Below are 55,844 nucleotides of genomic sequence, written 5' to 3' on the forward strand. Positions count from 1 at the left end.
GCGCACCTTGTCGCGAATAAAGTCAAAAGAGATGAACTTGTCGATTTTGCGCAGGAGGTGGTCTTGGGGGACAAGTTCTTCGAGAGTGACCATCTCGATCTCAAGTTGCTGGGGTGTGGGTTCTCTGAGCATGGTGCAGTCCATTTATTGACCATGCAGCAATTAGATCAAACCCCGAGATCGGCGTCCAGGGGTTTGTCATCAGTCTGAAGGCTCCCGCGGGAGCCTTCTTCATTCCGGTTGCAGCGGTTCTTCCTCCTTGCTCTCCAGCCGCCTGACCGGCTTTTGCAGGATCAGGTTGGCCGGGTAGGTCACCAGGTCGCCGTTGTCATCCCGCACCCTCAGGTAGAACAGGCCTATTTCGGTGATGACGCCAGTCACTGAGTCATCCTTGTCGAGGATGCGGATCCGGTCGCCGATCTTGTAGGGGAAGGCGAAGAAGATGGTGATGCTGGCGGTGATGTTGGAGAGGATCGACCACTGGGCCACCATGGCGACCCCGAGCACGGCGAAGAAGGAGGAGGCGAGCACCACCAGCCGGGAGAAGTCGAGTCCCCAGACCCCCGCCAGGATCAGCAGGGTGGCGCAGCCGAGCAGGAAGTGGAACACATGCTCCACGTAGAGCACCCGGTTTTCGCTCACCTGCCGGCTCTGACCTAACGCCATCAGGCTCTTGTGAATGAGGCCGCGGATCAGGGTGTGTCCCAGCAACAGCAGCAGGGTCACACCAAAGGATTCCCATGTCGTCATGCGCGCTCCTTACCACCAGCGTCGATATTTGAGCCAGACCGCCAGCCCGCTCGCCAGCCCCACCAGAGAGCCGCAGAAGATCCAGAAGGCGGTCGGGCTCTCGGCCCCGGGGATGCCGCCCAGGTTGATGCCAAACAGGCCGGTCAGGAAGCTGGCGGGCAGGAACATCAGCGCCATCACCGACATCTGGTAGGCACGGCGGTTGGTAGCCTCCGCCGTCAGGTTGTTGATCTCGTCCGCCAGCACGGCGGAGCGAGCCACCCCGGCATCCAGATCGTCCAGCCAGCGGCGCAGCCGATCGGCGATGTCGAGCAGGCGGCGGCGGTCATCCTCATCCAGCCAGCTGAGCTTCTCGTTGGCGAGGCGCGCCACCAGATCCCGCTGGGGAGAGAGGTAACGACGGATCATGATGAGCTGCTTGCGGATCCGTGCCAGTCGGCCGTTGGCGGGCAGTTCGCGCATCAGCACTATCTCTTCCAGCTCAAGGATCTGATCGTGCAGCTCCTCGACAAACTCCCCCGCCCTGTCGGTCAGGGCATCGCAGATCTCCACCAGCCAGTCGGCGGTCGAGATGGCGCCGCCCCCCAGCGCCAACTGCTGGAAGACATCTTTTTCCGACAGCAGGGAGCGACGGCGACTGCTGAGGATGAAATCCGGGGTGATGTAGATGCGCAGCGCCACCATCTCTTCCGGCCTGTGATCCTTGTTGTGATTGATGCCACGCAGGATCAGCAGCACGGTTTCTCCCATCCGCACCAGCTTGGGCCTGTTGCTCTGACCGAGCAGGGATTCGCGCGCGGCGTCATTGAGCAAGGGGGTCTGCAACAGCCAGCGGGCCGCCTCCGGATTGCCGTAATCCAGATGCACCCAGCTGGGCTGGGCTGCCGGGATCTCGCTACCTGTGGCCAGCGGGGTCATCCCCCCCTTGCCATCCAGGGTCAGGCCATAAATTACGTCACTGGGCACCCGATCCATCTCGTCTCCTTCTCGTTCATGCTCAGGCCCCAGCTTACACGAAAGCGGGGGCCGACTCAGCCCCGCACCGGGAAGGGTGCGCCTGTGCTACCATGCCCGCTCTCGTTTCATGCCCGTTTCAACTACAGGAAACCATGCCATGCCCATCTGGGTCGATGCCGATGCCTGCCCCATTCCGGTCAAGGAGATCCTCTACCGCGCCGCCCACCGCGCCCAGGTCGTCACCACGCTAGTGGCCAATCAGGGACTGCGGGTTCCCCCCTCTCCCTTCATCAAGACCCAGCAGGTGGAGAAGGGGTTCGATGTGGCGGATCATGTCATTGCCCAACAGGTGCAGCCCGGCGATCTGGTGATCACCGGCGACATCCCCCTCGCTTCCTGGGTCATAGATGCCGGTGGCGAGGCGCTCAACCCCCGTGGCGAGATCTACACCCGCGAGACCATCCAGGCCCGCCTCGGCATGCGCAACTTCATGGAGGAGCTGCGCTCGGCCGGTGTCCAGACCGGCGGCCCGGCCCCCTTCAACGCCGCCGACAAGCAGCGCTTCGCCAATGCCCTCGACAAATGGCTGCTCAAGGGCAAGCTGACCTGAACCCTCGCCACAGTGGCAAGGCTCATGGCCTGGCTGATGATGAGCCCTCTGCCACAGATGGCAGGGGGCTCATCGCTTGCCGGCCCATCTTCCCCTATCACCTGACGCCATGTTTGACCCGCAAACAGCGCCTCCCACTCCCCGTGCCAGCCTCACCCATAAGACCCATTCCAGATATAACTTTTGGTATCAATTTCGTCAAAAACTCATACTTTTAATTCTATCGCTACCGATTGAATTATCACTACCGCTATCCTAGACATATTAAAACGCCTTAAATAATAATTTAATCATTATTGGTTTCGCCAATTGGCCCACATCTAAAAGGATGTTTAAACACCTACTGAACATTGAGTGTTCATGATCAATAAAAATCCATTAAAACAACATGTTTGATGGTTTCATTATCCATTCGGCATTGAGGTGGCCATAGCTGCAGGATTCGCTGTTCCCATAAAGTAGTACCGGGATGATCTTCACTTCATATTAAGCACAGGGATTGAAGGGGAATATCAATGATCAAGCCAATGAATGTATTTCTTTCACTGTTCTTCACTTTTTTCTTATTCAGTTGCGGCGGGGGTGGTGGCGGAGGAGAGGATAATCCGACCAATCCGGCGCCCGGCACCAAAACACTGACCAGGATCGACATATCAGCCGACACCGCGGGCAACAAGGCGCGGGCCGAAGCCAACCCCAGCACCCCGCTCGGGATCAGTACCCAATATCTGGCCATCGCGACCTACAGCGACAACAGCACCGCCAATATCACGGATGTCGCCAGCTGGGTCAGCGCGGATAGCAGCATAGCCACCATAGATGAGAAGGGCCTGGTCAAAACACTCAAGATCAGCAGCACCGGAATAAGTGCAAGCTATCAGGGAGTTACCAGCAATATCTCCACCCTCACCATCACGGATGCCATTGCCACCAAGGTCTCTGTCATTCCCCCCACAACCAAGCTGGCCAAGGGGCTGACGCTGCAACTGCAGGCCATTGCCACCCTCTCCGATGACACAACCAGGGATGTGTCGACCCAGGCCAGCTGGCAGAGCAACAACCCGACCGTGTTGAATGTCGATGGCCAGGGAAAAGCCACCGCCATCGAAGCCGGTGACGCCACTGTCACGGCCACGGTACAGGGGGTCACAGGCCAGACTACTGTCTCGGCAGTCGATCTGACCGTCAGCCAGATCCAGATCATCCCGGCCACAGTGCAACTGGCCGTAGGCACCACGACCAGGCTGACGGCTATCGCCACCCTCGCCGATCAGAGCACTCAGGATGTCTCCTCTCAGGTGGGTTGGTTGAGCAGCAACACCGCCGTCGCCACCGTGGATAGCACGGGTCTGGTGACCGGCGTTGCGGCGGGCTCCACTACCCTGTCCGCCAGCCTGCTGGGGGTCACTGCCAGCACCAGCATCCAGGTCAACAACACCAGTGTCAGTGCCCTGCAGGTCATTCCTGCCGTCACGGCCATAGCCCTTGGCACCAAGAGCCAGCTGCAGGCCATCGCCACCTTTGCCGACGGTTCGACTCAGGATGTGTCATCACAGGTCCAGTGGAGCAGCAACGACCCCTTCATCGCCAATGTCGACAGCCTGGGGCTGGTCACGGGGAGCGGCATCGGTCAGGCGACCGTCACCGCCACCCTTGGCGCCATCAGCCGCAGTGCGACCCTGACTGTCACCAATGCCATCGCCACTGCGCTGCAAGTCATACCGCCGACGGCCTCCCTGCCCAAGGGGGCCAAGCTGCAATTCCAGGCCATCGCCACCTTCAGCGACAACTCATCGCAGGACGTAACCAGCCAGGTCAATTGGGACAGCTCGGATATCAGCGTCGCGACCATAGATCTGAACGGTGAAGCCACCGCGTTCAGTGAAGGGGCGTCGAACATCTCGGCCAACTTCTTGGGCGTCACCAGCAATACGGTACTGCTGGTGGTAACCAATGCCACCGTCAACAGCATCCAGGTCGTCCTGAATGGCGGCAGTGGCAACCTGGCCAAGGGCAGCTCGGTGCAGTTCAAGGCCCAGGCCGTGCTGAGCGATGGCAGCACCCTGGATGTCTCTAGCCAGGCCGCCTGGTTCAGCAGCGATCAAACCAAGGTCACCATCAATGCCCAGGGCCTGGCAACCGGGGTTGCCGTGGGCACCAGCACCATCAGTGCCAGCCTGAACGGTGTCACCAGTGCCGGAACTGTGCTCACCGTCACCAATGCCACTGTCAGTCAGATCCAGATCACCCCGCCCAGTCTCACCCTGGCCAAGGGGACCAAGGGCAAGTTAACGGCGATCGCCACCTATAGCGATAACAGCACCCAGGATATTTCGAACCAGGTGGTCTGGAACAGTTCGAACATAGGGGTGGCCACCATCAACCTGTCCGGCGAAGTCAGCGCTGTCAGCAACGGCAGTGCAACCTTGACCGGTAGTGTGGGCGCGGTCACCAGTAACAGCGTCAGTTTGAACGTGACCAATGCCAGCGTGAATCAGATCGATTTGTCGGCGACGGCATCGACCCTGGCAGCCGGCACCAAGGCTCAATTGACCGCCGTTGCCAGCTACTCCGATGGCAGCAGCCAGAACATTACCCCCCTGGTCTCCTGGAGCAGCAGTGACAGCGACGTCGCAACCGTCAGCACCAGTGGTGAAGTCACCGCAGTGTTCCCGGGGACGGCCGTCATCACCGGCAGCTTCGGTGGGCAAATCAGCACCTTGACCGTCACAGTCACGGCAGCGACGGTGAGCGCCATCCAAATCAGCACTCCCCTGACCTCACTGGCATTGGGGACCAATGGCCAGCTGAAGGCACTCGCAACCTACTCTGACGATACCCTGGTTGATGTGACCAGCCAGATCAGCTGGAGCAGCAGCGCCCCGACTCTGGTCAGCGTGGATGCCAATGGCCAGATCAAGGCGCTGGCGGTGGGCTCTGCCGTCATCAGTGGCAGTCTGGGGGGAACTAGCGCCACCATCAATATCGCAGCGACGGCGGCGACGCTGACCGGGCTCACAATAGACCCCATTCCCAATCTGGCGAGCGGGAATCAGGCGCAACTCAAGGCGACGGCCAATTTCAGCAACCTGACCAGCCAGGATGTGAGTGCCCTGGTCAACTGGCAGAGTGACAACACAGGCGTCGTGACCGTCTCCGGCACCGGACTGGCCCAAGGGGTGACCGCAGGAACAGCCAATATCACCGCCAGCTTCCTGACCGGAACAGACAGCAAGCCAATCACCATCACGGCGGCGACCCTCGGCAGCCTGGCTGCCAGCTGCACCACGCAGGTCCAGCTGGGAGTGCTCGGCCTGCCGATCGCCAACATAGTGACCCGCAAGGCCGTCGCCACCTTCTCTGACGCCAGCACGCTGGATGTCAGCAGCAGCGTCACCTGGAGCAAAAATGGCGTTGTCATCGGGGTAACCCTGAACAACACCGACATATTGCTGTTGACCCAGTCGGTGACTTACCAGGCCACTCTCAATGGCGTGACCAGCAACACCATCACCTGCCCTTGATAGGAGGCATTGAGCCCCCAGACAGAGAGGCCGCCAGCATTGGCGGCCTCTTCTTATCTTCTCAACATGCGGCAAGTCATGATGAGCAGAACCACCTTTCGACTGATGCATCGAGAAACGACAACCCCCTGCCGAGGCAGGGGGTTGTCATGGTGATGGCGAGGTGCGATCAGATCATCACACCGGCGATCACGGCGGAGAGCAGACTCACCAGGGTGGAGCCGTACACCAGCTTCAGGCCGAAGCGGGAGACCATGTTGCCCTTCTCTTCGTTCAGCGCCTTCACCGCACCGGCGATGATGCCGATGGAGCTGAAGTTGGCGAACGACACCATGAAGATGGAGAGGATGCCGACGGTACGCGGGGAGAGATCGGCGGCAATCTTGCCCAGATCCATCATGGCCACGAACTCGTTGGTCACCAGCTTGGTCGCCATGATGGAGCCGGCTTGCAGCGCCTCACCACCCGGGATGCCGAGGATCCAGGCGATGGGGTAGAAGAGGTAGCCCATGACGTACTGGAAGTTGACACCAAACGCCATCTCGAACAGGTAGTTGACCAGGGCGATCAGGGCGATGAAGCCCACCAGCATGGCGGCCACTATCACGGCAACGGAGAAACCGGCCATGATGTACTCCCCCAGCATCTCGAAGAAGTTTTCCTTCTTCGGGGTATGGTGCTCGTCACCCTCGGCCAGCGCCTTGGCGTCGGTCACCGTATTGTCAGGCTCGTACGGGTTGATAAGCGACAGCACGATGAAGGTGCTGAACATGTTGAGCACCAGGGCGGCCACCACGTAACGCGGCTCGATCAGCTGCATGTAGGCACCGACGATGGACATGGAGACGGTGGACATGGCCGTTGCCGCCAGGGTGTACATCTGCTTCTCGTTCAGGTGCGGCAGTATGTTCTTGAGCGCGATGAAGTTTTCTGACTGGCCGACGATCATCGAGCTGATGGCGTTGAAAGATTCCAGCTTGCCCATGCCGTTGATCTTGGCCAGCACGGTGCCTATGCCACGAATGACAATGGGCAGCAGGCGGATGTACTGCAGTATGCCGATCAGCACAGAGATGAAGACGATGGGCATCAGCACCATCAGGAAGAAGGAGAAGGCCCCTTCGTTGACCAGACCACCGAACACGAAGTCGGTACCCTGTTTGGCAAACTCCATCAGCTTGGTGAAGCCGGCGGCGAAGCCACCCACGACCGCCAGGCCCACTTCGGAGTTCAGCATGAACCAGGCTAGCGCCAGTTCCACCACCAACAGCTGCCCGATATAGCGCAGCTTGATCTGTTTCCAGTTGCGGCGGTTAGCCAGCAACGCCAGCGCGAGGACCATCACGAGTCCAAGCACGAAGTGAACGTATTCCATACCAGTAGCACCTGAGTGAATTGTTATTTTTGACCGGCGCCATCATAAAGAATCGCATATTTAAAAATCAGATAGCCATCACAATCCGGCTCAATAATATGTATGCGAGATAATACAAACGTTTTTAAATTAATTAACCATTAACGGGATATTAATCGTGCAACACCAAGTTTAAATCCCTTTTAAAAACATAATGATGGGTATTTGTTGATTGCAGTAACAACGCCAACGGATATTTCATTATCATTCTCGCAACATTCATTTCCACTAATGACTCATATTTCAGCCATGATATTTAATCACCCAGGATAAAACACGATTACCCTTGATGAATAATTACCTGACGACCGCAAACATTCACCCCATGCCATCCCAGTTGCCCTCTCTGTCGCCATGGGGACGGATGAGCCCGCCTTGAGATTGCACTGGGTCAACCGTTCAAAAATCCGCCACACCCGGCAGCGCTTTCTGATACAATGCGCGCCCTTGCGCACGACGCATCCCCGTTTTCTCCGAAATAGAGTCCTTTTGTGAACAACAGCGAATTTAGCAGCCTCAATCTCTCCCCCGCCCTGCAAGAGAACCTCACCAGCCTGGGTTACCTGCAGATGACTCCGATCCAGGCCCAGAGCCTGCCCCTGGTGCTCGAGGGCAAAGACCTGATCGCCAAGGCAAAAACCGGTAGCGGCAAGACAGCCGCCTTCGCCCTCGGCCTGCTCTCCCGCCTCAACGTCAACCGTGTCGACGTACAGGCGCTGGTACTCTGTCCGACCCGCGAGCTGGCGGATCAGGTGGCTCAGGAGATCCGTCGTCTGGCGCGCGCCCTGCCGAACGTCAAGCTGGTGACCCTGTGTGGCGGCACCCCGACCGCACCGCAATCCGCCACCCTGGGCTTCGGTGCCCACATCGCCGTCGGCACCCCGGGGCGTATTCTCAAGCACCTGGAGCAGGGTACCCTGGAGCTCTCCAGCCTGGAGACCCTGGTGCTGGATGAAGCGGATCGCATGCTGGACATGGGCTTTGGCGAAGAGATCAACAAGGTCATCAGCCATGCCCCCGAGCGCCGTCAGACCCTGCTGTTCTCCGCCACCTATCCGGAGGGGATCGCCCAGATGAGCCGCGGCGTGCAGCGCAACCCGGTCGAGGTGAGCGTGGAGTCCCTGCACGAGGGCAGCGCCATCGAACAGAAGCTGTATGAAGTGCCTGCCGGTCAGCGTCTCGACGCCCTCACCTGGCTGCTCAGCCACTACCAGCCGAGCTCCTGCGTGGTGTTCTGCAACACCAAGCGCGCCTGCAACGACGTGGCCGACCATCTGGCCGCCAAGGGCTTCTCGGCCCTGGCGCTGAACGGCGATCTGGAACAGCGCGAGCGGGATCAGGTGCTGGTGCGCTTTGCCAATGGCAGCGCCACCATACTGGTTGCGACCGACGTGGCCGCCCGGGGTCTCGACATCAAGGAGCTGGGCGCCGTCATCAACTATGAGCTGACCTACGACCCCGAGGTACATGTGCACCGCATCGGCCGTACCGGTCGTGCCGGCCAGCAGGGCCTGGCCCTGAGCCTGTATCAGCCCAACGAAGCCCAGCGCGTCAACCTGATAGAGGAGTACCAGCAGGCACCCATGCCGCTGGGGGATCTCGACACCATAGGCCGCGACATCAAGCCGATCGCACCGCAGATGGCGACCCTCTCCATCGATGCGGGCCGCAAGACCAAGGTGCGGGCCGGCGACATCCTGGGGGCCCTCACCGGCGAAGGTGGCATTGCCGGTAGCGACGTCGGCAAGATCCAGATCTCCGAGCAGTACTCCTACGTGGCGGTCAAGCGTCAGGTGGCGAGCGCCGCCCTCAAGCGGCTGCAGGAAGGCAAGATCAAGGGGCGCACCTACCGTGCCCGCAAACTGGGTTAACGAGGCAGCCGGGCAGATCATCTGCCGTGCTCACGTTTGACCACGACTCGGGCGCCTTTGCAGGCGCCTGTTTTTTATCGAAAATGTGCCATTCCCATGGCATGGACAACACAGATGAACAGAGAACCCCAAGCAGAAGTCAGCTGCCAGAACTGCGAAGCCTGCTGCTGCCGCCTCGAAGTCATGCTGTTTACCGACACAGGCGTACCGGATCGCTACGTGGACGAGATAGAGGGACAGGTGCCAGTGATGCACCGGCTGGAAGATGGCTGGTGTGCGGCGCTCGACCGCAACACCATGATGTGCCGTATCTATGAAGTGCGACCGCTGATCTGCCGCGAATTCGAGATGGGCGAGCCCGACTGTGTCGACGAGCGGGACAAGTGGTTTATCAAGCTGGAATGAGGCTGGCAGACAAGACGGCCCCGGACTGCCGGGTCAGCTCACCGTTCTGACGTCGCCGGGAGTGGTGGTGAGCCGCTCCCCCAACCAGTGGATAGCTGCCGCTTCCTGCTCGAAGTAACACACCGCCCTGAACGGCAGATCGCTGAAGACCTGATCCGCCAGATAGCGCTTGAACCCGCCCACTACCACGACCGCAAGAAAATCGCAGCCATTGGCGGCGCACCAGCCAAACTGACGACGAAAGCGCGCCAGCACCTCGGGACCGGCGGCCTCGAACTCGGTCGCCACCTCGACAATCCCCCAGGGAGCATCGCGCAATCTTGCGATCTGCTGGCTGAACGCAGCCTCATAGGCCATGGCGCCCGCCAGGTTGAAGGGGCCGCTCGGGCGGCAAATCAGCACCTGCCCCTGTCGCTGCATCTCGAAATGGCCGTGTGGTTGCAAGTGCACGTCCCCCCCTCCTCCTGAGTTTTTCGCCGCGCCGACGTCGCCTGATGTTGCAACAAGGTAAGGATTTATATGCAAAAAGTCCATGGTGCCCCGGCCATCACCGACAGACATCGACGCCAAATAGCACAGTTTTGGCCGGCAACGGAGTGAAGGCGGAGCCAGCATGTTCTGTTGCAGTTAATAAAACGTTGCTGCTATCATCCGCGCCACTCAAACATTCCACCAGCTGAAACCTTTAGCCTTGGCGCAAGGATCAAAGATGAAGAATCAAGACGCGAGTTATTACCAAAGGATCTGGCGCTGGCATTTCTATGCCGGTCTCTTCGTCGCCCCCTTTCTGATCCTGCTCTCCCTCACGGGTATCCTGTACCTGTACAAGCCCCAGCTCGACAACCTGCTCTACCCCGAGCTGATGAAGGTGGCCCCCGCCACCCAGACCCTGAGCGCCGATCAACTGCTGGCCAAGGCGAAGATCGCCATGCCAGATGCCAGCCTGCGCAAATACCTGCCCCCCGTGGCTACTGACGCGAGCGCCCAGATCATCGTCAACCAGGGCGAGCGCGAGCTGACCCTCTTCATGGATCCCGCCAGCGGCGCCCTGCTCGGCACCATGGACAACAAGTGGAACCTGCAGGCAGTGGCCCGCGCCCTGCATGCGGAGCTGCTGCTTGGCACCACTGGGGATCGGCTGATCGAACTGGCCGCCGGCTGGGGCATAGTGCTGCTCGTCAGCGGGCTTTACCTGTGGTGGCCGCGCAAGGGGCCCGGCGTAGGGGGCATCCTCTGGCCCAGAATGAACCAGCGTGGACGCCTCTGGTGGCGGGATCTGCACGCCGTGGTCGGCTTCTGGGGGGCGGGCTTCCTGCTGCTGCTGCTGCTCAGCGGCATGACCTGGACCGGCTTCTGGGGCGATCAGTTCGCCAACGTCTGGAACCGTTTCCCCGCCGCCATGTGGAATGAGGTGCCCAAATCCGCTCCTCTCGCCCGCACCCTCAACCATGCCCATGAACAGACAGTGCCCTGGGCGGTCGAGAACACCCCCATGCCGAGCTCGCAGCCGGCGCCGGAAAGCCATGATCACAGCGCCATGAACCATGGCGGGGAACACGACGGCATGGTCATGGCCAGCCACCGCATCCCACTGCAACGGATAGTGGAGATCGCCAATGAGCGTAAGGTTCACCCGGGTTACAGCATCACGCCGCCGGTCGGTGACACAGGCGTCTACACCATAGCCCTGTTCGCCGATGATCCGCGCAACGACGCCACCCTGCACATCGATCAATACAGCGGCAAGGTGCTGGCCGACGTGCGCTGGCAGGATTACGGCCCGGTCGCCAAGACAGTGGAAACCGGCGTCATGCTGCACATGGGCAAGATCTACGGCTGGCCCCACCAGTTGGTCATGCTGATCATCTGCCTGATGGTGCTGGCAAGCTCGGTGAGCGGGCTCTGGATCTGGTGGAGCCGTCGTCCCCAGGGCCGGCTCGCCGCCCCGCCCCTGCCCGCCAAGTTGCCCCCCATGGGCGGCGCCATCGCGGTGCTGGTGCTGCTCGGGATCTGCTTCCCCCTGGTGGGCGCCTCCATGCTGATCATCTGGCTGCTGGACTGCCTCTTCTTCTCCCGCCGCACGGCCGTGGCGCCCGCCAGCTGAGGCACACGGCGACGATGGCTGCAAACCATCAACAAGAAGGGCTCCTCGTCAGGAGCCCTTCTTGTTGCATCCCCACCCTATTTCATGGCCTCGACCAGCGCGATGATCTTGCGCGCCTTCTCGAAGTGATCGAGCCTCTGGGTCTGGATCCACCAGGTCGCCGCCTCCATCAGCAGCTCGGGGTCGTCGTTCCTGTTGGCGAAAAAGGCATAGAAGGAGACGCCCACCCCCTCCCCCTTCTGGGCAATCTTCCGCTGGCAGACCTCAATCATCCTCTGCCTGAGTGATGCACGCATGGTTCTCTCCTGTCAGATTGGCAACATCCCGCACAGCGTACCGTCAACCGACAGAAAGGGCGCCTCGAAAGGCGCCCTTTTTCGGCATCGAACCCTGGCCCCATCAGGAGAGCGCCAGCCCGACCGAGAGCAGCAGGCTGAACAGGAAGGCGCTGATGGCGGTCTTCTTGAGGGCGCCGGTCAACACCTCGCCGTCGAAGCTCTCGCGCAGGGTGCGGGCGGCATCGGTGAGGGGCTTGATGGCGGGCAGGAAGATCCAGGGCCAGATACTCATGGGCTGGGTCAGCAGGAAGGCGATGGTGGCCAGCAGCGCCGCCCCCAGCAGCACCCAGTGGTAGGCGATGGCGCGGTTGCGGCCGAGCCGCACCGCCAGGGTGATCTTGCCGCTGGCGGCATCGCTCTCTATGTCCCGCACGTTGTTGATGTTGAGCACGGCGGTCGCCAGCAGGCCACAGGCGGTGGCGGGCAGCAGCAGATCCCATTCCAGGGTATGGGTGAACAGGTAGTAGGAGCCGAGCACCCCCAGCAGGCCGAAGAACAGGAATACCGAGATGTCCCCGAAACCGCGATAGCCGTAAGGGGTCTTGCCCACCGTGTAGGTGATGGCCGCGACTATGGCGGCGCCCCCCAGCAGGATGAACGTCAGGATCTGCTGCCACGCCTCCCCGAAGGCACAGACCAGCAGGGAGAGGCCGCTCACCACGGCCGCCAGCGCGGTCAACCCCATGGCGATGCACATCTGGTGGCGAGTGATGAGGCCGGATACCACGGCACGCTGGGGCCCGATCCGCTCGCCGTTGTCGGCACCGGAGACCGCATCACCATAGTCGTTGGCCAGGTTGGAGAGGATCTGCAGCAGGATGGCGGTCAGCAGGGAGAGGCCCATGATGGCGCCGTCGAAGGCCCCCCGGCTGGCTGCGAGCCCCGAGCCCAGCAAAATGGAGGAGCACGCCAGGGGCAGTGTTCGCAAACGCGCCGCCAGCAACCAAACAGAGAAGGTATTTGTCATATTGTGATGGCCAAACAATCAGATATTGATCGTGTTAAGGGTTATCGAACCGGATTTAGGTATACTTGGCTCCGTGGGGGCTGGGCTCCCTCGGGCAATTTACATGGAAGAATGGGCAGATAATATATAGGAAATCATCGCCCTTTGGCATCAACCTGCGCCATCCTCCCCAGAGCGATTGCGACTATCCGGCTCAGACAAGACATCCATGTTGGCTCAGACCCATCTCAAGCAACAACTGGACGCCCTGCGTCACAGCACTGTCAGCGGCTTCGTGCGGTTGCGCGTGGCGGCCAACGTCGACCTCTTCCCGGGATGGCTGGCGGCGCAGACCCTGTATCCCCGCATCTATTGGCAGGCCCGCGGCCCCAAAAGCCCTGAGTACGTGGCCCTCGGCGCCATCCACGAGCTGACCCGGCCAGCGGATATCCAGTGGGTCTGCGATCTCGCCAACTCAAACAGTGAAGACAGCCCCCGCTACTACGGCGGCCTGGCGTTCGATCCGGCCCAGCCAGGCTGGGACGGCTTCGGCCCCTGCCGCTTCGTGCTGCCGCGCATCGAGCTGGTGCGCCGGGGGGAGTCTGTCAGCCTCTGTCTCAACCTCTGGCTGACCGACGGCAATCTGGATGCCGAACTGCAGGCGGCCGAGGCCGCCCTCGACGCCCTGAAACCGGAAGCCCCCCTGCCCCCACTGCAAAAACGCCCATGGCAGCGCCGGGATGTCCCGGGTCAGGCCCAGTGGCAAACTCTGGTAGAGCGGGTAACCAGCCCCGCCTTTCAGGCCCACACCCCCAAGGTGGTGCTCTCCCGGGAGAGCGTGCTGACCCGCCAGCATGGGGATGATCCCCTCTGCCCCTGGTCCCTGCTCACCCAGTGGGCAAGTCACGCCCAGGAGTGCTTCCACTTCGGCTTCCAGTTCTCCCCCGAGCAGGCCTTTATCGCCTGCTCCCCCGAGCGGCTCTACCGCCGGGAAGGGAGCCACCTCTTTACCGAGGCGCTGGCGGGCACCATACGCCGCTCCGGTGACGAGGCGGCCGACGCTGCCCTGGCCGCCGAGCTGCTGGCCGACAGCAAGAACCGGCTGGAGAACCGGCTGGTGCACGCCGACATCCTGAGCCGGCTGGCCCCGCTCACCACGGACGCCACCCTGACCGAGCCGCGCATCCTGAAACTGCGGCTGCTGCAACACCTCAAGTGCGACATAGAGGCCGAGCTAAAACCCGGCGTGTGCGACTGGCAACTGCTGGCCGCCCTGCACCCGACCCCGGCGGTGGGCGGAGCCCCCCGCGAGGCGGCGCTCGCCTTTATCCGCGAATGTGAACCTTACCAGCGCGGCTGGTACGCCGGTGCCTGCGGCATGCTGAGCCGGGAGACCTCGGAGTTCTCGGTCGCCATCCGCAGCGCCCGCATCAGGGCGCAGGGCATCAGCCTGTTTGCCGGTGCCGGCATAGTGGCAGGCTCGGAGCCTGCCGCCGAGTGGGCCGAGCTCGACAACAAGATCGCCAACGTGCTCTCCCTGCTGGGATAGCGTTTTTCATCGACCCACTGCGAGAGCCTTATGCCCGCCAGCCAATTGCCTGAGCACCGAGCGTTTGCCAGCCAGCATGCCACCTTCAACCACGTCTGGTCTTCCCTCTTGCTGGAAGAGCTCTATCGCCTCGGGGTGCGAGACATAGCGCTGGCCTCCGGCTCCCGCTCGGCGCCGCTCACCATGGCCGCCGCCGCCCATGCCGGCTTTCGCCGTCACCTCCACTTCGACGAGCGGGGTCTGGGGTTTATGGCGCTGGGGCTGGCCAAGGGGAGCGGCCGACCGGTGGCGGTGATCATGACCTCGGGCACCGCGGTGGCCAACCTCTGGCCCGCGGTGGCCGAGGCCCAGCTCACCGGGGCGCCCCTCATCATCCTCTCCGCCGACCGCCCCCCGGAGCTCATCGACAACGGCGCCAACCAGGCCATCGACCAGCAGGGGATCTTCGGTCGCTACCCCGTTTATCAGCAGAACCTGCCGAGCCCCACCCCCAGCATCCCGGCGGCCTTCGTGCTGAGCTCGGTGGATCAGGCCCTGGCCAAGCAGGCACTGACCCCGGGGCCGGTTCACTTCAACTGCATGTACCCCGAGCCCCTCTATCCCGGCGAGGCGTACCTGGATTTTTCCGACTACCTGGCCCCGCTCGGCGACTGGCTCCATTCAAGGGAGCCCTGGAGCCCCTGGCAGCAGGGCGAGCAGCACTGCCCCCGCCAGCCCGACTGGGCCGCCTTGCAGGGCAAGCGCGGTGTCATAGTCGCGGGCCGCATTCAGGATCCGGCAGAGGCGCAGCGGGTGGCCCAGCTGGCCGAGCGCCTCGGCTGGCCGCTGCTGGCGGACTTGCAGAGCCAGATCCGCTTCGACAGCCGCAACCTCATCCACATGGATCTCGCCCTGCAAAACAGCGGTTTCGTGACCGAGCTGGCCCGGGCCGAGGTGCTGCTGCAGTTCGGTGCCCGCCTCATCTCCAAGCGGCTCGGCCAGTTCATCAAGCAGCACCCCTGGCAGGATTACTGGCTGGTGGACCCGCAACCGGCCAGGCTGGATCCGGACTACCGGCTGCGCCGCCGCCTGGTGTGCAGGCCCGGCGCCTTCGCCTCGGCCCATCCGGTGGACCATCGCCATCTGCCCTGGCACCGGCTGGCGGAGCGCCAGCAGGGCATCAGCAGTCAAATCCGCCGCGCCTGCGATCGCTTCTCCGAACTCGGGGTCTGCCACCGGCTGACCCAGCTCATTCAGGGCCAGCTGTTCGTCGGCAACAGCATGCCGGCCCGGTTGATGGACATGCTCGGCGACACCGGCAAGGGCCCCAGCCGGCTGATGACCAACCGCGGCGCCTCCGGCATCGACGGCCTGATCGCCACGGCCTTCGGTTTCTCCCTGTCCAGCGACGAGCCGACCACACTGCTGCTCGGCGATCTCAGCGCCCTGCACGATCTCAACAGCCTGGCCCTGCTCGGCAAGGGGAGCCAGCCGCTGGTGGTGATCCTGCTCAACAACGACGGCGGCAGCATCTTCCGCATGCTGCCGGTGCCGACTAAAGATGCGTTGCTGGAGACCTACTACTGTCTGCCCCACGGCCTGCACTTCGAGCACGCCGCCGCCATGTTCGGCCTGCACTACAGGGCGCCGACCACGCTGAGTGAGTTTGAACAGGCCTACGCTACGGCCTTGGAAAAAGGGGTAACCCTGATTGAAATCAAGGTGCCGAGCGCCGAGGTGGCCGAGGATCTCAAGGCACTGGGAACCCTTATCCGTGGCCACTAACAGAACCCAGCCAACACTGGTGCTGCTGCACGGCCTGCTCGGCAATGCCGACGACTGGCGGCCTGTCATCCAGGCCCTGCCCGGCATCGAGTGCCTGGCCCTGGATCTGCCGGGCCACGGCAGCAACAAGGGGCTGAGGGTGAGCGGCTTTGACGAGGCCCATCGCTGGCTCTGCGGCGAGCTGGCCGCGCGGGATATCGCGCACTACCGGCTGGCGGGCTATTCCCTGGGGGGGCGGCTCGCCCTCTATCACGCCAGCCAGTCCCCCGCCGGGTTGCAGGCGCTCTTGCTGGAGAACTGCCATCCGGGCCTGCCGGAGGCCGAGCGCGCCGCCCGCCTCGCCCACGACGAGGGCTGGGCCCGGCGCTTCGAGTGCGAGCCCCTGGCCCTGGTGCTGGCGGACTGGTACCGGCAGGGGGTGTTCGCCGATCTGGACGAGGAGGCCCGTGGCCATCAGATCTCCAGGCGCCTTGGCAACGAGGGTTCCGCCGTGGCGACCATGCTGCGTGCCACCTCCCTTGGCAAGCAGCCGGATCTCGCCCCCTGGCTGGGCCAAACCCGGTTGCCGGTGCGCTGGATCTCCGGCAGCCGGGATCACAAATTCCATCGCCTGGCTTGCCAGCTGGTCAAGCAAGGCTGCAATATCAATCACTTGGCTCTGGATGGCGGGCACAACCTGCACGCCAGCCAGCCCGACACCTTTGCCCGGCTCCTGCGGGAGTGGGTCAAGCAACCAGAAGAGAAGAGTCATGACTGACGCAATGACGGAAGCGCAACTCCATGCCCCCGTCGCCCCTGACAGGATTGCCCGGCTGACCATTACCACACCAGAAGGAAAACACCATGATTGAGGCAATGACGGAAGCGGAACTGTACGCTCCCATTGAGTGGCAGGATTGCTCCGCCGGTTACGAGGACATCCTCTATCACAAGTCCCTGGATGGCATTGCCAAGATCACCATCAACCGTCCCCAGGTGCGCAACGCCTTCCGCCCCCGCACAGTGAAAGAGATGCTGCAGGCCCTGGCCGATGCCCGTTACGACGACAAGGTGGGCACCATCATACTGACCGGCTTTGGCGAGAAGGCCTTCTGCGCCGGCGGCGACCAGAAGATCCGGGGCGACTACGGTGGATACCAGGACGACGAGGGGACCCATCACCTCAACGTGCTCGACTTCCAGCGCGACATCCGCACCTGCCCCAAACCCGTGGTGGCCATGGTGGCCGGTTACGCGGTCGGTGGCGGCCACGTGCTGCATATGATGTGCGACCTGACCATAGCCGCCGACAACGCCCAGTTCGGCCAGACGGGTCCGAAAGTGGGCTCCTTCGACGGCGGCTGGGGCGCCTCCTACATGGCCCGCATCGTCGGCCAGAAGAAGGCTCGCGAGATCTGGTTCCTGTGCCGCATGTACGACGCGGGCCAAGCCCTCGACATGGGGCTGGTCAACACTGTGGTGCCCCTGGCCGAGCTGGAGCGGGAAACCGTGCGCTGGTGTCGGGAGATGCTGCAAAACAGCCCCATGGCGCTGCGCTGCCTGAAGGCGGCCCTGAACGCCGACTGCGACGGCCAGGCCGGCTTGCAGGAGCTGGCGGGCAATGCCACCATGCTCTTCTACATGACCGAAGAGGGTCAGGAAGGGCGCAACGCCTTCAACGAGAAGCGCCGCCCCGACTTCTCCAAATACAAGCGGAACCCCTGATGACACTCGCCCTCTATCGCTACCAACTGCCCTTTACCCAGCCCCTGACCTTTCACGGCAAGGTGGAGGTGGCGCGAGAGGGCCTGCTGGTGCGCATCAACGACGGCTGGGGGGAGATAGCCCCCCTGCCCGGTTTCTCCAGGGAGAGCCTGGCCGAGGCGCAGGCCGAGAGCCTGGCCTGCCTGGCGCAGCTGGCCAGGGGACAGACCCCGGCCCCCCGGCTGCCTTCGGTGCAATTCGGGCTCGACTGTGCCCGCCGTCACTGGCCACAACAGGACGCCAGCCTGCCCGAACCCTATCCCCTCATTCAAGGCTCCCCCCAGGAGCTGCTCAAGAACTGGAAGCAGTGGCTGCACGAGACTCCCCTCAAGGCCAAGCTGAAGGTGGCCCGCTACCCCATGCGGGACGAGCTGGCGCTGATCCGCCTGTTGCTCGATCGGCGTCCCAATCTCAAGCTGGTGCTGGATGCCAACCAGGGCTGGACCCGCGAGGAGGCCTGGGCCTTCTGCGGTCACCTGGATCCGAACCGGATCGAATACCTGGAAGATCTGTGCGCCGACTTTGCCGACATCGCCTTCGTCGCCAACCGCACCGGCATGCCGGTGGCCCTCGACGAGTTGCTGGCCCAGGGCAAGCCCTGGGAACCCATACCCCAGCTGAAGGCCCTGGTGCTCAAGCCGACCCTGCTCGGCTCCCTGGCCAACAGCGAGGCCCTGGTGGCCCGCGCCCGCGAGCTGAAGCTGAAGGTGATCGTCTCCTCCTGTTTCGAGTCCGGCGTCGGCCTCGGTCAGCTCGCCCGCCTCGCGGGGGAGTGGGCGCCGGATCAGGCCCCCGGCCTCGACACCAGGCGCTGGCTGGCCAGGGATCTGCTGGACAAACAGGGTCAACCCGACCCAAGCCTGATGACTCCCCTGTTTCACCGTGACTGAAGGGGCCCCCATGCAGCCCGTCCGTGCAGCGGACGCCTCACTGACAGCCTGCCCGGTGCGCCACTGGGCACAGGCGGCACCCGAGCGCACCGCCATCCACGGCGACACCTCCCTCAGCTACCGGCAGCTGGATGCGCGGCTCAACGCCCTGTGCGACCAGCTCGAGCTGGCGGGTTTAAAGGCCGGAGATCATCTGGCCGCCGTGGTGCGCGGCGCCCTGGAGGACGTGCTGCTGGCCTGGGCCTGTGTGCGCAGCGGCCTCGTCTTCTGTCCGCTCAATCCCGCCTTCCCCCTCCCCAGGCAGGCCGAGCTGGCCGCACAGCTGGATGCCTGCGCCTTCTGGTCGGCGGGCGAGACTCCGGTGGGGGACTGGTTGCCGTTGCGGCTCGACTTCACGGACGAGCTGGCGGCCGAGGGGGACTACCCGCTGGTACCCGGCCAACTCAACAACATGATCCTCACCTCGGGATCCAGCGGCAGCCCCAAGGCGGTGGTGCACCGGCTCTGCAACCACCTCGCCTCGGCCCGGGGCTCGGCCAGCCTGATCCCGCTCGATGGCGACTGCGGCTGGCTGCTCTCCCTGCCGCTGTTTCACGTGGGCGGCTACGCCATCCTGTTCCGGGTCTTCCTGGCGGGGGCCAGTCTGGTGCTGGACGATCGCACTCAGCCCCTCAAGGAGCGGCTCGAGGATCAGCCCATCACCCACCTCTCGCTGGTACCGACCCAGCTCTGGCGCCTGCTGGCGCAAGGCTTCGACCCCGCTCGCACCCGCCTGCGCGAGCTGCTGCTCGGGGGGGCCGCCATCCCTGAGCCCCTGGTCAACCAGCTCAAGGCCCTGGGGTTCACCCCCAAGTCGAGCTATGGCCTCTCCGAGATGGCCAGCCAGGTCTGCACCGGTCAGCCTGCCGGTGCCGGGGTGGTGGGCAGGCCCCTGCCCGGGCGGGAGGTATGCATCCGCCGGGGGGAGATCTGCGTGCGTGGTGACACCCTGTTTGCCGGCTATTTCCAGGCCGGGGATCTGGTGCTGCCGCGGGATGAGGAGGGCTGGTTCCACACCCGGGACAAGGGTCACGTCACCCCGGACGGCGAGCTGGTGGTGGAGGGGCGGCTCGACAACCTCTTCATCTCGGGAGGGGAGAACATCCAGCCCGAGATCATAGAGCAGCGGCTGGTGGATCACGGCGCCGTGGCCCAGGCCCTGGTGGTGCCCATCCCCAGCGCGCAGTGGGGGCAGCGACCCGCCGCCTTTATCGACTGGCACGGCGAACCTGTTCCCCACGCCGAGCTGGCCGCCTGGATCAGAGCCACCCTGCCCGGCTTTATGGTGCCGGATCGCTGGCTGCCCTGGCCGGATCTCGGCGGCAGCCTGAAACCCTCCCGCCCCCTGCTCGCCCAGAGCCTGCGGCAAGAGGAGTGACGCCGCCCCCCATATGGGGCTGAGTCCTTGCTATCAATACAGCCCCCCTTGGGGCTGTTTTTATGTTGTTTGCTCCCGAATAGATGATTTCTCGGCGCCATCTGGTTCGTTGATATTCTTTTGGAGCCCAATACCCTGTCTGGTCCCCACGTCACTCCATCCACCAAAGGGATCATGATGAATCACCTCTCTACCCGGCTGCTGCTCCTGGCAGCCCCCGGCCTGCTCGCCACCTCGGCGCTGGCCAGCTACTCCCCCGACTGGCAACAGTATCAACTCACAGGTGAATCCAGCCGTCAGCTGGGGGACAGCCTCACCGAAGTGACCTACGAACTGAGCGCCCGCGATGGCGATGCCCCCTATCAGCAGCTGAGGGTCTACCGCCGCTTCGACTGGCGCGACGCCAACCTGGCTTCCCTGGCCGAACAGCAGTGCGGCGAGCCGCAGCTCAGGGTCGAGCAGGGCTGGCAGATCCGCTACCTCAGCTGTGAAGAGGTGGTGCCGGCCGGCAAGGCCATCCCGGCCAGCAGTCATGACTATGGCTACGGCCTGAAACAGGGCCGCTGGGAGCCGCTGGCAGGCACCCCGACCGCCCCGCGTCAGGACAGCCTGCCGCTCCCCGAGCGCATCGTCCTGGGTCACAGCGAGCAGGAGCTGGATCGCTGCGAGCTCAACGCCGAGGGGCGCTGCGCCGAGCAGGCATGGCAGTACCAACCCCGAGACTGGCAACAGCTTAGCGTGCTGGAAGAGACCCCCAACGAGCGGGATGGCCGCCTCGAGCAGATCTTCTTCCGCCTGCAACCGGTGGCGGGCAGCCAGGCCGCCCGCCAGGTGAGCGAGCTGCACGTCTGGCGCCAATACAGCTGGCAGCTGGACGAGACCAGGGCACAGCAGGAGTGCGATGAACCCCAGACCCGTCAGGAAGGGGACAAGACCATCAGCTACCGGGTGTGCCGCCAGACCCTGCCCGCCGGCAGCGAGGTGCAGGTGGTACTGAAAGACACCGGCTATCAATACCCGGTGGGGGGCAGCGAATGGCAGACCCTGCCGGAAACAACCGAGTGGCAGGAGAGCCGGGTGCTCAATCGCCCCCTGGTGCTGGCCAGCAAGGAGGAGCAGCTCGACTGCCGCCGCGCCGACGGCCGCGCCTGTTCCGAACCGGATCTGCCCGATACCGATCTGCTGGACGCCGACGCCGCCAGGATAGTGCAGGACGCCAGTGGCCAGCCCGCCCCGGTCTGGCAGGAGAACTATGGCCACGATGACCGCAAGCTGCTGGCGGTGTCCCGCGGCATCCAGAGCCTGCTGGCGGCCAATCAGCCGGCCCATCCGGCCATGAAGCTGCTGCTGGAATATGTGCGTGCCCACAACTACCACAACCATGGCAAGCACAAGGAGGACGGCCCGGCCGCCGCCGAGGCGCTGGCCGAAGCACTGACCGCTCTCGGCGCCCATCCGCTGCTCTACCCGGAGCAGGCCAGCGACGAGGTGGGCGCCGTCATGGGGGCCTGGAGTATCGCCCTGCACGGCCAGTTCAGGAGCCCGGCGGTGCAGAGCCGCTTTGGCACCCTGCTCGGCCAGTTCAACCAGATGCTGGCCTACGCCACCCGCCATGCCAGCGAGATCAACGGCCAGCATGCCTGGGCGACCGGCCTGTTCGATCTGCTCAACTTCCTCGACTTCGCCAGCGACCATAGCGACGCTTTCGCCAACGACTTCCGCCAGCAGGATGGCGAGCTGCGCAAACAGCTGCACGCCCTCGGCATGAGCGAGCTGTCGCTGTGGCAAGGACGGGATGGCAAGGATCTGTTCCTGCTCAACAACGTGCTGGATGCCTACACCCGCCTCTATCGGGTCGCCCGTTATACCCGTCCCGACGAGAGCGAAAACTATCGCACCCTTCTGGATGACTCCGTCATCACCCTCATCCGTCATCACAGCCTGATCCCAGGCGGCCAGCAGAGCCAGGATCTGCTGGAAGAGATGTCGCTGACCCTCTCCACCTACTACCTGACCTACACGGACCGCACCGGCGAGGCCTGCATCAGCGGCGAGCTTGCCGGTCTCTGCACCCCGATCCGGCTGGAAGACGTGCTGCCGTTCGAGCACACCTGCTCGCCGACCCTGCGCCTGCGGGCCCAGGATCTGACCATGGATCAGGCCGAGGGGATCTGCCGTGAGCTGGGTGCCGAGGAGCAGCAGTTCCATCGCCAGATGGAGACCGGCGGTCAGCCGGTGGCGGACGATCTCAACGAGGCGCTGGAGCTGGTGATCTTCGACTCCTCCGCCGACTGGAAACGCTACGGCAGCGCCCTGTTTGGCGGCGTCTCCACCGACAACGGCGGCATCTACATCGAGGGGGATCCGGCCCGTCCCGGCAACCAGGCCCGCTTCTTCGCCTATGAGGCTGAGTGGAAGCGCCCCGCCTTCCAGGTGTGGAACCTGCGCCACGAGTACGTCCACTATCTGGACGGTCGCTTCAACCAGTACGGCAGCTTCGGCCACTACCCGCTCAACCGCACCACCTGGTGGTCGGAAGGGCTGGCGGAGTTCATCGCCCACGGCCAGTGCTTCGCCCGCGGCCTGGACAACGTCGCCGGTCGCCCGGCGGCCGAACGACCTGCCCTGGCCGACATACTGCACCTGGATTACGACAAGGGGGGCGAGATGGTCTACTCCTGGTCCTATACGGTGCATCGCTTCCTGAACGAAACAGGGCGCGGTGCCAGCTGGCTGGCCATGGCCCGGGCCCTGCGAGGCCCGGATCAACAGCAGGCGATGAGCGACTTCGAGGCCGAGCTGGATCAGCTGATCGCGAGCGACAGCGAGGCCTACCAGAGCTGGCTGAGCCACGATCTGCTGCCCTGGTGGGAGGCCAACAAGGAGTCTGACGAGTGCAAGGCGAACGACTCGGCCCATTGAGGGTGAGCCATGAATGAGGAGGGGCGGCCATGGCTGCCCTTGTTTATGGCGCCCCTTGATGGGCTCAAGATAGCGCCGCGCTCTGCGACAGCCTGTGCCCGAGTGACGCCATGGGGGCGCATCAAACCTGACGCGCCACGGCAACTTGTAATAGAATGGCCCCCTGTCATCTCTTACTTCAGACCCGAACCGCACCGCGCATGAAGAAGTTTGCCAAGATCCTGCTCGCCTGCCTCTGCCTGTTGCTGGCCTCAGTCGCCGCGCTGCTGGGCTACAGCGAGTGGACCGTCTCCGACGCCCGTCACTACACCTACGACGACGTCGATGCGGTGCCCTACAATCGGGTCGCCCTGGTGCTCGGCACCTCCAAATATCTGATCGGGGGCAGCCCGAACCACTACTTCAAATACAGGATCAAGGCCGCCGCCGAGCTCTACAACAACGGCAAGGTGGACTACATCCTGGTCTCCGGCGACAACGCCACCGTCCAGTACAACGAGCCGCGCCAGATGCGGCGGGCCCTGATCCAGGCGGGCATCCCGGCCAGCGCCATCTACAGCGACTACGCGGGCTTTCGCACCCTGGACTCTATAGTGAGGGCCAAGGAGGTGTTCGGTCAGGCCCGCTTCACCGTGGTCTCCCAGGCCTTCCACAACGAGCGCGCCATCTTCATCGCCCGCCACTTCGGCATCGAGGCCGTCGGCTTCAACGCCCTGGATCCCAGCGCCTATCAGGGCATCAAGACCCGGGTGCGCGAGGTGTTCGCCCGCCTGATGGGGCTGCTCGATCTCTACGTGCTGGACAAGGGGCCCAAGTTCCTCGGCGAGCCCATCGTCATCGGTGGCCCTGCCCCCTGCCAGGCCCTGAGCACCATAGGGGCCAGCCAGCCCTGCCTGCCCATGGTACCAGCCGCCAAGCCAACACCTGCCCCTGCCGTCAGTGCGGCCAAGGCGACCAGTGCGGCCGTCTCGACCGCCCCAGACCAAGTGCCAAGTGGTGCCGCAGCCAATGCTCCGGCTTCGCCCAGCGCGGCCGCGCCCTGAGCAGAGCATAAAAAGAGACCCGCCTGATGGCGGGTCTCTTTTTATGCGGGAAGAAAAGGAGAGGGCTCAGGCCAGCGCCGCCACATAACGCCGAGCCACCTCGGCCCAGTCGATCACTTTGTAAAACGCGGCTATGTAGTCGGGACGTTTGTTCTGGTACTTGAGGTAGTAGGCGTGCTCCCACACGTCCAGCCCCAGGACGGGCACCAGCCCCTCCATCAGGGGGCTGTCCTGGTTGGCGCTGCTCACTACCTGCAGCTTGCCGCTCTGATCGACCACCAGCCAGGCCCAGCCGCTGCCGAAGCGACTCAGGGCCGCCTGGGTGAAGACCTGCTTGAAGGCATCCAGTCCCCCCAGATCCCGATTGATCGCCTCCGCCAGCTCACCGCCCGGCTCGCCACCCCCTTGCGGGCTCATCACCTGCCAGAACAGGCTGTGGTTGGCATGCCCGCCACCGTGATTGCGCACCGCCCCCTGCACGCTCGCCGGCAGGCTGTCGAAACGGGCGAGCAGTTCGTCCACCGGCAGGGCCGCCAGCTCGGGGAGATCGGCCAGGGCGGCATTGAGGTTGGTGATATAGGTCTGGTGGTGACGACTGTGGTGGATCTCCATGGTCAGCGCGTCTATATGAGGCTCCAGCGCGTCATAGGCATAGGCGAGGGCAGGCAGGGTATGGCTCATGTTCGTTCTCTCTCTTGTTGGGCTCAATGCAATCGATGGGCGGGCTCGGTCTGGCACTGACATTGACCGAGGCAGCGCAAAATGCCGTCGTGATGACCGTGTTTTTGCACGAAGGCGAGCAGCTCGGTGCGGGTGCTGCGGCTATGGCGCAGAGCCGCCGCCCGCAGGGGATCCGGGCTTGCGGGAGACTGGCTGGTGGCGAGCAGGCAGTCGTGGACATGGCACAACATGTCGGCGGCCCTGTCCGGCAGCGTCATGGCCACCAGCAGATCCGCCAGGTTGTGGTGGGCCACCACCAGGGCTGCCACGGCTTCGTCCGCATCCGGCCAGCAGGCGAACTGCTGACGGGCCAGCCACAGGGCCTGCTGGTAATAGTCGAGCGCCCTGGCGTGCTCTCCCGCGTCGAAGTGGCGATTGCCACTCAGGGTCTGCGCCTTCCAGTGCGCCATGCTGCTCTCCCCGTCGGTGGCACCGACCCATCCCTTCACCCAGGTTACCGTCATGACTCAGACACTCAAATGATAATAATTATTATTTAACTTATTTGATGGGCGGACACAAGGAATAGTTGGCGCGGCCTCTTTTTGCCCATATGGGTAGGGTTTTTCTGCAATCCCCGGTTTAGTGATCCCATCCACAGATACATTTGAGTTCAGCTACCATGCTGCTGCTACTGGCATGAGGCCGGTGGCTGCCGGAGCGCAGTCGGTTTTCACAAGGATGGTGAAGATGAAAAGATGGCTATTGGTGCTCCTGTGCGCCCTGCCCATGCTGGGCCAGGGGGCCGGCTATACCCAGACCCGCTACCCCATAGTGCTGGTGCACGGGCTGTTCGGCTTCGACAAGCTGCTCGGGGTCGACTATTTCTACGGCATTCCCCAGGCCCTGACCCGGGACGGTGCCCGCGTCTACGTGGCACAGGTCTCCGCCACCCAGAGTTCGGAGCTGCGCGGCGAGCAGTTGCTCAGGCAGGTACAGCAGGTGCTCTCCATCACGGGGGCCGACAAGGTGAACCTCATAGGTCACTCCCACGGCGGCCCCACCATTCGCTATGTGGCCTCGGTCGCCCCCGAGCTGGTCGCCTCCGCCACCAGCGTGGGGGGCGTCAACCAGGGCTCCGAGATCGCCGATCTGGTGCGCGCCAGGGTGGCGCCGGGCTCGGTGGCCGAGCAGCTGGCGGTGGCCGCCGCCTCGGCGCTCTCCGGGGTCATCTCGCTGCTCTCCGGCGGCAGTGACCTGCCCCAGGATCCCCTCGCCTCCCTCGATGCCTTGACCAGCGCCGGAGCCCAGCGCTTCAACCAGCGCTATCCGGAAGGACTGCCCAGCCAGCACTGCGGCGAGGGGCCCCTGCTGGCCGACAACGGCGTCTACTACTTCTCCTGGAGCGGGCGCGGCAACATGACCAACATACTGGATCCCGTGGATCCGGCACTGGCCCTGACTGGCACCTTCTTTCACGAGCCCAATGACGGCCTGGTCGGGGTCTGCAGCAGCCACCTCGGCAAGGTGATAGGCACGGCTTACCGGATGAACCACCTGGACGAGGTGAACCAGTCGTTCGGCATCCACCACCTGTTCGACACGGATCCCGTCACCCTCTATCGCCAGCACGCCAACCGCTTGCAGAGGCTGGGGCTATGAGACGGCTCCTGCTGGTTGCCCTCTCCCTGGGCGCGGCCCTGCTGGGCACACTCCTGCTCTGGCCCGAGCCTGCCCCTGATCTGGCGGCGGCCCCCGAGCGGGGAGCCCTGCGCCACCAACTGGCCCAGCGGCTGGAGCAGGGCGAGACGGACGAAGAGGACGCCATGCTGGCCCGCTACCGGCAGTTTCTGCGGGCGGAAGGGAGCCTGACGGTGCCGACGGATCCCGGCCTCGCCAGCCTGCAGCTGCTGTTTGACGAGCGTGAACGGCTGCGCCGGCAACACTTCAGCCCCGCCGAGCAGGCGTCGCTGTTTGCCGAAGAGAGGCTGATGGAGCAGTGGACCCTGAGGCGCAAGGCGCTGGCAGAGGCCGACGCCGCCGACAGGGTGATGCTGGGGGAGGAGCTGGCGCTCTGGCTGGCGGAGCAGCCCCAGTGGTTCAGGGAGGCGGAAGCCAACGGTCGCCTGCTCGGCGATCTGCAGCGCCTGGAGCGACTCCCCCCCGCCGAACGGGACGCCGTGCTGCTGGAGCAGCTGGGGCCTGAGGCTGTGGATCGGCTGCACCAGCTGGCGCAGAGCCAGCAAGGGTTCGATCGGCAGCTGGCGGGCTATCTGGCGGAACTCGAGCCCCTGCTCCCCCTGGAGCGGGCCGGGCAGCAGCAGGCGATCCTGGCGCGCTGGTTCGAGCCCGGGCAGTGGCGGCGGGTGGAGGCACTGACACGGCTGAGGCTCGGGGAGCGACCATAAATAGCAAGGGGGCCCTGCCGGCCCCCTCGCTTCATGCTGTCGCCGCACTCATTGCGGCTTGTTGGCTCCTGGCAATGGCTGCCAGGTGAGGCGGGTCACCTGGGTGCCCTGTACCTCGCAGGTGAGGCAGAGATCCTGCCACCCCTTCTCCTGGCGAAGGGAGACCTCCCCCTTCATGCCCTCTGCGCTGGTCTTGAGTTTCGCCTGCTCGAAGGTCACCTTGTCGCCCTTGGCGAGCGCCATCAGCTTGCCGTTGCAGAGCCACTGGGTCAGCTCGGCCCCCTTCAGCTTGACGCCGCCTTCACCGGCCTGCTGCTCCGCCTGACTCGGCACGAACAGCGCGCTCAGCTCGGCCGCCCGTTTGGTGAGCCAGGCCTCCCGCTGCTGCATGCTCATCTTGCTGACGAACTCGGCGGGTTGCCCCTTCTCGTCCAGCCACTGGGTCAGCTTGCCGCCGTCGTCAAAGGCGAACTGGGCGGCGGGCTCCTTCACCCCGAACAGCTTGCCCCCCTTGAAGTAGTAGCGGCTCTCCCCCTCCTGCTTGCCCTGCTCGTTCAGGATGGGCACGGCTATGATGACGGGGGCGCCGTCGATCCAGGCCTTGATGTCCACACCGTCATGGCTGAACAGGCGGGTATCGAGGGCGCTATCGGCCCCCTTCTCCATCAGGGTGAACTGCTCGGCCAGGGAGGCGGCGAATGAAGGCAGGGAGCAGAGTCCCAGTCCCAAGCCGAGGCTCAGGGCGATCGCTTTTGTGCGCATAAGTGTCCTGTGATGGGCCCGAAGGCCAGGTTAACTCTCTACCAGCCAGGCCCGCAGCCCCTCCCGGTGAGCGTCGCTCAGGGGACGGGATTGACGAGTCTGGTAGTCAAAATGGATCAGGGTCGTCTCGGCGGTCACCGCCAGCTCGCCGCCCTGCCAGGCTTCCTGCCAGAGCGTGAAGGAGCTGGTGCCGATGCGCCGCACCCCCGTCTTGATCAATACCTGCTGGCCATAGAACAGCTCCCGTTTGAACTGCACCCCATAGCCCGCGATGATCAGATGCCAGTTGTGCACATCCAGCTCGGGCGAGAAGAGGCGAAACAGGGGATCACGGGCCGATTCAAACCAGACCGCCGGTACCGTATTGTTGATATGGCCGAGGGCGTCCGTCTCTTGAAAACGGGGTTGGATCTGCATTTCCAGCATAGGTTTAGACTCCTTGTCGTGGGACCGCGCACAGGCTAGCGCGCCAACCCTTATGACTCAAGCGTCCCGGCATCCGGGTGGGAGCCGCCTCCGGTTTCCGGCGCCGCCATCCCCTGTTCGGGTCTGAGCCAGGCGCTGCGAAAATCGAACCAGCCGAGGGCCGTCATCCGCACCCCGTGCACGCCGACCCGGCTCTCCAGCTCCAGCCAGTGGTGAAACAACGGCACGAACCAGCCCTGGCGCTGCACCTCGGCCAGCAGGGCGCGCGGGCCAGGCTCGGCGCCACTGGCGCGCCACTGCGTCAATCCCTGCCACAGGGCCTGCTGGCCCCCCCATACCCGGCGCAGCAAGGGGGTGCCCTGCAACCAGGCGTAGGGGGCGAAGGCGTGCTCATGCTCCAGGTTCAGGGTGCCGAGCCAGAGATCCACGTCTTCATCGGCGCCGCTCACCCAGCGGCCGTAATCCAGGGTGCGCACCTCGAGCCGGATCCCCTGCTCTGCCAGCAGGCTGGCCATGGCATTGGCACACTCGTGGAACTCCAGATGCTGGTTGAAACAGGCCAGCACCAGCCGGGTCGGCAACAGCGCGGGTTGAGGCTCCTCGGCGGGCAGGGCTTCGCGCCAGTGGGGCAGCAGGCCGAGGGCACTGGTCCAGCCCCGTTGCAGCTCGGGGGCGACCCGCCCCATCAGGGCGATGGGGTTCAGCAGCCGGGTCAGCCACTGGCGCAGGGCGGGATCCTGCAGCAGGGGGGATCTGTCGTCCTGCAGCAGGAAGTAGCAGCCGGACTCGAGCTCCGACTCGCCGCGCATGGTGCCGAGCTCGGGGCTGTCGCGCCCCAGCTGCAGGTGGGTCTCCAGCCGCTCCGCCAGCTCCGGCAGCATCCAGATGTCGATCTCGTCGAGCAGGGCGCGCAGGCCAAAATAGTCGTCGAAGGCCTCGAGGCACAGCTGCAGGGGATCGTTGTCGGTAACCCTGTAGGGGCCGGTGCCGACCGGGTGCAGGGCAAAGCCCGCCTCCCCCTTGAGCTCGCGGGGCAGGATGGCCGCCACCGGCTCCGCCAGCAGGTGCAGCAGCAGGGGATCCGGGCTGTCGAGGTGCAGATCCAGGGTGCGCGGCCAGCGACTCTCCAGCCGGGCGAGGTGGGCAAACAGCGGGCGATCCCGCAAGGCCAGCAGGCTCTCCATCACATCCTCCACCGCCAGCTCGCGGCCGTGGTGAAACCGCACCGCCGGCCTCAGGTAGAAGCGCCAGTGACAGGGGCCCAGACACTCCCAGTGGTGAGCCAGGTCCCCCTCGATTTCCCCATTTTCCTCATTTCGCCGGGTCAGGCCGTTGAAGATCTGGCGGCTCAGGTGAATTTCGGAGCGGCGCAGGGGGTCGGTGGGCAGCAGGCAGGGCAGCGGCCGGTAGTAGGGCACCCGCAGGATCTGACGCCCCTCCCGAGTGGCCTGACCGAGCTGCTCGATGAGCAGCGGGGTGAGCAAGTCCAGCCGCCCCTCCGCCAGCCGCACCGCCTGGGCGAGCTGGCCCTGGCTCAGCAGATCCCGCAGCCGGCGGCGGGTCAGGCTCTCCTGACTGTCCAGCAGTATGAGCCGGGAGCGTCGCCCCCGTCCCGCCTCGGCCGACCAGCTGAGCCAGCCCTGATCCTGCATGCGGCGCAGCAGCAGGCGGGCGTTGCGCGGGGTGCAGCAGAGCAGGTCCGCCACCTCGCCGAGACTCATCTCCCGCTCATCGCAGTCAAGCTGCTGGGCGAGCCGTTGAAATTGCTGGTAGAGGCGGTGGCTGGGCATAAAAGAGGAAATCCTTGTCAGTAAAGTCGTCAGTTTTCACTTCCTCATTTTAGCTCAATACTGTTGGCGAACGTGAGCACCACAGCACAGGAGCACCATCATGAGCCAGACCAATCCCCATGCACCGAACCGGATCCAGCAAGGAATGCGCCGCTACTTCCGCCGGGTCCTGCCCCGCCCTCTGACCCTGATCGAGGATCCCATGCAGCAGCTCAACCGCCTGATGCAGTGGGACATGCACCAGATAGACGACAGGGAGTATCGCCGCCGCCTCTGAATGGGCCAGGACTCCGGACGGGAAAGGGCGCGGCAGGATCACTGCAAGCTTCTATGCTTTGCCGGATTGGGTGGTTTACATCGGCGCAGGGCCTGCTAGATTGGACGTCTATCCATCCATAATGGCGACGACGTCCAACAAGGAGTGTGTGATGAAAGATGCGACCCTGGCCCTGCACCACGGCTTTTCCCACGATCCCACCACCAAGGCGGTGGCTGTGCCCATCTACCAGACGGTGGCCTACGAGTTCGACAGCGCCCAGCACGGGGCGGATCTGTTCAACCTGGCGGTGCCTGGCAACATCTACACCCGCATCATGAACCCCACCAACGATGTGCTGGAGCAACGGATGGCCGCCCTGGAGGGAGGCATAGCCGGGTTGGTGGTCTCGGCGGGTTCCGCCGCCATCACCTACGCCATCCAGGCGCTGACCGCCGCCGGCGACAACATTGTCTCCACCCCCCAACTCTACGGTGGCACCTACACCCTGTTCGCCCACATGCTGCCGAGTTTCGGGGTCGAGGTGCGTTTTGCCAAGGATGACAGCGCCGAGGCCATCGCCGCCCTGATAGACGACAAGACCAAGGCGGTCTACTGCGAGAGCATTGGCAACCCGGCGGGCAACATAGTCGATCTGGCGGCCTTCGCCAGGGTGGCCCACGCCCGCGGCGTGCCGCTTATCGTCGACAACACTGTCGCCACCCCTGTGCTGTGCAAACCCATAGAACACGGCGCCGACATAGTGGTGCACAGCCTCACCAAATATGTCGGTGGCCACGGCAACTCCCTGGGGGGTGTCATCGTCGACTCGGGCAAGTTCCCCTGGGCGGATAACGCCGAACGCTTCCCTCAGCTCACCCAGCCGGAGCCCTCCTATCACGGAGTTGTCTATACGGAAGCCTTTGGGCCTGCGGCCTTCATAGGCCGGGTACGTACCGTGCCCCTGCGCAACACGGGCGCGGCCCTGGCGCCGATGAACGCCTTCCTTCTGTTGCAGGGGCTGGAGACCCTGAGCCTGCGCATGGAGCGCCACGTGGACAACGCCCTGCGGGTGGCCCACCACCTCAGGCATCACCCCAAGGTGGCCTGGGTCAGCTACGCCGGCCTGCCGGGCCACCCCCACTACCCGCTGGCGGAGAAGTACATGGCCGGTCGCCCCTCGGCCATCCTCTCCTTCGGTCTGAAAGAAGGCTACGAGGCAGGGGTGCGCTTCTACGATGCGCTGAAGATCTTCAAGCGGCTGGTCAACATCGGGGATGCCAAGTCCCTGGCCTGCCACCCCGCCTCCACCACCCACCGCCAGCTGAGCGAAGCCGAGCAGGCCAAGGCCGGGGTCAAGCCGGAGATGATCCGGCTGTCGGTCGGGATCGAGGCGATCGAAGACATACTGGCGGATCTGGATCAGGCGCTGGAAGCCTGAGTCGGCATGGAGCGGGCATCTGCCCGCTCTTTTTTGTCCATCGGTGAACCACTTGCCTCGCCCCTTCGTACACCCAATCCCGCCACCGAATCGAGGTTCCCATGATAGTCCTGCACCACCTGAACAAGTCCCGCTCCCAACGCATCATCTGGCTGCTCGAGGAGCTGGGCCTGCCCTACGAGATCAAGGCCTACCAGCGCGACGCCACCACCTTTCTGGCACCGCCCGAACTCAAGGCCATCCACCCCCTCGGCAAGTCACCCGTCATCGAGTTCGACGGCCGGGTGCTGGCAGAATCCGGCGCCATCACCGAGTACCTGATAGCCCGCCACGCCCCCGAGCGGCTGGCCCCAGCCACGGACAGCCCCGACTACTCCGAATACCTGCAATGGATCCACTTCGCCGAGAGCTCCGGCATTCTGCCGCTGCTGCTGGACATGTTCGTGCGCAAGGATGGCAGCCCGATGCGCTTCCTGCCGGGCTACGCCCAGGCGGAGTGCGCCAAGGTGCTGGGCTATCTCAACGAGGTGCTGGCAAGCCGCCGCTATCTGGTGGGGGATCGCCTCTCCGGCGCCGACATCATGAACTCCTTCCTGGTGGATCTGCTGGCCCAAGGCGGCCAGCTGGCCCGGTTCCCGCACCTTGAGGCCTACTGGCAACGGCTCAATACCCATCCGGCCCGCCAGAAGGCGGCAGCCCTGGAGCGCGAGCTGGATCAGGGGGCCTGAGCCCCGGCACCTCACCACAGCATGCAAAACGCCCCGGACTCGGGGCGTTTTCTTTTCAGCTCGGAAGCAGGAGCCTAGAGCGCGTGGGAGAGGATCCGCGCCACCTTGTCGGGATCGATATCTTGCTGCTCACCCAGGGCGGTCAGGCCGAAGCGCTTGAGGTTGGAGCAGATGGCGGGGATGCAGCTCTCGTTCAGGCCGTAGTCGGCGAGGCGGGTGCCCACCCCCATCTGCTGGAAGAACTGCTCGGTACGGATGATGGCCTCCTCGATGCGCAGCGCCTTGTCCTCCCGGCGGGAGTGCCAGACCCGCTCGGCGAACTGGGCCAGCTTCTCCTGCTTCTGGGCCGCCTGTTCCCGCAGCAGGGAGGGCAGCACCACCGCCAGGCTCTGGGCATGATCCAGCCCGTGCAGGGCGGTGAGCTGGTGGCCTATGGCATGGGTGGACCAGTCCTGGGGCACGCCGCGCCCGATGAGTCCGTTGAGGGCCAGGCTGGCGGCCCACATCAGGTTGGCCCGCACCTGGTAGTTGGTGGGCTCCGTCAGCGCCCGCGGGCCGTTGTCCACCAGCACCTGCAGCAGGCCCTCCGCCAGCCGGTCCTGCACATCCCCGCCCACCGGGAAGGTGAGGTACTGCTCCAGGATGTGGACGAAGGCATCCACCACGCCGTTGCCCACCTGGCGCACCGGCAGGCTGTAGGTGGTGGTGGGATCCAGCACCGCAAAGCGGGGCAGCACCAGCGGATTGTAGAAGGAGAGCTTGGCCTCTCCCCGGCTCACCACGGCGGCGGGATTGCTCTCGGAGCCGGTGGCAGGCAGGGTCAGCACGCAGCCGAGCGGCAGCGCCCCCTTGACCGGCGCCTTGTGCAGCAGTATGTCCCAGGGATCCTCCCCCTCGAAGCAGGCCGCGGCGGCCACGAACTTGGTGCCATCCACCACGGAGCCGCCGCCGACCGCCAGCAGGAAGTCGATGCGCTCGCGCTTGACCAGGGCCACCGCCTCCATCAGCTGATCGTACTGGGGGTTGGCACCTATGCCGGGAAACTCCAGCCACTCCCTTCCCGCCAGCGCCTGGGTCAACTGCTCATAGACACCGTTCTGCTTGATGCTGCCACCGCCGTAGAGCACCAGCAGGCGGCTGCCCGCCGGGACAAGCTCCGGCAGCGTGGCTATCTGGCCCTCCCCGAAACAGACGCGGGTGGGATTGGCATATTGGAAGTTGTACACGGCAGAGCCCTCGGTTGAATGCATGCAGGGGGATTGTGCGCCAGCCAGCCCATAGGGTCAAAAAACGGGATCTCGTCGTCAAAACCGTGATGCCGGCGTGCCGATACCAGGGCACCGCAGCCCGGCTTTGCTATGGTGATAGCGGGAAGACGAGCTCGTCGCCCGCCCCATCACGCCCCTCCCGGGGCCCCTTTCCCATTCACAGGGTCTCAATCATGAAACTGAAGCACGCATGGATCGCAGGAGTGCTCACTCTCTGTGTCAATCCCCTGATACAGGCCGCCGAGGTGACCACCAATGTGGCCGTCACCCCGGGCCAGGCCAGCCTGGCAGAAGAGGTGAAGGCCGAGGCGACCGTCACCGCCATCGATCTTGCGACCCGCAAGATCAGCCTGAAGAATGCCGAAGGCGAGACCTTCGATCTGGTCGCCGGGGAAGAGGTGACCAACCTCCAGAACCTCAAGGTGGGGGACGTGGTGGCGCTGAGATACCTGCAACTGCTGGATCTCGAGCTGCTCAAGGGCACAGCCGGCGTGAGAAAGCGGGTGGTGGAGGTAGAGGGGAGCAAGGCCGCCGCCGGCGAGCAGCCTGGCGCAGGGGCAGGCATGCAGGTCACCATCTATGCCGACGTCATCGACGTCGACAAGGCGCAGCAGACCATCAGGGTCAAGGGGGTGGACGATACCCTCACCCTCAAGGTGAAGGATCCGGCCCAGTTCGCCCTGATCGCCAAGGGGGATCAGATCAAGGCGGTCCAGACCACGGCCATCGCCATAGGGATAGTGCCAAAGCCCTGAGGCACGCCCTCTGCGGCAGGGAGGGCGCTGGCGCTCCCTGCTTCATCCTTCCCCGGCATCCGGGGCAACATCTTGCCCAGTTGACACCAAAGATTGCCGTTCGAGTCGTTGGTCTCAGGCCTGGGCGCTCTGCCCGCTCGACGACTTGCCGGTGAGCCTGTCCATGGCCGCCTTGAGCATGGCATCACGCTGCTCGGTCAGGGCCCGGGTCTGGGTCTCCCGCTCTTCGGCCGAGAGCGTCTTGTCGTCGGCCACCCCCTTGATCTGGCTCTCGAGATCGTCAAATTTTTTGCGATCGAAGCCGAGTGCCTTGTCCACCAGCTGCTGCACCACCGTATTGTTGGCGCTCCCGGCCAGGGAGGCGCTCTTGCCGCTTCTGGCCAGATGCTCGTAAGTCAGCACCTGCTGCGCCTTGCCGGTCAGCACCTGGCTGGAGAGGCTGACCTGCTGATCCCAGCTCCCCTGCTGGCTGTCATCGCCACTGAGGGTGGCCAGGGCACGGCTGTGGGACGCACTCTGGGCGAGTTGCTGACCATAGGGTTTGATGTCCATGAAGGCTCCAAGCTGCTGCCGGCCAGGCCGGCGTCCGGGGAGACACTCCCCGCCAATAACCATGACTCAGCAAGTTGCAGGCCAACTTGACCACCAGGTGGCAGCGACCGGGGATGGAAGATGGATGATGCCAGACGGGGCGGCGGGCAGGCGGGATAGAAAACAGAGCGAGAAGAGGCACCGGGGGCGCCTCTTCTCATCCCGGCGAGACGGGGTTCAGCGACGGCTGATCTGCAGCGGACCAAAGGTCTGGGCCACCGGCATGATCTCTATGCTGTTGATGTTGACGTGGGCGGGCTGCTGGCTGACCCAGAGCACCGTATTGGCGATGTCCTCCGGCTGGATGGCCTGCACCCCCTGATAGACGGTGGCCGCCTTGGCGTCGTCACCGTGGAAGCGCACGTTGGAGAACTCGGTGCCGCCACAGAGGCCAGGCTCCAGGTTGGTGACGCGGAGGGCGGTGCCCGCCAGATCGGCCCGCAGGTTCAGGCTGAACTGCTTCACGAACGCCTTGGTGGCGCCGTAGACGTTGCCGCCCGGATAGGGATAGGTGCCGGCGATGGAGCCGATGTTGACCACGTGGCCGCGATTGCGCGCCACCATGCCCGGCAGCAGCAATCGGGTGAGCAGGGTCAGGCCGCTGATGTTGGTGGCAATCATCTGCTCCCAGTCTTCCAGATCCGCCTTGTGGGCGGGCTCGAGCCCGAGCGCCAGCCCGGCGTTGTTCACCAGCAGATCCACCTCGCGCCACTCGGCCGGCAGCCCGGCGATGGCGGCGCGGGTGGCGGCCTTGTCCTGCACGTCGAACGCCAGCGGCAGGAACTGCTCGCCCAGCTCGTCGGCCAGGGCTGCCAGCCGCTCGGCGCGGCGACCTGTGCCTATCACCCTGTAACCCGCGTTCACCAGCTGACGGCTGATGGCCTCACCAAAACCGGACGAGGCGCCCGTTACCATTGCGATCATCTGAACCTCCATTGTTATTTATCTTGTTGAAACAAAAAGAATTCACTCATTATCCAGCTCGCGTCCCGTCGCTTTTCGCCAGATAAACACCGACAGGTGCAACAGCAGCAGGCCGCTGCCCCCCAGGGCAAACAGCAGGCCGGTGAGGGCGTTGACCGAGGTGTCGGCGCCACACCACCACCAGACCAGCCAGCCCACTACCCCGATGACGAAGGTCTGGATGGCGCAGATCGGGCAGCGCCCGAGTTTGGCCTTGATGGCGGTGGCAAGACAGTCATCACAGCTCATGCCGGCCCCTCGATCTCGAGGCAGCGCGGCTCATGCCGCCCCCTGCTCATCGGATCGCAGCGCCAGCACCAGCCGGTGCGCATGTTGACCGGGGCCGTAATAGTCCGGCAGCCTGAGCCTTGGGCGAAACCCCAGCCCGTGGTAGAGGGTCTGGGCCTCGGGGTTGGCGTCAGCCACCTCGAGCCGGACGGCGCCCCAGCCCGCCTCTCGGCCCTCGTGGATCACCTGCTCCAGCAGGCGCCGGGCCCAGCCCTGGCGGCGCACCGTCCAGCGAATGGCGAGGGTCTGGATGATCAGCCTGTCCCAGCCCCTGTGCTCCAGCACGCTGAGGTAGCCCATCAACTGCGCCTTCTCATCCAGCAGCAGCAGGGTGCGCCCCTTGGCATGGCTGAGCAGGTAGTGCCAGCGGCTGCGGCCGAAGGCGACCTCGGGGGGGAAACAGTAGCGTTCCAGCTTCACGATGGCGCCCAAATCATCGGTTCGGGCCGCGCGCACGGTCAACACGGGGAGTCCTTGTTCGGTTATTTATCCTCAGCACCAGAAATGCGACTTGTATCACAAGTTACCAAGGCAGAATATTAGGCACTGTAACCTCTTGTTTCCCCTCGCGCCATTGTCGTGCTTGTCGGTGCATCGAAGCCCACTGGGGATCCTGCCTTTTCAGGCAGTCCTTTCTGTGGAGCCGAAAATATGAGTACCTACGTCATCGTCGAAGAGCTGGGCGACTGGCCCTGCCATGCCGATTATCTGCTGACCGCCCGCACCTATCTGCAGCATGGCGTGCCCACCACGGGTGGCCGACCCCGCATCATCAACCTCTGCCGCAGTCTGGAACACCTGAGCGCGGGCTACTACTGCTCATTGCTGGCCCAGGCCCGCAGCCACCACTGCCTGCCGGGGCTGCAGGCCATCAGCCGGCTGCAACCCCAGCAGCCACCGGCCAAGCTGTGGCGCAAGCTGCAGGGCTGGCTGACCCGCCAGAGCGAGGACAGGATCCGGGTGCGCGCCATCTTCGGCCAGTGCGAACAGAGCGAGCTAGGGGGGCTGGCCCGCTACTACTACGGCCTGAGCCAGCTGCCGTTGCAGGAGCTGACCCTCAAGCGAGGCCGTCACGGCTGGTCGGTGCGCCAGCAGCAGAGCCTCTCCCCGCTGGAGTTGAGCCAGAGCGAGCGGGAGCTGATGCTGCAACACGCCCAGGCCCTGGTGGGCACAGGTGACGAGGAGCAGACGGCGCCCCTCTATCAGCTCGCCATCCTGATGGATCAGAACGATGGCCGCGCCAGCAGCGATGCCCTGGCGATAGAGCGCTTCATCCAGGCCGCCGCCGCCCAGGGGATCCAGGCCGAGATACTGGCGCCCTCCGCCATCGAGCGACTGCCGGAGTTCGACACCCTCTGGCTGCGGGCAGAAACAGCGGTCGGCCACTACACCTTCGAGTTCGCCCGCCGCGCCGAGCAGCTCAAGATGCCGGTGATCGACAGCTCCCGCGCCATCCTCGCCTGCAGCAACAAGCTCTACCTCTACGAGCTGATGGTGCGCAGCGGCGTGCCCATGCCCCCCACCACTGTGGTGACCCGCCGCGGCCGCCACCAGGTAGACGAGCTGGTGCAGCGCCTCGGCCTGCCGCTGATGGTGAAGGTGCCCGACGGTGCCCAGGGCCGGGATCTCGCCATGGCCAGTGACGAGACCCAGCTCGCCCGCCTGCTGGACGAGGGGCTGGGCCGCTCCGCCCTGCTGCTGGTGCAGAGCCGGATCCCCGCCGAGTTCGACTGGCGCATCGGCTTTCTCGACGGCTCGCCGCTGTTCGCCTGCCGCCGCTACCGGCCGGAGCCCGGCAACCGCATCCGCCGCCGCAAGCACCCCCTCGACATGAGCCGGATCGAGGCGCTGCCGCTCAATGAGGTGCCGGAGCGGGTGTTGCAGACCGCCCGCCGCGCCGTGCACCAGCTCGGCAACGGCCTGTTCGGGGTGGATCTGCGCCAGCAGGGCCAGGGCTGCGTGCTGCTGGAAATCATCGACAACCCCTGGATACGTGGCGACATCGAAGACAGGGAGGCCAAGGATCTCTATGAACGCCTGGCCAGGGCCTTCCGGCAACGGCTGGAGAACCGGGGGCAGAGCGCCCCTGAGCGACCATAAACAGAGAGGGCCCCGTGATGGGGCCCTCTCTGTTGCGGGACAGAGGTCATTGCAACTGCAAGAAGCGGCCGGTGAGGGGCGGCAGGTCCACCGTCAGGCTGCTGCCCCCCATGGCCAGGCGCTCGCCGCTTTGCAGATCCACCAGGGCGCTGCCGCTGCGCAGCTTGCCGACCGGCAGGGCATAGCTTTGAGGCGTGGTGGAGACGTTGAGCAGGTAGACCACTTGCTCGGCCGCCGTCTGCTTGATGTCGCCATAGACGCTGCCCTCGGCCACCAGCTTGACCCGCTCCCCCTGATAGAGGGCGGGGTGGGCGGCGCGCAGGGCCAGCAACTGGCCAAGCCACTGCTTGAGCTCGGCCTGTTCGCCGCTCGGGGTGAAGCCGGTGACACCGGGCACCTTGCCGTCGCTGCGGGCCACGTGATCGTCGCACAGTCCCTGGGCCGCACAGTCACCGCTCACCTGGGCAGCAAAACCCGGCACCTCGTCGCCAAACTCCTCGCCGTAGTAGAGGGTGATGGGGCCGGAGCGGGCCGCCAGGAAGCTGAATGCCGCCTTGTGACGCTGCCAGTAGTCCGCCTGATTGAAGTTGCCGCGCTCCAGCAGATCGCCGAAGCGCACCAGATCGTGGTTGCCCAGCATCAGGTTAGGCATGGCGTGATTGGGGTAGTTCTCCACCTTGTTCCAGCTGGCATCGAGCACGCTGGCCCCCTGGCCACCCTTGCCGGACTCTTCCACCGCCAGCGCCTGCACCAGGCCGTAGCGCAGCGGGAAGTCGAACGCCGAGGAGAGCGCCGGGTTGTCGCTGCTGCCATAAGCCTGGGCGCGGATCTCGTCAGCTCCCTTCCACACCTCACCCACCAGGTAGCCGAGGGTGCCCCACTGCTGGCCGGCGGCCTTGCGTGCCGCGCTGGCCTGCTCCACCTCGGTGCGAATGGCGCGCCAGTCATCCAGCCCCAGCTGATAGGCCTGATCGAGGCGCCAGCCGTCGATGCCGTACTGCTGGACCCAGTAGCGGGCCACCTCCTTGAAGTAGGCGAGGCTCTCGGGCTGGCCGTAATCCACCAGCTGGCCCGGATAACCGGCGCCGCCGCTCTTGAGGGCAGGCAGACGGCCCTCGGGGGAGGGCTTGCTCACCCCCACCTTGTTGACGTGGCCGAAGACGCCGTCGAGGAAGACATAGAGGCCGCGCTGGTGGGCCGCCTCCACCAGTTTTTTCAACTGGGCGTTGCTGCCGAAGTTGGGGTCCACGTTGAAGAAGTCGCAGGCGAAATAGCCGGTGGCATCCAGCCTGTCGTCCCCGGCCTGACCGGCGCAGGAGTCGAACACGGGGGTGAGCCAGATGGCGTTGACGTTGAGGCTCTTGATGTGGTCCAGGCTGTCGATGATCCCTTGCAGATCGCCGTTGTGCCTGGAGGGGCCGTAGCCGACGCCGTAATTGGCACTGCCGTCGCCATCGACGAAGGACTCCACCATCACCTGATAGGTTCTCAGGTTGCAGGCGGGCTGATCATCGCCATAACATGCGCGACTGTCCGAGGTGGGGGGCGGATTGACCACGGGGGGCTGGGTCTCGCCGCTGGATCCCCCGCCGCCGCTGCCGCACGCTGTCAGTAACAAGGCGGCCCCGATCAGGCCGCCATGGCGCAACCTTCCTTGTTTCATTGTTATCTTCCCGCTGTGGTGGTGCTGGCGCAAAATGCGCCACCCTGAGGCCATGATAACGGCCTCGCCAGAGCGGGTCTGTGACTGAAAACGTTACCTGGCTCAACGAGTTAGCCCATCACTCTCAGCCCGGATTGCGATCGGGGAAGGCCTCGCGCTCGTCGATGGGGGCAATCAGGTGATAGACCTCCTGGGCCGACAGGGTGCAGCCCGAGGGCCACTCCAGCTGGTGGCGGCGATTGATGAAGACCCGGGCGCAACGCCGCTCAGTATCCAGTGCCGCGAACAGGGGCTGGCTGCGCCAGGGGGTCAGATCCAGCCCCCCTGTGGTGCCATCCGAAAGCACCACGAACAGGCACCAGCCGTGCACATACTCCACATCGATAAAGACCGGCATCCCTTCGGCTCCGATTGAGAAAATCCGGCGCCATTATAGGCAAGCCCCTCGCCGCGCTTTGCAGCGGGGATCACACAACGCCCAGTCATTTATGCTGTCTTTTGGCTCCCCCGGAGCCCTCATTAAAAAATCAATGTTATCAATAACGTCCAGTCCCACCCTGCGCCGCAACCTTTCCCCGCCCCCAGTGTCATAACCCTGCAATATAAAAAAAGCTGTCCTCGGAAGGACATCAAAAACAGGTTTTATCAGGAAAAACAATGACAAAAATAAGACATTGGCTGGGTCCATTTTGGCCCATCGCCATTTTTTCGGTGATCGCGCTCATCGCCCTCTCCGCCAGCCGGGCAGGCCTGGGGCTCTGGCAACAGGAGCGGGTCGACGCCGTCGCCGGTTGGTCACAACTGCTGCTGCAAGGGATCCGGGTCGACCTTGCCACCCTCTGCTGGCTGTGGGGCGTCCCCGCCGTCTTCACCCTGCTGCTGGCCGGCCCCCATGCCCTGGGCCGCGCCTGGTTGCAGCTTATCCGGGTCTGGCTGACCCTGGGGCTCTGGCTGATGCTCTTCCTCGAGATCTCCACCCCCGCCTTCGTCACCGAATACGGGGTGCGCCCCAATCGCCTCTATATCGAATACCTCATCTACCCGAAGGAGGTGCTCGCCATGCTGTGGGCGGGGCGCAAGGGCGAACTGCTGCTGGCCCTGGTGTTCAGCCTGCTGACCCTGGGGGGCGGCTGGTGGCTGAGCGGGCGCCTGATGCGGCACCTGAGCTTCCCGCGCTGGCATCTGCGCCCGGCCTTCGCCCTGCTGATCCTGGCCATCGGCTTCCTCGGCGCCCGCTCCAGCCTGGGGCACAGGGCCCTGAACCCTGCCATGGTGGCGTTCGCCAGCGATCCTCTGGTCAACGCCCTGACGGTCAACTCCGCCTACTCCCTCTTCTTCGCCATCAAGCAGATGAGCAACGAGGAGAGTGCCGGCGAATTCTACGGGGAACTGCCCCGGGAACGGATCCTGGCGCTGGTGCGCGAGGAGAGCGGCCGCCCCGACCAGGACTACAGCTCCGCGACACAACCCAGCCAGACCTTCAACGAAGCCAGCCATGGCGGCAAGCCGAAGAACCTGGTGATCCTGCTGCAGGAGAGCCTCGGCGCCCAGTTTGTCGGCTCCCTCGGCGGCCTGCCGCTGACCCCCAATATTGATGCGCTCTCCCGGGAGGGCTGGGCGTTCGAGCAGCTCTACGCCACCGGCACCCGCTCGGTGCGCGGCATAGAGGCGGTGCTGACCGGCTTCACCCCGACCCCGGCCCAGGCCGTGGTCAAGCTCGGCAAGAGCCAGACCAACTTCTTCACCATCGCGGATCTGCTCAAACAGCGGGGCTATGACACCAGCTTCATCTACGGCGGCGAGAGCCATTTCGACAACATGCGCGGCTTCTTCCTCGGCAATGGCTTCACCACCATCATCGAGCAGAAAGACTTCAAGAACCCGGTGTTCGAGGGCTCATGGGGCGCCTCGGATGAAGATCTCATGGCCAAGGCCAACGACACCTTCGAGAAACTTCACAAGCAGGGCAAGCCCTTCTTCAGCCTGGTGTTCAGCTCCAGCAACCACGATCCCTTCGAGTTCCCGGACGACCGCATCTCCCTCCATGAACAGCCCAAAGCGACCCGCAACAACGCCGCCAAATATGCGGATTACGCCGTCGGCGAGTTCTTCAGGAAGGCCAAGGCATCGGACTACTGGAAGGAGACCCTGTTCCTGGTCATCGCCGATCACGACAGCCGGGTCGGCGGCGCCAGCCTGGTGCCCATCCCCCGCTTCCATATCCCTGGGGTCATAGTGGGAGAGGGCATAGCGCCGAAACAGGATAGGCGCATCGTCAGCCAGATAGACATGGCGCCCACCCTGCTCTCCCTGATGGGCATAAGCGCCGACTATCCCATGCTGGGCAAGGATCTGACCCGCATGCCGGCAGACTGGCCGGGGCGCGCCATCATGCAGTACGACAAGAACTTCGCCCTGATGCGGGGCAAGGACGTGGTGATACTGCAACCTGAGCGGGCGGCGGAAGGCTTCGTCTATGACGATGCCAGCGAGACCCTCACCCCGGCCCCGCAACCGGATGCCATGAAGGATGCCGCGCTGGGCCTGGTGCTCTGGGGCAACCTGGCCTATCAGCAGGGACTCTACCAGACGGCGCCGGACGACAGGCTCGCCCTCAACTGAGATGCAGAAACGAAAAAACCGCCAACTGGCGGTTTTTTGCGGCTTCCCTGGCGCTCAGGGGTGAGTGAAGCAGGGCAGGGAGCGGCTGAACCTGTGCTCGAACACCAGGGAGGTCTCGAGGTGCACCACCTCTTCCCGGGAGGTGAAGTGATCGAACACGAAGTTGCGCAGGTGCTCGGTGTCGGCGACGCAGAGGTGCACCAGGAAATCATCCTTGCCACCCATGTGAAACAGGCTGATCACCTCGGGCAACGCCAGGATGGCATCGCGAAACGCATCTATGATCTGCCGGCTGTGGCGCGCCAGCTGCAGGGAGACCATGGCCTGGATATGGCCGCCCAGAGCCTGATAATCCACCTCGCAATGAGCGCCCTTCAGCACCCCGTCCTGTTGCAGCTTGCGCACCCGCTCCAGGCAGGTGGAGGGAGCCACCCCGACCAGGGCCGCCAAATCCTTGTTGGTCATGCCCGCATCGCGAAACAGATGGGCCAGGATGTCCAAGTCCAGTTGATCCAGGTTTCTCATCTCTACTCCTTCCATCGCTCAATTTTTTTAGACTCTGCCCGTAAACCGGGCCGAACACAACGCAGATTGACATCGCACCCGCGCCCTCTATGCTGTGCCGCACTCAAACAGGGGGCCAACAAGTTCGTTTGACGCCCCCTAGCACCGACAAGGATCCTCATGCTCAGTGCCCACCCCTTCTGGAGCCTGGAGGTCCCGCGCCTCGACGGTCAGCTGTTGCTCACCCCCTGCCCCGGCAACCAGCAGGTTGTCATGCCCCTCGCCCTGGCCCAGTTGCAGCTGGCCGGTGCCGGCGGGGTGCTCACGCTGATGACAAAGAATGAGCTTGCCGCACGCGGCGCAGAGTCCCTCGGCTCACTGGTCAGGGCCAGGGGCATGGCCTGGTTCCACCTGCCCATAGCGGACGATGAGGCCCCCGATGAAGCCTTCGAGCAAGCCTGGCACCCCGTGCTGCCGCAACTGCTCGCCCTGCTGCGCGAGGGCCGGCACCTGGCCATTCACTGTCACGGAGGGAGCGGCCGCACCGGGCTGGTGGCGGCCCTGCTGCTGATGGCTCTGGGCCAGCCCCAGCCGGAGGCCATGGCAGCCATCCGGGCCCGGCGGCCCGGCGCCTTCACCCTGGCCTGCCACCGTCACTGGCTCGACACTCGGGGGCGACGGCTGGCCGGGGCCGACTGAAGGAAGCCCTGACCCTTGGGCTGCTGATTGACTAGTGAACATCTTGCCCGATAGCGGATGAGCCGGCCCTACACCTGGCCCTTGGGTTGCTCGTAGGTGAACACCTTGCCGATGTCCTCCAGCCGATGTCGGGCCATCGCGGATGAGCCGGCCCTACACCTGGCCCTTGGGCTGCTCGTAAGTGAACACCTTGCCGATGTCCTCCAGCCGATAGCTGGTGAGCTGATAGACGTAGTAGTTGAGCCAGTTGGAAAACAGCAGGTGGCCATGGCTGCGCCAGCTGGCACGCGGCGTCTGGCCGGGATCGTCGTCCGGGTAGTAGTTGACCGGGATGACGGGGGTGAGGCCCGCCGCCAGATCCCGCCGGTACTCCCCGTCCAGGGTCAGGGCATCGTATTCGGGATGGCCGGTGACGAACACCTGGCGGCAATCCTTGGTCGCCGCCAGATAGACACCGGCTTCCTCGGACTCGGCGAAGATCTGCAGATCGGTGTGGGCGCGAATAAGATCTCCATCAAACGCCGCATAGCGGGAGTGGGGCGCGACGAACTCGTCATCGAAGCCACGCAGCAGCGGCTCGTGCTCATCGAGGCGGTGGTGGCGATAGACCCCTGACAGCTTCTCGCCGTGGGTCTGCTTCTCCATGCCGTAGAGCGCCTTGAGCGCCGCCTGCACCGCCCAGCAGAGGAACAGGGTGGAGGTCACATGCTGATGGGACCACTCGATGATCTCGACGATGCGCGGCCAGTAGACCACCTCCTCGAACTCCACCAGCCCGAGCGGCGCCCCCGTGATGATCATGCCGTCGTAGTTGTTGCCACGCACCTGCTCGAAGTCGTGATAGAAGTTCTCCAGGTGCGCCTGGGGCGTGTTCTTAGACTCCCGATCGTCTATGCGCAGCAGATCCACATCCACCTGCAAGGGCGAGTTGGAGAGCATCCGCATCAGCTGGATCTCGGTCTCTATCTTCTTGGGCATCAGGTTGAGGATGAGCACCCGCAGCGGACGGATGTTCTGGGTGACGGCCCGGGATTCCGTCATCACGAAGATGTTCTCCTGCCCCAGCACTTCGGCGGCGGGCAACTGGTCCGGGATCTTGATCGGCATGCTGACTCCCTGTACTGCATCGGTAAATATGTCTGGACATCTAGAAGCCTATAATAAAGCGCTCATCCTGTCATCAGATACCTTTTGTATTCACCCCTGCCTTTGACTAGCATACGGCTCTGTGTGTCTCTCGTGTCCAACCCCATGACAGGAATCAAGATCTCGGTAGACCGGCTGCAAGTCGGCAATTACGTCTCCCTGCCACTGGGGTGGCGTGAGCACCCCTTCCTGTTCTCCAGCTTCAAACTCAAGAGTGAAGAGGAGATAGAGCTGATCCGTCGGCTCGGCCTCAAGCTGGTCACCATCATTCCCGACAAGAGCGACGCCCCTCCCAAGCCCCTCGATCGGGTGCAAGCCGTACCGGATGGCACTGGCGATCTCGTCGACCGCCAGCAGGAGATGCAGCAGGAGAAGACCAGGCGCATCGAGCAGTTGCAGCGCTATCGCCGGGATCTGCAGCAGTGCGAGAAGCATTTCCAGCAATCCCTGGCCCAGGTGCGCAACCTGATGGGCAAGATCCAGTCCCGCCCCCTCAACGCCATCAATGAAGCCCAGGAGCTGATCAACGCCATGACGGAGCAGCTGCTGTCGGTGGACGAGATGGTACTGCACCTGGTCTCCGACAGCGCGGATGGCAACAGCCTCCAGTTCCACTCCCTCAACGTCAGCGTGCTCAGCATGCTGCTGGCCAGGGAGTGCAAGCTGCCGGCGGAGGCTATTCGCCAGGTCGGCATGGGGGCCCTGTTCCACGACATCGGCAAGCTGAAGATCCCGAGCCAGATCCTGCGCAAGACAGCCCCCCTGACCAAACCGGAGCAGAACCTGGTGGCCCAGCATCCGCGCTATGGCCTGGAGCTGCTGAGCCTGGCCAGTGACTTCCCGGAGCCCGCGAAGCGCATAGTGCAGTACCATCACGAATACCTGGACGGCAGCGGGCCACAGGGGCTCAGGGGGGATCAGCTCGACCCCCTGACCCAGATAGTCTCCCTCATCAACGAGTACGACAACCTCTGCCACCTGCAGGCCAAGGTGCCCTACTCGGCCCTCGGCAACCTCTACAAGCAGCGCAAGGCCCAGTTCAACACCGACCACCTCGGCATGCTGATCCGCCTGATGGGCATCTATCCGCCCGGCAGCGTGGTGCAGCTCTCCAACGGCCAGGTCGGGCTGGTAATGTCGGTCAACGCCTCCCGCCTGCTCTACCCCGCCGTGCTGGTGTACGATCCCCGCATCCCGCGCCAGGAGGCGGCCATCATAGATCTCGAGCAGGCCGAGCTGACGATTGCCAAGGTGATCCACCCCAAGCGACTGCCCCCGGCTGTGTTCGAGTACCTCAACCCGCGCACCCGGATCAGCTACTACTTCGAGCACAACAAGCCCTGATCGGGGTCCACCACCCAAGGAGTCTGCATGCGTATCGAGATCATCAGCACGGGGGACGAGATAGTGACCGGCCTGGTGGTGGACACCAACGCCGCCTGGCTCAGCGCCCTGCTGCTGGAGCAAGGCTGGCAGGTACGCCGCCGCCTCACAGTGGGAGACAACCTCGCGGATCTGAAGGCCGCCTTGCAGGAGAGTGCCAGCCGGGCCGAGGTGGTGCTGGTGTGCGGGGGCCTGGGCCCCACCGCGGATGATCTCACCGCCCAGGCGGCGGCCGAGGCCTTCGACCAGCCCCTGACCCTGTTCCCCGACTGGCTCGCCACCATGACCGAGCGCTACGCCAGCCGGGGTCGCACCATGCCCCAGAGCAACAGCAAGCAGGCCTGGCTGCCCCAGGGCTGCGAGATCCTCGACAACCCGGTCGGCACCGCCTGCGGCTTCGTGGTCAGCCACCCGGCCAGCCACGGCCAGAGCCGGCTCTTCTTCACCCCGGGCGTGCCGTTCGAGTTCAAGCAGATGGTGCGAGAGCAGATTTTGCCGCGCCTCAAGGCGCTGGCGGGAGAAGAGACGGACACCGAGCTGCGCCGCTTCTATACCTTCGGCATCTCGGAATCCGCCCTCTCGGACAAACTGGATGCCGCGCCCTGGCCCGTCGGCATCGAGCTCGGCTACCGCTCCTCCATGCCCCTCATCGAGCTGAAACTCATCGGCCATGGCGCCAGCGCCACCGACATGGCGGCCGCCGAGGCGCGCCTGCTCGGGGAGATAACCCCCTGGCTGGTGGGACGGGGAAACGAGGAGCCGGCGCAGCAGATCCTGGCCCTGCTGGGGGAGCGGCCGCTGCGGCTGCAGGAAGGGGAGAGCCGGGGCGCCCTGCTGGCCATGTGCCACCCGCATCCGGGGCTGGAGGCCAGCTTCAGCCACAGCCTCCCCTGTGAGCTCGGCCATCTGACGGGGAGCGAACGGGAACCCAGCCTGACCATAGGCAGTGCGGGCCCAGGCGGCGTGCCGCTGCTGCTGTGCGCCGACGGGCGCCGAATCGGCCAGCGGGTGAAGCTAAGTCACCCGGATCCCGAGAGCGGGCGCCGGATCCTCGCCTTCGCCGCCCTCGACATGCTGCGCCGTCACCTGCAGGGCTTGCCGGTGCTCGCCGACTACCTCACCCTGACCAGAACCGCCAGCCGCATCGACTGATACCGGGCTAGAAGGCGCCGAAGCCCATGTTCCCATGCACCCAGTACCCGGCGAGCGCCAGGGTCAGCAGGCAGAAGGCCCTCTCGTAGCCCCCGCCGCTCTTGAGGGGCAGGCCGGGCAACCGAAAGCGTCGGCGCCAGGGCCAGAACAGGGGAATGCCCATGGGGGTGAGCCAGTCCCCCAGCAGGTGGCTGAGGTAGCCGACGATGAGGGCATCCTTCATCACCCCGGACAAGGGCCCGGGTGCCTGGAACTGCGCCAGTCCCCATATCCCCAGGCCCACCGCCAGCAGGCTGTGGGTAAAACCGCGATGGCCGAACAGGCGGGAGAGGGGCCCCGAGATCCAGGGCAGCTGCCGACCGAGCAGGGACTGGGGGTGATCGAGATCCGGCAGCAGGGCGCTGGTCAGGGCCATGGGCACTATGTGCCACAGGCTGCCTTCGGCCAAGGCCGGAGTGAGTTCGACCTTGTGGGCAAGCAGGGCGCAGGTGACGGAAAACAGCAGGTGGCCTTGGGCGGTCATGGGGCTCGTTCGGTTGGGCAAGAGGGCAGTATGGTCGGCAGCGACCCGCGTCAACGCCGCTGGGCGGCGGCAGATTAAAATCCCTTGAACCGCCTCTGGCAAGGTGAATCGTATCGCCACCCTGAACTTGATGCCCATCGGGGGCGGCAGTCGGTGAAATAATCAGCAGATACCGCCACATACACCTCATTTGACACTCAGCAAGCGGTCGAGCCACCGCCATCAGCCCAACTCCCCGTCACAGAGTATTTCCTCAACCCGGCTCACCCATTTGCACTCGGCTCGTTGACCCGGACGGCGAAATGTCAGAATACTGCGGTTCTTGGCCGCCCTGGCGGCATAGGCTCTTGGCAAGGATCCCGCCCCCGGCCACTGGGGGGCTAGCCGGATCGGGACAACGAAGGAGGATCCCGGTGTTAAGCAAAGCGTGGTTTCAGCTGTCGGCAGACATGACCTATGTCTGTCTGCGCATTACCCCGGGCCTCACCGAGCCCGTCCAGGAGCAGCATGTCCTGGCCCTGCTGCGGCTCTCCAACTGCCGACGCTATCAGCCCCTCGACGAGGGGATCCGGCAGGCCGTCGCCCTGCTCAACACCCTGTTGACCCAGCCGGACGCCCCCTCCCACCCTCCCGTGCCCATAGCCCAGCGGCAGGATGCCCGGCTCCTCATCCTGGTGGACAAGGACCAGATGAGCGCCAGGGCCCAGATCACCGCCGACTGGGGCGGCAATCCCCTGACCCTGGCGCAGTTGCAGGAGGCAGTGGCGGCCAGCCCAGTCAAGCAGGGGGTAAGCGAGCGGCTGCTCGCCGCCGCCATCAAGGGCGCCAGCGAGGCGCCCCCCGGCACCCTACTCAACCCCGTCATAGCCCTGGGCAAGGCGGCCAGACACGGCCTGGATACCCGTCTGGAGCGGCTGGTGGAAACGGCGGTGGAGCGGATCCTGAGGCCCCAGGAGGTGGACCACGGCAAGGTGGACATGCGCGATCTCGGCACCCTGCTCACCGTCAAGGCGGGTGCCCCCCTGATGCGGCGCCACCCCGCCACCCAGGGTATCGACGGCTTCACGGTGACGGGCCAGACCCTGCCCGCCCGCCACGGCAAGGAGAGCGCCATGACGGCGGGAGAAGGCACCTGCTTCTCCCCCGAGGATCCGGATCTGCTGCTGGCGACCCGCGCCGGGCTGCCTTGCCAGGAGCGGGCCGGCATGAGGGTGGACGAGGTGCTGAGCGTCAAGCAGGTCGACATCCGCCACGGTCACGTCATGTTCGAGGGCTCCCTGCTGGTCACCGGGGACGTCATGCCCGGCATGCGGATCAAGACCAGCGGCGACGTGGTGATAGGGGGCTTCGTCGAAGGGGGCTATATCGAATCCGGCGGCACCATCACGGTGCGCAACGGCATCATAGGGCGCAAGCTGGAGGGGGATCAGTACCTCTGCCACCTCAACGCCGGGGGCGAGATCCACGCCAGCTATGCCCAGTACGCCAGGCTGGAGGCCGATGGCGACATCCATATTCAGAGCCAGCTCAGCCACAGCTATTGCCGCAGCGGCCAGGACCTCAGGGTCGGGGACAGCGCCATGCGCAAGGGCCATCTCATCGGCGGCATCAACATCGCCAACCGCCTCATCATGGCCCCCGTGCTCGGGGCCTCGGCGGCGAACCGGACCCGGCTGCAGATCCTCGGCGGCTACTTCAGCCACAAGGAGCAGGAGCAGGCCCTGCGTCAACGCAAGCAGGCCTGCCGGGAGCAGCTCGACAAGCTGCAGGATCTCATCCTGCGACTGCTGCAACAGCCCAGCGACAGGCGCAATCCCGAGACACTGCAGAAGATCAAGGCGCTGCGCACCCGTCAGCTGGACGAGAGCAAGTCACTCGACGAGCAGCTTGCCGAGGCGCAGCGCGAGCTGCAGGCCCTGATGGCCAACATGGACATCATCGCCACCCAGCGCCTCTTCCCCGGCGTCGAGGTGGAGATGGCCCATCACCACAACAGGGTCGACATAGAACACGGCCCCATCCACTTCGCCATCCGGGAAGATCAACTGCAACTGACCCCCTATCAGGGCCAGCGCTGAGAGGCGCCACTGCCCCTCTTAAGCGATGGCGGCGTGATCCCGGCGGCGATTTTCGCTACACTCGGCCTCCCCTTGGCCCCATAGGGCGGGCCGGCCAGGCTCAGGTAGTGAGAAGATGTACAAGCTGATCGCATTGGGTAGCGCTGGCACCCTGCTAAGGCGCCAGTCAGAGGCAGCACCGCCCATGCAACCCTTCAACTCGTGATCCCGGCGGCGATTTTCGCTACACTCGGCCTCCCCTTGGCCCCATAGGGCGGGCCGGCCAGACTCAGGTAGTGAGAAGATGTACAAGCTGATCGCATTGGGTAGCGCTGGCACCCTGCTAAGGCGCCAGTCAGAGGCAGCACCGCCCATGCAACCGTTCAACTCGTGATCCCGGCGGCGATTTTCGCTACACTCGGCCTCCCCTTGGCCCCATAGGGCGGGCCGGCCAGACTCAGGTAGTGAGAAGATGTACAAGCTGATCGCATTGGATATGGATGGCACCCTGCTGAACCCGCAAGGTCAAATAACCCCCCGCACCCATGCCGCCATCGCGGCCGCCCGCGACCAGGGCGTTACCGTAGTGCTGACCTCGGGCCGCCCGCTGGAAGGCATGACCCCCTATCTGGCCGAACTGGGCCTCACCGGCCAGGATGACTACGTCATCTGCTACAACGGCGCCCTGGTGCAACAGGTCGCGGATCAACGCATACTGCGCAGCCAGCTGCTGACCGGCAGCGATGCCAGCGCCATCGCCCATCTGGCCTCTGAGCTGGGGATCAACGTCCACGGCTTCTCCGTCCGCCAGGGCCTCATCAGCCCCAGGGTCAGCACCTACACGGAGCACGAGTCCCAACTGATCAAGATGCCGATCAACCTGGTGGACTTCGCCACCCTGCCCGCCGACGAGCAGATCATGAAGGTGATGATGATAGACCCAGAGCCCCAGCTCTCCCGCGCCATCGCCCAGCTGCCCGCCGAGCTCTATGAGCGCTACACGGTGGTGCGCAGCTCCCCCTACTTCCTCGAATTCATGAACAAGCGAAGCAACAAGGGCACCGGTGTGGCCGCCCTGGCGGAGCACCTGGGCCTCACCGCCCACCAGGTGATAGCAGTGGGCGACGCGGGCAACGACCGCCACATGATCGAATATGCCGGACTCGGGGTCGCCATGGGCAACGCCACCGACGAGATCAAGGCGCTGGCGCAGCACACCACGGCCCGCAACGACGAGGATGGCGTGGCCAGGGTGATAGAGCAGTTCATCCTCAATGCCTGAATCGACAGGGGCCTGCGGGCCCCTTCTGCTATCCGGCTATCAGGGCCGAATGTTTAATATATCCACCACGCCTTTCCCCCATCCCCCCGCCAACTGACGCTCAATCCCCTGCTACGGGGACTCAAGCTGGCTAAGTCATTATCGAAATTAACATTCCGGCATCATTTCGTTTGACATATTGAACGGCCTTGGCAGACTGGGATCGGGATCCAGGCTGTCATCGCCCAGGCTGACCGACGATTCTGGCACTGCGGCACGACCCTGATCCCATGACCATGCCTTGAGGCATGCCCTTGCGAGCGTGAGGCGGCAAGGGCCTTCCCAAGGCGCAGGATGAGACCGCCAAGGATAGCCAAGGTGACCTATGCCCAACCCCAGTTCCCATTCCAAGCCCGTCGTGCTGATGACCATGGGGGCCCAGGCCCGCAGCGGCCACGCCTATCAGGTAATGACCCACAAATACATCACCCCCCTGGTGGAGATCAGCGGCTGCGTGCCCCTGCTGGTGCCCACCTGCTGCGGGACAGCTGATCTGGAGCAGTATCTGGATCTCGTCGATGGGGTCTACCTGAGCGGGGCCGGATCCAACATAGATCCCGCCCTCTACGGCCAGGAGAACCTGACCCCGGAGAAGGCCCAGGACAGGGACAGGGATCTGTTCGACATAGCACTGGTGCGCGCCGCCCTCGATCGGGGCCTGCCCCTGCTCGGCATCTGCCGCGGCATGCAGGAGATCAACGTGGCGCTGGGCGGGGACATTCATCAGAAGGTCTATTGCGAGCCCGGCTATGCGGATCACAGGGAGGATGCGGACGATCCCGTGGAGGAGCAGTATGGTCACAGCCACCAGGTGAGCCTGGTGCCCGGCAGCTGGTTTGCCGACCTGATGGGGGAGGCGCAGATCCCGGTCAACTCCCTGCACGGCCAGGGGATCAGGCGCCTTGGGGAGGGGCTGGTGCCGCTGGCCCATGCCGAGGATGGTTTGATCGAGGCCATTCATGCCCCCGCCCTCTCCCCCTTCCTGCTGGCGGTGCAGTGGCACCCGGAGTGGAAGGCGAAAGAGAATCCCCACTCCATCAAGCTGTTTAGCGCCTTCGGCGACGCCTGCCGCCAGTATCGGCAGCGGGCGGGCTAGTCGCCGAACCCCTTGCCCTTCAACTTGGGCAGGGCCCCGCGAACGGGGCGCAGGGGCAGCGGGTCGGCTAGTCGCCGAATCCCTTGCCCTTCAGCTTGGGCAGGGCCCCGCGATCGGGACGCAGGGTGCGACAGACATCCAGCCCCTTGAGGCCCCGCTGGACATGGTCAGGGGCCTGCCCCAGCACCATGCCATTGCCGCGATAGAGCCGGGCCTCTTCCAGCTCGAACAGCTCGCCGCCGATCAACAGCTGTTCACGGCCATCGACCACCTTGCCCCGCTTCAGGGGCAGGGTCATGTCCACCAGTATCTCGCCGGTGGCGCACCCTTCACGCCAGCGGGCCTGATCCGAGAAAGGCGAGATGACGATCTCCCGCCAGGATCCATCCCTGAACTCCATCCGGTAGTGGTCGCGAAACAGATCGCAGCCCGCCAGCACCATGGGGATGGCCAACCAGATGACACTCTTCTTTCTACTCACGCCCTGCACTCCCTTGTCAGTCGGTGCCAAGGATAAATAAATAGCCTCTCATGCGCATCTTTTTCCCTGCGCCTCGGAGTGGATCAGAGCAGCAGCCCTGCCAGCTCGTCGAGGGTAGCGAGCTCCACATCCGGCAGCAACTGCAACGACTGCCAGGGCAGCCGGCGCTCGTTGAGCCAGGCGGCCCGAAAACCGTGCAACCTGGCCCCCAGCACGTCCGTCTCGGGATGATCCCCCACATGGAGTATCTGGCCGGGGGCGAGCCCGAGGGCCTGCTGCACCTGCACGAACATGTCCGGCGCCGGCTTCATCCTGGCCCCGGCCCCCGCCTTGCAGACCAGGGTGAAGTAGTCCGCGAGGCCGGCCTGCACCAGATCCAGGTTGCCGTTGGTGATCACCGCCAGGGGGTAGCGTTCCGCCAGACGAGCCAGCAGGGCGTGAGTTGCCTCGCTCACCTCTATCTTCGAGCGCTCGGCGAGAAAGGCGGCGAACACCCGCTCTGCCTCCTGCTCCGCCCGGGAGGCGGCCATGCCCCCCTGCACCATGGCCTCGCGGATGCCGTGCTGGCGCGCCAGGCTGACGTCCTGACCCAGCTCGGGTCGGGCCAGCAGCAGGTTGCGCTTGAGCTCGAGCCAGCGTGGCTTGTCCAGCATGGCGGTGGCCAGGTATTCGCTGCGCAGGTGGCTCAGCATCCACTGCTCGGCCCGCGCTATGGCGGGGCCGTTGTCATAGAGGGTGTCGTCAAGATCAAACGAGATGGCGGCCACCGGCTGCCAGCGACGGTAGAACTGCATGGTCATTCCTCTTTATGGGGCTGTTCCCGTTACCTGTTATCAAACCCATTCCCCTCATCCCCAACCCTTCTCCCACGAGGGGAGAAGGGGGCAGAACCATTCGAGCGCAGTCGCTTTTATTCATCTTCCGGGGTAGCAGGATCCCGCTTGGCCCTCGCGAATGGTGCGCTGTCATTCCCTTGACCCCTTGACCCCTTGATAACTGGCAAAGCTCACTCATCTTCCGGGGTATCGGGATCCCGCTTGGCTCTCGCGAATGGTGCGCTGTCATTCCCTTGGCCCCTTGATAACTGGCAAAGCTCACTCATCTTCCGGGGTGTCGGGATCCCGCTTGGCCCTCGCGAATGGTGCGCTGTCATTCCCTTGGCCCCTTGATAACTGGCAAAGCTCACTCATCTTCCGGGGTATCGGGATCCCGCTTGGCCCTGGGGTGGGCACTGTCATACACCTTGGCCAGATGCTGGAAGTCGAGGTGGGTATAGATCTGGGTGGTGGAGAGATCGGCGTGGCCCAGCAGCTCCTGCACCGCCCGCAGATCGCCGGAGGACTCCAGCATGTGGGTGGCGAAGCTGTGGCGCAGCTTGTGGGGATGGACATGAGCATTGAGCGCCTGCTTGTTGCCCCAGCCGTCGAGCCGCTCCTGTACCGAGCGGGCCGATAACCGCTGGCGGCGCTTGGAGACGAACAATGCCTCCCCCTCGTCCCCCGCCAGCAAGGGCCGCACCTTGAGCCACTTCTGCAGCCACTCCACCGCCATCCTGCCCATGGGCAGCACCCGCTCCCGCGACCCCTTGCCGGTGACCCTGAGCTGGCGCTCATCGAGCTTCACGTCCGCGAGGTTGAGCCCCACCAGCTCGGCGAGGCGCAGACCGGAGGAGTACATCAGCTCCATGATGGCGCGATCCCGCACCGCCAGCGGATCCTGCTCGTCGGTGATGTTGAGCAGCTGGTACATCTCGTCCACATCGAGGTTTTTGGGCAGCGGCCGCCCCTGCTTGGGGGTGACGATGCCGCGGGCCGGGTTGGCGGTGAGCCGCCCCTGGCGCACCTGCCAGTCGCAGAAGCTGCGCAGGGCAGAGACCTTGGTGGCGAGGGATCGGGGGGCGAGGCCTGCCTTGTGCATCCGGGTCACCAGGCTGCGCACCTGGCTCGCCTCGAGCCGGGCCCAGTCATCGACCCCCAGTCTGACCAGCTCGGCGGCCATGGCCTCCAGATGGGCCTGATAGTTGCTACGGGTATGAGGACTGAGCTGGCGCTCGACCCTCAGGTATTCGATAAAGGCGGTGAGCTCCCCCGCCAGGGCGGGAGGCAGGGGGTCGGCGGCGGGGGGTGCCTTAGCCACGAACCAGCTCGGGCAGACGCAGTTGCAGCAGACGCCCCAGCTGACCCAGCAGCAGGGTGTCGTTGTGGGGGCTGAAGTGGCTGGGATCCGAGCTCGCGAAGGCCAGCACGCCGAGATCCCCGAGCCGCATCAGGGCCACGGAGTTGACCAGCACGTCGCTGCCAAACAGCGCCTGCTTCTCGCTCTGGTTGAGCCGCCCGAAGTAGTAATCCGTCCCGGGCAGCCGCTGGCCCAGCAACTGATCGAGCTGTTTGCCGTCCGCCAGGAAGCGCTGCTCCGGGCCGCTCAGCTGGAATTTCTTCGGGCTGAGCCAGAGGCGCAGGCCGGTCAGCCGCAGCCGCTGCACGAAGGCCTTGCCCATCACGGCGCTCAGCTCGA

52 protein-coding genes (1 of these 52 running past the window's edge) are annotated in these 55,844 nt (G+C 64.5%); 27 read left to right on the forward strand and 25 right to left on the reverse strand.

Annotated features, from left to right (window positions below; genetic code table 11):
- Window positions 1-231: 231 nt before the first annotated feature.
- Together ACB030_RS06020 and zntB are read right to left on the reverse strand one after the other, a co-directional pair.
- Window positions 232-750, reverse strand: coding sequence for a mechanosensitive ion channel domain-containing protein (locus ACB030_RS06020; protein WP_371158615.1), 519 nt, complete (start codon window positions 748-750; stop codon window positions 232-234).
- Between the two features lie 9 nt (window positions 751-759).
- On the reverse strand, window positions 760-1,725 hold the full coding sequence (gene zntB / locus ACB030_RS06025) for a zinc transporter ZntB (protein WP_025325556.1): 966 nt from the start codon (window positions 1,723-1,725) through the stop codon (window positions 760-762).
- 139 nt (window positions 1,726-1,864) lie between these two features.
- Between zntB and ACB030_RS06030 the strand changes: the two genes are divergently transcribed.
- A complete protein-coding gene (locus ACB030_RS06030; RefSeq protein WP_139744100.1) occupies window positions 1,865-2,317 on the forward strand; it encodes a YaiI/YqxD family protein in 453 nt (150 codons plus the stop codon).
- A 527-nt stretch (window positions 2,318-2,844) separates the two neighbouring features.
- A complete protein-coding gene (locus tag ACB030_RS06035) occupies window positions 2,845-5,841 on the forward strand; it encodes a beta strand repeat-containing protein (protein WP_371158616.1) in 2,997 nt (998 codons plus the stop codon).
- A 169-nt stretch (window positions 5,842-6,010) separates the two neighbouring features.
- Here the strand turns inward: ACB030_RS06035 and ACB030_RS06040 are convergent, their stop codons facing one another.
- Window positions 6,011-7,216, reverse strand: a complete 1,206-nt coding sequence (locus ACB030_RS06040) for a NupC/NupG family nucleoside CNT transporter (RefSeq protein ID WP_371158617.1) — start codon at window positions 7,214-7,216, stop codon at window positions 6,011-6,013.
- A 530-nt stretch (window positions 7,217-7,746) separates the two neighbouring features.
- On the opposite strand from ACB030_RS06040, the gene dbpA reads away from it, so the two are divergent.
- Window positions 7,747-9,126 (forward strand): ATP-dependent RNA helicase DbpA, encoded by a 1,380-nt coding sequence (dbpA, locus tag ACB030_RS06045; protein WP_205643040.1) that lies wholly within the window; start codon window positions 7,747-7,749, stop codon window positions 9,124-9,126.
- 114 nt (window positions 9,127-9,240) lie between these two features.
- Complete coding sequence (locus tag ACB030_RS06050) at window positions 9,241-9,531, forward strand: YkgJ family cysteine cluster protein (protein WP_042057550.1); 291 nt, start codon at window positions 9,241-9,243, stop codon at window positions 9,529-9,531.
- A 33-nt stretch (window positions 9,532-9,564) separates the two neighbouring features.
- Here ACB030_RS06050 and ACB030_RS06055 read toward each other — a convergent pair whose 3' ends face one another.
- Window positions 9,565-9,981: a hypothetical protein gene (locus ACB030_RS06055; RefSeq protein ID WP_371158618.1), complete on the reverse strand. Its 417-nt coding sequence runs from the start codon at window positions 9,979-9,981 to the stop codon at window positions 9,565-9,567.
- Between the two features lie 259 nt (window positions 9,982-10,240).
- Between ACB030_RS06055 and ACB030_RS06060 the strand changes: the two genes are divergently transcribed.
- Entirely contained in the window at window positions 10,241-11,635 is a 1,395-nt protein-coding gene (locus tag ACB030_RS06060) for a PepSY-associated TM helix domain-containing protein (protein WP_371158619.1), read from the forward strand.
- A 77-nt stretch (window positions 11,636-11,712) separates the two neighbouring features.
- On the opposite strand, the gene ACB030_RS06065 is transcribed toward ACB030_RS06060, so the two are convergent.
- The gene (locus tag ACB030_RS06065) at window positions 11,713-11,931 is read right to left on the reverse strand and encodes a DUF6500 family protein (protein ID WP_371158620.1); all 219 of its coding nucleotides are present in this window, start codon (window positions 11,929-11,931) and stop codon (window positions 11,713-11,715) included.
- A 103-nt stretch (window positions 11,932-12,034) separates the two neighbouring features.
- Window positions 12,035-12,940, reverse strand: a complete 906-nt coding sequence (locus tag ACB030_RS06070; protein WP_162519292.1) for a 1,4-dihydroxy-2-naphthoate polyprenyltransferase — start codon at window positions 12,938-12,940, stop codon at window positions 12,035-12,037.
- A gap of 208 nt (window positions 12,941-13,148) precedes the next feature.
- Here ACB030_RS06070 and ACB030_RS06075 point away from each other — a divergent pair, with 208 nt between their 5' ends.
- From ACB030_RS06075 to ACB030_RS06110, 8 genes are all read left to right on the forward strand, one after another.
- Complete coding sequence (locus ACB030_RS06075) at window positions 13,149-14,468, forward strand: isochorismate synthase MenF (protein ID WP_371158621.1); 1,320 nt, start codon at window positions 13,149-13,151, stop codon at window positions 14,466-14,468.
- Window positions 14,469-14,498: 30 nt separating this feature from the next.
- A complete protein-coding gene (gene menD / locus ACB030_RS06080; RefSeq protein WP_371158622.1) occupies window positions 14,499-16,232 on the forward strand; it encodes a 2-succinyl-5-enolpyruvyl-6-hydroxy-3-cyclohexene-1-carboxylic-acid synthase in 1,734 nt (577 codons plus the stop codon).
- On the forward strand, window positions 16,222-16,989 hold the full coding sequence (gene menH / locus ACB030_RS06085; protein WP_371158623.1) for a 2-succinyl-6-hydroxy-2,4-cyclohexadiene-1-carboxylate synthase: 768 nt from the start codon (window positions 16,222-16,224) through the stop codon (window positions 16,987-16,989). The genes menD and menH overlap by 11 nt, the downstream gene beginning before the upstream one ends.
- Window positions 16,990-17,075: 86 nt before the next feature.
- Window positions 17,076-17,936 (forward strand): 1,4-dihydroxy-2-naphthoyl-CoA synthase, encoded by an 861-nt coding sequence (menB, locus tag ACB030_RS06090; protein ID WP_371158624.1) that lies wholly within the window; start codon window positions 17,076-17,078, stop codon window positions 17,934-17,936.
- Window positions 17,936-18,865, forward strand: coding sequence for an o-succinylbenzoate synthase (menC, locus tag ACB030_RS06095; protein ID WP_139439151.1), 930 nt, complete (start codon window positions 17,936-17,938; stop codon window positions 18,863-18,865). Before menB ends, menC begins: the two co-directional genes overlap by 1 nt.
- 10 nt (window positions 18,866-18,875) lie before the next feature.
- Window positions 18,876-20,282, forward strand: a complete 1,407-nt coding sequence (locus tag ACB030_RS06100) for an AMP-binding protein (protein WP_371158625.1) — start codon at window positions 18,876-18,878, stop codon at window positions 20,280-20,282.
- 177 nt (window positions 20,283-20,459) lie between these two features.
- The gene (locus ACB030_RS06105) at window positions 20,460-23,204 is read left to right on the forward strand and encodes a collagenase (RefSeq protein ID WP_371158626.1); all 2,745 of its coding nucleotides are present in this window, start codon (window positions 20,460-20,462) and stop codon (window positions 23,202-23,204) included.
- 155 nt (window positions 23,205-23,359) lie between these two features.
- Complete coding sequence (locus tag ACB030_RS06110; protein ID WP_371158627.1) at window positions 23,360-24,247, forward strand: vancomycin high temperature exclusion protein; 888 nt, start codon at window positions 23,360-23,362, stop codon at window positions 24,245-24,247.
- Between the two features lie 66 nt (window positions 24,248-24,313).
- Here ACB030_RS06110 and ACB030_RS06115 read toward each other — a convergent pair whose 3' ends face one another.
- Both ACB030_RS06115 and ACB030_RS06120 read right to left on the reverse strand, forming a co-directional pair.
- Window positions 24,314-24,928: a superoxide dismutase gene (locus tag ACB030_RS06115; RefSeq protein WP_371158628.1), complete on the reverse strand. Its 615-nt coding sequence runs from the start codon at window positions 24,926-24,928 to the stop codon at window positions 24,314-24,316.
- A 23-nt stretch (window positions 24,929-24,951) separates the two neighbouring features.
- The gene (locus ACB030_RS06120; RefSeq protein WP_139439193.1) at window positions 24,952-25,377 is read right to left on the reverse strand and encodes a hypothetical protein; all 426 of its coding nucleotides are present in this window, start codon (window positions 25,375-25,377) and stop codon (window positions 24,952-24,954) included.
- 280 nt (window positions 25,378-25,657) lie between these two features.
- On the opposite strand from ACB030_RS06120, the gene ACB030_RS06125 reads away from it, so the two are divergent.
- Both ACB030_RS06125 and ACB030_RS06130 read left to right on the forward strand, forming a co-directional pair.
- Entirely contained in the window at window positions 25,658-26,569 is a 912-nt protein-coding gene (locus ACB030_RS06125) for a lipase family alpha/beta hydrolase (RefSeq protein WP_371158629.1), read from the forward strand.
- The gene (locus ACB030_RS06130) at window positions 26,566-27,315 is read left to right on the forward strand and encodes a lipase secretion chaperone (RefSeq protein ID WP_371158630.1); all 750 of its coding nucleotides are present in this window, start codon (window positions 26,566-26,568) and stop codon (window positions 27,313-27,315) included. Before ACB030_RS06125 ends, ACB030_RS06130 begins: the two co-directional genes overlap by 4 nt.
- A gap of 48 nt (window positions 27,316-27,363) precedes the next feature.
- Here ACB030_RS06130 and ACB030_RS06135 read toward each other — a convergent pair whose 3' ends face one another.
- The 3 genes from ACB030_RS06135 to sgrR are packed head-to-tail and all read right to left on the reverse strand — an operon-like array spanning window position 27,364 to window position 30,293.
- The gene (locus ACB030_RS06135; RefSeq protein WP_371158631.1) at window positions 27,364-28,077 is read right to left on the reverse strand and encodes a hypothetical protein; all 714 of its coding nucleotides are present in this window, start codon (window positions 28,075-28,077) and stop codon (window positions 27,364-27,366) included.
- Window positions 28,078-28,107: 30 nt separating this feature from the next.
- Complete coding sequence (locus ACB030_RS06140) at window positions 28,108-28,503, reverse strand: acyl-CoA thioesterase (protein WP_371158632.1); 396 nt, start codon at window positions 28,501-28,503, stop codon at window positions 28,108-28,110.
- 50 nt (window positions 28,504-28,553) lie between these two features.
- Window positions 28,554-30,293 carry an HTH-type transcriptional regulator SgrR gene (gene sgrR / locus ACB030_RS06145; RefSeq protein WP_371158633.1) on the reverse strand — a complete coding sequence of 580 codons (1,740 nt, stop codon included), beginning with the start codon at window positions 30,291-30,293 and terminating at the stop codon, window positions 28,554-28,556.
- Between the two features lie 100 nt (window positions 30,294-30,393).
- Here sgrR and ACB030_RS06150 point away from each other — a divergent pair, with 100 nt between their 5' ends.
- The 3 genes from ACB030_RS06150 (at window position 30,394) to ACB030_RS06160 (ending at window position 32,718) form a co-directional block, all read left to right on the forward strand.
- Window positions 30,394-30,570: a hypothetical protein gene (locus ACB030_RS06150; protein ID WP_371158634.1), complete on the forward strand. Its 177-nt coding sequence runs from the start codon at window positions 30,394-30,396 to the stop codon at window positions 30,568-30,570.
- A gap of 151 nt (window positions 30,571-30,721) precedes the next feature.
- Window positions 30,722-31,990: an O-acetylhomoserine aminocarboxypropyltransferase/cysteine synthase family protein gene (locus ACB030_RS06155; protein WP_371158635.1), complete on the forward strand. Its 1,269-nt coding sequence runs from the start codon at window positions 30,722-30,724 to the stop codon at window positions 31,988-31,990.
- A gap of 101 nt (window positions 31,991-32,091) precedes the next feature.
- Window positions 32,092-32,718, forward strand: a complete 627-nt coding sequence (locus ACB030_RS06160; RefSeq protein ID WP_371158636.1) for a glutathione S-transferase family protein — start codon at window positions 32,092-32,094, stop codon at window positions 32,716-32,718.
- 74 nt (window positions 32,719-32,792) lie between these two features.
- Here ACB030_RS06160 and ACB030_RS06165 read toward each other — a convergent pair whose 3' ends face one another.
- A complete protein-coding gene (locus ACB030_RS06165; protein WP_371158637.1) occupies window positions 32,793-33,968 on the reverse strand; it encodes an iron-containing alcohol dehydrogenase in 1,176 nt (391 codons plus the stop codon).
- 191 nt (window positions 33,969-34,159) lie between these two features.
- Between ACB030_RS06165 and ACB030_RS06170 the strand changes: the two genes are divergently transcribed.
- Window positions 34,160-34,741 carry a hypothetical protein gene (locus ACB030_RS06170; RefSeq protein ID WP_371158638.1) on the forward strand — a complete coding sequence of 194 codons (582 nt, stop codon included), beginning with the start codon at window positions 34,160-34,162 and terminating at the stop codon, window positions 34,739-34,741.
- A gap of 114 nt (window positions 34,742-34,855) precedes the next feature.
- On the opposite strand, the gene ACB030_RS06175 is transcribed toward ACB030_RS06170, so the two are convergent.
- The 4 genes from ACB030_RS06175 to ACB030_RS06190 form a co-directional block, all read right to left on the reverse strand.
- Window positions 34,856-35,293: a hypothetical protein gene (locus ACB030_RS06175; protein WP_371158639.1), complete on the reverse strand. Its 438-nt coding sequence runs from the start codon at window positions 35,291-35,293 to the stop codon at window positions 34,856-34,858.
- Between the two features lie 216 nt (window positions 35,294-35,509).
- Window positions 35,510-36,256 (reverse strand): SDR family oxidoreductase, encoded by a 747-nt coding sequence (locus ACB030_RS06180; RefSeq protein ID WP_371158640.1) that lies wholly within the window; start codon window positions 36,254-36,256, stop codon window positions 35,510-35,512.
- A gap of 42 nt (window positions 36,257-36,298) precedes the next feature.
- Window positions 36,299-36,544: a DUF3624 family protein gene (locus ACB030_RS06185; protein WP_371158641.1), complete on the reverse strand. Its 246-nt coding sequence runs from the start codon at window positions 36,542-36,544 to the stop codon at window positions 36,299-36,301.
- A 30-nt stretch (window positions 36,545-36,574) separates the two neighbouring features.
- Complete coding sequence (locus ACB030_RS06190) at window positions 36,575-37,048, reverse strand: GNAT family N-acetyltransferase (RefSeq protein WP_371158642.1); 474 nt, start codon at window positions 37,046-37,048, stop codon at window positions 36,575-36,577.
- A gap of 186 nt (window positions 37,049-37,234) precedes the next feature.
- Here ACB030_RS06190 and ACB030_RS06195 point away from each other — a divergent pair, with 186 nt between their 5' ends.
- Window positions 37,235-38,683, forward strand: coding sequence for a RimK family protein (locus ACB030_RS06195; protein WP_371158643.1), 1,449 nt, complete (start codon window positions 37,235-37,237; stop codon window positions 38,681-38,683).
- Window positions 38,684-38,729: 46 nt separating this feature from the next.
- On the opposite strand, the gene ACB030_RS06200 is transcribed toward ACB030_RS06195, so the two are convergent.
- Both ACB030_RS06200 and ACB030_RS06205 read right to left on the reverse strand, forming a co-directional pair.
- The gene (locus ACB030_RS06200) at window positions 38,730-40,346 is read right to left on the reverse strand and encodes an alpha-amylase family glycosyl hydrolase (RefSeq protein WP_371158644.1); all 1,617 of its coding nucleotides are present in this window, start codon (window positions 40,344-40,346) and stop codon (window positions 38,730-38,732) included.
- A gap of 124 nt (window positions 40,347-40,470) precedes the next feature.
- The gene (locus tag ACB030_RS06205) at window positions 40,471-40,743 is read right to left on the reverse strand and encodes a DUF2442 domain-containing protein (RefSeq protein WP_371158645.1); all 273 of its coding nucleotides are present in this window, start codon (window positions 40,741-40,743) and stop codon (window positions 40,471-40,473) included.
- A 260-nt stretch (window positions 40,744-41,003) separates the two neighbouring features.
- Here ACB030_RS06205 and ACB030_RS06210 point away from each other — a divergent pair, with 260 nt between their 5' ends.
- Window positions 41,004-42,968: an LTA synthase family protein gene (locus ACB030_RS06210; protein ID WP_371158646.1), complete on the forward strand. Its 1,965-nt coding sequence runs from the start codon at window positions 41,004-41,006 to the stop codon at window positions 42,966-42,968.
- A gap of 54 nt (window positions 42,969-43,022) precedes the next feature.
- On the opposite strand, the gene ACB030_RS06215 is transcribed toward ACB030_RS06210, so the two are convergent.
- Window positions 43,023-43,493 carry an Lrp/AsnC family transcriptional regulator gene (locus tag ACB030_RS06215; RefSeq protein ID WP_025325515.1) on the reverse strand — a complete coding sequence of 157 codons (471 nt, stop codon included), beginning with the start codon at window positions 43,491-43,493 and terminating at the stop codon, window positions 43,023-43,025.
- Between the two features lie 159 nt (window positions 43,494-43,652).
- Here ACB030_RS06215 and ACB030_RS06220 point away from each other — a divergent pair, with 159 nt between their 5' ends.
- Window positions 43,653-44,171 (forward strand): tyrosine-protein phosphatase, encoded by a 519-nt coding sequence (locus tag ACB030_RS06220; protein WP_371158647.1) that lies wholly within the window; start codon window positions 43,653-43,655, stop codon window positions 44,169-44,171.
- Between the two features lie 153 nt (window positions 44,172-44,324).
- Here the strand turns inward: ACB030_RS06220 and metA are convergent, their stop codons facing one another.
- Window positions 44,325-45,278 carry a homoserine O-succinyltransferase gene (gene metA / locus ACB030_RS06225; RefSeq protein ID WP_371158648.1) on the reverse strand — a complete coding sequence of 318 codons (954 nt, stop codon included), beginning with the start codon at window positions 45,276-45,278 and terminating at the stop codon, window positions 44,325-44,327.
- Window positions 45,279-45,422: 144 nt separating this feature from the next.
- Here metA and ACB030_RS06230 point away from each other — a divergent pair, with 144 nt between their 5' ends.
- Both ACB030_RS06230 and ACB030_RS06235 read left to right on the forward strand, forming a co-directional pair.
- The gene (locus tag ACB030_RS06230; RefSeq protein ID WP_371158649.1) at window positions 45,423-46,661 is read left to right on the forward strand and encodes an HD-GYP domain-containing protein; all 1,239 of its coding nucleotides are present in this window, start codon (window positions 45,423-45,425) and stop codon (window positions 46,659-46,661) included.
- A gap of 27 nt (window positions 46,662-46,688) precedes the next feature.
- Window positions 46,689-47,852: a competence/damage-inducible protein A gene (locus ACB030_RS06235; protein ID WP_371158650.1), complete on the forward strand. Its 1,164-nt coding sequence runs from the start codon at window positions 46,689-46,691 to the stop codon at window positions 47,850-47,852.
- 7 nt (window positions 47,853-47,859) lie between these two features.
- Here the strand turns inward: ACB030_RS06235 and ACB030_RS06240 are convergent, their stop codons facing one another.
- On the reverse strand, window positions 47,860-48,375 hold the full coding sequence (locus ACB030_RS06240) for a metal-dependent hydrolase (RefSeq protein ID WP_371158651.1): 516 nt from the start codon (window positions 48,373-48,375) through the stop codon (window positions 47,860-47,862).
- Between the two features lie 413 nt (window positions 48,376-48,788).
- On the opposite strand from ACB030_RS06240, the gene ACB030_RS06245 reads away from it, so the two are divergent.
- From ACB030_RS06245 to ACB030_RS06255, 3 genes are all read left to right on the forward strand, one after another.
- Window positions 48,789-50,453, forward strand: coding sequence for a FapA family protein (locus tag ACB030_RS06245; protein ID WP_371158652.1), 1,665 nt, complete (start codon window positions 48,789-48,791; stop codon window positions 50,451-50,453).
- Between the two features lie 451 nt (window positions 50,454-50,904).
- Complete coding sequence (gene yidA / locus ACB030_RS06250; RefSeq protein WP_205642611.1) at window positions 50,905-51,714, forward strand: sugar-phosphatase; 810 nt, start codon at window positions 50,905-50,907, stop codon at window positions 51,712-51,714.
- Window positions 51,715-52,078: 364 nt separating this feature from the next.
- Window positions 52,079-52,849, forward strand: coding sequence for a gamma-glutamyl-gamma-aminobutyrate hydrolase family protein (locus ACB030_RS06255; RefSeq protein ID WP_371158653.1), 771 nt, complete (start codon window positions 52,079-52,081; stop codon window positions 52,847-52,849).
- Between the two features lie 67 nt (window positions 52,850-52,916).
- On the opposite strand, the gene ACB030_RS06260 is transcribed toward ACB030_RS06255, so the two are convergent.
- The 4 genes from ACB030_RS06260 to ACB030_RS06275 all read right to left on the reverse strand — a co-directional run.
- The gene (locus tag ACB030_RS06260; protein WP_307765349.1) at window positions 52,917-53,291 is read right to left on the reverse strand and encodes a hypothetical protein; all 375 of its coding nucleotides are present in this window, start codon (window positions 53,289-53,291) and stop codon (window positions 52,917-52,919) included.
- A gap of 122 nt (window positions 53,292-53,413) precedes the next feature.
- Window positions 53,414-54,124, reverse strand: coding sequence for an HAD-IA family hydrolase (locus tag ACB030_RS06265; protein WP_205642613.1), 711 nt, complete (start codon window positions 54,122-54,124; stop codon window positions 53,414-53,416).
- 388 nt (window positions 54,125-54,512) lie between these two features.
- Window positions 54,513-55,466, reverse strand: a complete 954-nt coding sequence (gene xerC / locus ACB030_RS06270) for a tyrosine recombinase XerC (protein WP_371158654.1) — start codon at window positions 55,464-55,466, stop codon at window positions 54,513-54,515.
- Window positions 55,459-55,844, reverse strand: partial view of a DUF484 family protein gene (locus ACB030_RS06275; protein ID WP_205642614.1) — the 3' portion only. It continues 295 nt past the right edge of the window; the window shows 386 of its 681 coding nt (coding positions 296-681); its start codon lies beyond the right edge, outside the window; the stop codon is at window positions 55,459-55,461. The genes xerC and ACB030_RS06275 overlap by 8 nt, the downstream gene beginning before the upstream one ends.

This window comes from Aeromonas sp. S16(2024) (genome assembly GCF_041403065.1).
Classification (GTDB): domain Bacteria; phylum Pseudomonadota; class Gammaproteobacteria; order Enterobacterales; family Aeromonadaceae; genus Aeromonas.

Excerpts from the sequence above, each read along its gene's own strand:
- ACB030_RS06020 (WP_371158615.1), bottom strand. The coding sequence starts at position 750 with ATGACGACATGGGAATCCTTTGGTGTGACCCTGCTGCTGTTGCTGGGA.
- sgrR (WP_371158633.1), bottom strand. The coding sequence starts at position 30,293 with ATGCCCAGCCACCGCCTCTACCAGCAATTTCAACGGCTCGCCCAGCAG.
- ACB030_RS06160 (WP_371158636.1), top strand. The coding sequence starts at position 32,092 with ATGATAGTCCTGCACCACCTGAACAAGTCCCGCTCCCAACGCATCATC.
- ACB030_RS06215 (WP_025325515.1), bottom strand. The coding sequence starts at position 43,493 with ATGAGAAACCTGGATCAACTGGACTTGGACATCCTGGCCCATCTGTTT.
- ACB030_RS06260 (WP_307765349.1), bottom strand. The coding sequence starts at position 53,291 with ATGGTGCTGGCGGGCTGCGATCTGTTTCGCGACCACTACCGGATGGAG.
- ACB030_RS06210 (WP_371158646.1), top strand. The coding sequence starts at position 41,004 with ATGACAAAAATAAGACATTGGCTGGGTCCATTTTGGCCCATCGCCATT.
- menB (WP_371158624.1), top strand. The coding sequence starts at position 17,076 with ATGATTGAGGCAATGACGGAAGCGGAACTGTACGCTCCCATTGAGTGG.
- yidA (WP_205642611.1), top strand. The coding sequence starts at position 50,905 with ATGTACAAGCTGATCGCATTGGATATGGATGGCACCCTGCTGAACCCG.
- ACB030_RS06070 (WP_162519292.1), bottom strand. The coding sequence starts at position 12,940 with ATGACAAATACCTTCTCTGTTTGGTTGCTGGCGGCGCGTTTGCGAACA.
- ACB030_RS06220 (WP_371158647.1), top strand. The coding sequence starts at position 43,653 with ATGCTCAGTGCCCACCCCTTCTGGAGCCTGGAGGTCCCGCGCCTCGAC.
- ACB030_RS06030 (WP_139744100.1), top strand. The coding sequence starts at position 1,865 with ATGCCCATCTGGGTCGATGCCGATGCCTGCCCCATTCCGGTCAAGGAG.
- menD (WP_371158622.1), top strand. The coding sequence starts at position 14,499 with ATGCCCGCCAGCCAATTGCCTGAGCACCGAGCGTTTGCCAGCCAGCAT.
- ACB030_RS06100 (WP_371158625.1), top strand. The coding sequence starts at position 18,876 with ATGCAGCCCGTCCGTGCAGCGGACGCCTCACTGACAGCCTGCCCGGTG.
- metA (WP_371158648.1), bottom strand. The coding sequence starts at position 45,278 with ATGCCGATCAAGATCCCGGACCAGTTGCCCGCCGCCGAAGTGCTGGGG.
- ACB030_RS06155 (WP_371158635.1), top strand. The coding sequence starts at position 30,722 with ATGAAAGATGCGACCCTGGCCCTGCACCACGGCTTTTCCCACGATCCC.
- ACB030_RS06200 (WP_371158644.1), bottom strand. The coding sequence starts at position 40,346 with ATGAAACAAGGAAGGTTGCGCCATGGCGGCCTGATCGGGGCCGCCTTG.
- ACB030_RS06035 (WP_371158616.1), top strand. The coding sequence starts at position 2,845 with ATGAATGTATTTCTTTCACTGTTCTTCACTTTTTTCTTATTCAGTTGC.
- ACB030_RS06115 (WP_371158628.1), bottom strand. The coding sequence starts at position 24,928 with ATGAGCCATACCCTGCCTGCCCTCGCCTATGCCTATGACGCGCTGGAG.
- ACB030_RS06140 (WP_371158632.1), bottom strand. The coding sequence starts at position 28,503 with ATGCTGGAAATGCAGATCCAACCCCGTTTTCAAGAGACGGACGCCCTC.
- ACB030_RS06050 (WP_042057550.1), top strand. The coding sequence starts at position 9,241 with ATGAACAGAGAACCCCAAGCAGAAGTCAGCTGCCAGAACTGCGAAGCC.
- ACB030_RS06180 (WP_371158640.1), bottom strand. The coding sequence starts at position 36,256 with ATGATCGCAATGGTAACGGGCGCCTCGTCCGGTTTTGGTGAGGCCATC.
- ACB030_RS06165 (WP_371158637.1), bottom strand. The coding sequence starts at position 33,968 with ATGCATTCAACCGAGGGCTCTGCCGTGTACAACTTCCAATATGCCAAT.
- ACB030_RS06205 (WP_371158645.1), bottom strand. The coding sequence starts at position 40,743 with ATGCCGGTCTTTATCGATGTGGAGTATGTGCACGGCTGGTGCCTGTTC.
- ACB030_RS06040 (WP_371158617.1), bottom strand. The coding sequence starts at position 7,216 with ATGGAATACGTTCACTTCGTGCTTGGACTCGTGATGGTCCTCGCGCTG.
- ACB030_RS06075 (WP_371158621.1), top strand. The coding sequence starts at position 13,149 with ATGTTGGCTCAGACCCATCTCAAGCAACAACTGGACGCCCTGCGTCAC.
- ACB030_RS06170 (WP_371158638.1), top strand. The coding sequence starts at position 34,160 with ATGAAACTGAAGCACGCATGGATCGCAGGAGTGCTCACTCTCTGTGTC.
- ACB030_RS06240 (WP_371158651.1), bottom strand. The coding sequence starts at position 48,375 with ATGACCGCCCAAGGCCACCTGCTGTTTTCCGTCACCTGCGCCCTGCTT.
- zntB (WP_025325556.1), bottom strand. The coding sequence starts at position 1,725 with ATGGATCGGGTGCCCAGTGACGTAATTTATGGCCTGACCCTGGATGGC.
- ACB030_RS06230 (WP_371158649.1), top strand. The coding sequence starts at position 45,423 with ATGACAGGAATCAAGATCTCGGTAGACCGGCTGCAAGTCGGCAATTAC.
- ACB030_RS06105 (WP_371158626.1), top strand. The coding sequence starts at position 20,460 with ATGAATCACCTCTCTACCCGGCTGCTGCTCCTGGCAGCCCCCGGCCTG.
- ACB030_RS06065 (WP_371158620.1), bottom strand. The coding sequence starts at position 11,931 with ATGCGTGCATCACTCAGGCAGAGGATGATTGAGGTCTGCCAGCGGAAG.
- ACB030_RS06110 (WP_371158627.1), top strand. The coding sequence starts at position 23,360 with ATGGCCCCCTGTCATCTCTTACTTCAGACCCGAACCGCACCGCGCATG.
- ACB030_RS06135 (WP_371158631.1), bottom strand. The coding sequence starts at position 28,077 with ATGCGCACAAAAGCGATCGCCCTGAGCCTCGGCTTGGGACTGGGACTC.
- ACB030_RS06130 (WP_371158630.1), top strand. The coding sequence starts at position 26,566 with ATGAGACGGCTCCTGCTGGTTGCCCTCTCCCTGGGCGCGGCCCTGCTG.
- ACB030_RS06175 (WP_371158639.1), bottom strand. The coding sequence starts at position 35,293 with ATGGACATCAAACCCTATGGTCAGCAACTCGCCCAGAGTGCGTCCCAC.
- ACB030_RS06060 (WP_371158619.1), top strand. The coding sequence starts at position 10,241 with ATGAAGAATCAAGACGCGAGTTATTACCAAAGGATCTGGCGCTGGCAT.
- menC (WP_139439151.1), top strand. The coding sequence starts at position 17,936 with ATGACACTCGCCCTCTATCGCTACCAACTGCCCTTTACCCAGCCCCTG.
- ACB030_RS06125 (WP_371158629.1), top strand. The coding sequence starts at position 25,658 with ATGAAAAGATGGCTATTGGTGCTCCTGTGCGCCCTGCCCATGCTGGGC.
- ACB030_RS06255 (WP_371158653.1), top strand. The coding sequence starts at position 52,079 with ATGCCCAACCCCAGTTCCCATTCCAAGCCCGTCGTGCTGATGACCATG.
- ACB030_RS06150 (WP_371158634.1), top strand. The coding sequence starts at position 30,394 with ATGAGCCAGACCAATCCCCATGCACCGAACCGGATCCAGCAAGGAATG.
- ACB030_RS06185 (WP_371158641.1), bottom strand. The coding sequence starts at position 36,544 with ATGAGCTGTGATGACTGTCTTGCCACCGCCATCAAGGCCAAACTCGGG.
- ACB030_RS06120 (WP_139439193.1), bottom strand. The coding sequence starts at position 25,377 with ATGGCGCACTGGAAGGCGCAGACCCTGAGTGGCAATCGCCACTTCGAC.
- ACB030_RS06265 (WP_205642613.1), bottom strand. The coding sequence starts at position 54,124 with ATGCAGTTCTACCGTCGCTGGCAGCCGGTGGCCGCCATCTCGTTTGAT.
- ACB030_RS06195 (WP_371158643.1), top strand. The coding sequence starts at position 37,235 with ATGAGTACCTACGTCATCGTCGAAGAGCTGGGCGACTGGCCCTGCCAT.
- ACB030_RS06235 (WP_371158650.1), top strand. The coding sequence starts at position 46,689 with ATGCGTATCGAGATCATCAGCACGGGGGACGAGATAGTGACCGGCCTG.